The 56,692-nt window shown below is 72.7% G+C and carries 54 protein-coding genes and 1 pseudogene (2 of these 55 running past the window's edge); 28 read left to right on the top strand and 27 right to left on the bottom strand.

The genetic code is table 11. The features are described 5' to 3' along the window. Positions 1–333, bottom strand: the start of a protein-coding gene (locus IE207_RS27550) for a DMT family transporter (RefSeq protein WP_190187017.1). Its footprint begins 639 nt before the window's first position; 333 of the gene's 972 nt are visible here — the first part of the coding sequence; it begins with the start codon at positions 331–333; its stop codon lies beyond the left edge, outside the window. Positions 334–406: 73 nt separating this feature from the next. On the opposite strand from IE207_RS27550, the gene IE207_RS27545 reads away from it, so the two are divergent. Beyond that, the gene (locus IE207_RS27545; RefSeq protein ID WP_190187016.1) at positions 407–1,306 is read left to right on the top strand and encodes a LysR family transcriptional regulator; all 900 of its coding nucleotides are present in this window, start codon (positions 407–409) and stop codon (positions 1,304–1,306) included. Positions 1,307–1,351: 45 nt separating this feature from the next. Here IE207_RS27545 and IE207_RS27540 read toward each other — a convergent pair whose 3' ends face one another. Beyond that, complete coding sequence (locus IE207_RS27540) at positions 1,352–1,810, bottom strand: pyridoxamine 5'-phosphate oxidase family protein (RefSeq protein WP_190187042.1); 459 nt, start codon at positions 1,808–1,810, stop codon at positions 1,352–1,354. Positions 1,811–1,901: 91 nt separating this feature from the next. Between IE207_RS27540 and IE207_RS27535 the strand changes: the two genes are divergently transcribed. From IE207_RS27535 to IE207_RS27520, 5 genes and pseudogenes are all read left to right on the top strand, one after another. Further along, the gene (locus IE207_RS27535; protein WP_190187015.1) at positions 1,902–2,540 is read left to right on the top strand and encodes an isochorismatase family protein; all 639 of its coding nucleotides are present in this window, start codon (positions 1,902–1,904) and stop codon (positions 2,538–2,540) included. 126 nt (positions 2,541–2,666) lie between these two features. Further along, a pseudogene (locus IE207_RS34355) lies at positions 2,667–2,768 on the top strand (HipA family kinase); the annotation flags it as partial. Between the two features lie 549 nt (positions 2,769–3,317). Then, complete coding sequence (locus IE207_RS27530; RefSeq protein WP_190187014.1) at positions 3,318–7,271, top strand: type I polyketide synthase; 3,954 nt, start codon at positions 3,318–3,320, stop codon at positions 7,269–7,271. A gap of 55 nt (positions 7,272–7,326) precedes the next feature. Then, positions 7,327–8,823: a coproporphyrinogen-III oxidase family protein gene (locus tag IE207_RS27525; RefSeq protein ID WP_190187013.1), complete on the top strand. Its 1,497-nt coding sequence runs from the start codon at positions 7,327–7,329 to the stop codon at positions 8,821–8,823. Next, a complete protein-coding gene (locus tag IE207_RS27520; protein ID WP_229874043.1) occupies positions 8,816–9,574 on the top strand; it encodes an SDR family oxidoreductase in 759 nt (252 codons plus the stop codon). The genes IE207_RS27525 and IE207_RS27520 overlap by 8 nt, the downstream gene beginning before the upstream one ends. Before the next feature lie 33 nt (positions 9,575–9,607). Here the strand turns inward: IE207_RS27520 and IE207_RS27515 are convergent, their stop codons facing one another. Continuing rightward, positions 9,608–10,522: an acyl-CoA thioesterase gene (locus IE207_RS27515; RefSeq protein WP_190187011.1), complete on the bottom strand. Its 915-nt coding sequence runs from the start codon at positions 10,520–10,522 to the stop codon at positions 9,608–9,610. Positions 10,523–10,647: 125 nt separating this feature from the next. Between IE207_RS27515 and IE207_RS27510 the strand changes: the two genes are divergently transcribed. The 8 genes from IE207_RS27510 (at position 10,648) to IE207_RS27475 (ending at position 19,174) form a co-directional block, all read left to right on the top strand. Then, on the top strand, positions 10,648–12,924 hold the full coding sequence (locus IE207_RS27510; RefSeq protein WP_190187010.1) for an MMPL family transporter: 2,277 nt from the start codon (positions 10,648–10,650) through the stop codon (positions 12,922–12,924). Between the two features lie 171 nt (positions 12,925–13,095). Then, on the top strand, positions 13,096–13,938 hold the full coding sequence (locus tag IE207_RS27505) for a HipA family kinase (RefSeq protein ID WP_190187009.1): 843 nt from the start codon (positions 13,096–13,098) through the stop codon (positions 13,936–13,938). Further along, the gene (locus IE207_RS27500; protein WP_190187008.1) at positions 13,938–14,321 is read left to right on the top strand and encodes a DUF3037 domain-containing protein; all 384 of its coding nucleotides are present in this window, start codon (positions 13,938–13,940) and stop codon (positions 14,319–14,321) included. Before IE207_RS27505 ends, IE207_RS27500 begins: the two co-directional genes overlap by 1 nt. A gap of 154 nt (positions 14,322–14,475) precedes the next feature. Then, complete coding sequence (fabG, locus tag IE207_RS27495; protein ID WP_190187007.1) at positions 14,476–15,237, top strand: 3-oxoacyl-ACP reductase FabG; 762 nt, start codon at positions 14,476–14,478, stop codon at positions 15,235–15,237. A gap of 56 nt (positions 15,238–15,293) precedes the next feature. Further along, positions 15,294–16,058, top strand: coding sequence for an SDR family oxidoreductase (locus IE207_RS27490; RefSeq protein WP_190187006.1), 765 nt, complete (start codon positions 15,294–15,296; stop codon positions 16,056–16,058). 152 nt (positions 16,059–16,210) lie between these two features. After that, positions 16,211–17,791, top strand: a complete 1,581-nt coding sequence (locus IE207_RS27485; RefSeq protein WP_190187005.1) for an ABC transporter substrate-binding protein — start codon at positions 16,211–16,213, stop codon at positions 17,789–17,791. A gap of 106 nt (positions 17,792–17,897) precedes the next feature. Next, positions 17,898–18,566: a uracil-DNA glycosylase gene (ung, locus tag IE207_RS27480; protein WP_190187041.1), complete on the top strand. Its 669-nt coding sequence runs from the start codon at positions 17,898–17,900 to the stop codon at positions 18,564–18,566. Positions 18,567–18,661: 95 nt separating this feature from the next. Beyond that, positions 18,662–19,174, top strand: coding sequence for a hypothetical protein (locus tag IE207_RS27475; RefSeq protein WP_190187040.1), 513 nt, complete (start codon positions 18,662–18,664; stop codon positions 19,172–19,174). A gap of 28 nt (positions 19,175–19,202) precedes the next feature. Here IE207_RS27475 and IE207_RS27470 read toward each other — a convergent pair whose 3' ends face one another. Together IE207_RS27470 and IE207_RS27465 are read right to left on the bottom strand one after the other, a co-directional pair. Continuing rightward, positions 19,203–19,727, bottom strand: coding sequence for a hypothetical protein (locus tag IE207_RS27470; protein WP_190187004.1), 525 nt, complete (start codon positions 19,725–19,727; stop codon positions 19,203–19,205). A gap of 172 nt (positions 19,728–19,899) precedes the next feature. Beyond that, positions 19,900–20,421, bottom strand: a complete 522-nt coding sequence (locus IE207_RS27465; RefSeq protein ID WP_190187003.1) for a DinB family protein — start codon at positions 20,419–20,421, stop codon at positions 19,900–19,902. An 84-nt stretch (positions 20,422–20,505) separates the two neighbouring features. Between IE207_RS27465 and IE207_RS27460 the strand changes: the two genes are divergently transcribed. Further along, positions 20,506–21,411, top strand: coding sequence for a Gfo/Idh/MocA family protein (locus IE207_RS27460; protein ID WP_190187002.1), 906 nt, complete (start codon positions 20,506–20,508; stop codon positions 21,409–21,411). Here IE207_RS27460 and lnt read toward each other — a convergent pair. From lnt to IE207_RS27435, 5 genes are all read right to left on the bottom strand, one after another. Continuing rightward, positions 21,356–22,912, bottom strand: a complete 1,557-nt coding sequence (gene lnt / locus IE207_RS27455) for an apolipoprotein N-acyltransferase (RefSeq protein ID WP_190187001.1) — start codon at positions 22,910–22,912, stop codon at positions 21,356–21,358. The genes IE207_RS27460 and lnt overlap by 56 nt on opposite strands. 38 nt (positions 22,913–22,950) lie before the next feature. After that, positions 22,951–23,418: a nuclear transport factor 2 family protein gene (locus IE207_RS27450; RefSeq protein ID WP_190187000.1), complete on the bottom strand. Its 468-nt coding sequence runs from the start codon at positions 23,416–23,418 to the stop codon at positions 22,951–22,953. 68 nt (positions 23,419–23,486) lie between these two features. After that, on the bottom strand, positions 23,487–23,663 hold the full coding sequence (locus IE207_RS27445) for a DUF8839 family protein (protein ID WP_190186999.1): 177 nt from the start codon (positions 23,661–23,663) through the stop codon (positions 23,487–23,489). 112 nt (positions 23,664–23,775) lie between these two features. Next, complete coding sequence (locus tag IE207_RS27440) at positions 23,776–24,648, bottom strand: undecaprenyl-diphosphate phosphatase (protein ID WP_190186998.1); 873 nt, start codon at positions 24,646–24,648, stop codon at positions 23,776–23,778. A 48-nt stretch (positions 24,649–24,696) separates the two neighbouring features. Then, positions 24,697–25,425 (bottom strand): TVP38/TMEM64 family protein, encoded by a 729-nt coding sequence (locus IE207_RS27435; RefSeq protein WP_190186997.1) that lies wholly within the window; start codon positions 25,423–25,425, stop codon positions 24,697–24,699. Between the two features lie 395 nt (positions 25,426–25,820). Here IE207_RS27435 and tuf point away from each other — a divergent pair, with 395 nt between their 5' ends. The 3 genes from tuf (at position 25,821) to IE207_RS27420 (ending at position 28,926) form a co-directional block, all read left to right on the top strand. Beyond that, a complete protein-coding gene (tuf, locus tag IE207_RS27430; RefSeq protein WP_190186996.1) occupies positions 25,821–26,999 on the top strand; it encodes an elongation factor Tu in 1,179 nt (392 codons plus the stop codon). Between the two features lie 222 nt (positions 27,000–27,221). Continuing rightward, a complete protein-coding gene (locus IE207_RS27425) occupies positions 27,222–28,067 on the top strand; it encodes a patatin-like phospholipase family protein (RefSeq protein WP_190187039.1) in 846 nt (281 codons plus the stop codon). Positions 28,068–28,134: 67 nt separating this feature from the next. After that, positions 28,135–28,926 carry a spermidine synthase gene (locus IE207_RS27420; protein WP_190187038.1) on the top strand — a complete coding sequence of 264 codons (792 nt, stop codon included), beginning with the start codon at positions 28,135–28,137 and terminating at the stop codon, positions 28,924–28,926. Positions 28,927–28,947: 21 nt separating this feature from the next. On the opposite strand, the gene IE207_RS27415 is transcribed toward IE207_RS27420, so the two are convergent. Then, positions 28,948–30,255 (bottom strand): MFS transporter, encoded by a 1,308-nt coding sequence (locus tag IE207_RS27415; RefSeq protein WP_229874041.1) that lies wholly within the window; start codon positions 30,253–30,255, stop codon positions 28,948–28,950. A gap of 72 nt (positions 30,256–30,327) precedes the next feature. Continuing rightward, on the bottom strand, positions 30,328–31,362 hold the full coding sequence (locus IE207_RS27410) for a DUF8017 domain-containing protein (RefSeq protein ID WP_190186994.1): 1,035 nt from the start codon (positions 31,360–31,362) through the stop codon (positions 30,328–30,330). 96 nt (positions 31,363–31,458) lie between these two features. Here IE207_RS27410 and IE207_RS27405 point away from each other — a divergent pair, with 96 nt between their 5' ends. Continuing rightward, positions 31,459–31,911, top strand: coding sequence for a DUF4442 domain-containing protein (locus IE207_RS27405; RefSeq protein WP_190186993.1), 453 nt, complete (start codon positions 31,459–31,461; stop codon positions 31,909–31,911). 394 nt (positions 31,912–32,305) lie between these two features. Continuing rightward, positions 32,306–32,968, top strand: a complete 663-nt coding sequence (locus IE207_RS27400; protein ID WP_190186992.1) for a DedA family protein — start codon at positions 32,306–32,308, stop codon at positions 32,966–32,968. 27 nt (positions 32,969–32,995) lie between these two features. Here the strand turns inward: IE207_RS27400 and IE207_RS27395 are convergent, their stop codons facing one another. Next, positions 32,996–33,541: a gamma carbonic anhydrase family protein gene (locus tag IE207_RS27395; protein ID WP_190186991.1), complete on the bottom strand. Its 546-nt coding sequence runs from the start codon at positions 33,539–33,541 to the stop codon at positions 32,996–32,998. 131 nt (positions 33,542–33,672) lie between these two features. Between IE207_RS27395 and IE207_RS33850 the strand changes: the two genes are divergently transcribed. Then, positions 33,673–34,434: an acyltransferase gene (locus IE207_RS33850; RefSeq protein ID WP_190186990.1), complete on the top strand. Its 762-nt coding sequence runs from the start codon at positions 33,673–33,675 to the stop codon at positions 34,432–34,434. Here the strand turns inward: IE207_RS33850 and IE207_RS27385 are convergent. Next, complete coding sequence (locus IE207_RS27385; RefSeq protein WP_190186989.1) at positions 34,431–35,297, bottom strand: DMT family transporter; 867 nt, start codon at positions 35,295–35,297, stop codon at positions 34,431–34,433. The genes IE207_RS33850 and IE207_RS27385 overlap by 4 nt on opposite strands. A 133-nt stretch (positions 35,298–35,430) precedes the next feature. Here IE207_RS27385 and IE207_RS27380 point away from each other — a divergent pair, with 133 nt between their 5' ends. Then, the gene (locus IE207_RS27380; protein WP_190187037.1) at positions 35,431–36,027 is read left to right on the top strand and encodes an XRE family transcriptional regulator; all 597 of its coding nucleotides are present in this window, start codon (positions 35,431–35,433) and stop codon (positions 36,025–36,027) included. Positions 36,028–36,036: 9 nt separating this feature from the next. On the opposite strand, the gene IE207_RS27375 is transcribed toward IE207_RS27380, so the two are convergent. Together IE207_RS27375 and IE207_RS27370 are read right to left on the bottom strand one after the other, a co-directional pair. Continuing rightward, positions 36,037–36,441 (bottom strand): CoA-binding protein, encoded by a 405-nt coding sequence (locus IE207_RS27375; protein WP_190186988.1) that lies wholly within the window; start codon positions 36,439–36,441, stop codon positions 36,037–36,039. An 87-nt stretch (positions 36,442–36,528) separates the two neighbouring features. Continuing rightward, positions 36,529–37,095: a DUF3887 domain-containing protein gene (locus tag IE207_RS27370; RefSeq protein WP_190186987.1), complete on the bottom strand. Its 567-nt coding sequence runs from the start codon at positions 37,093–37,095 to the stop codon at positions 36,529–36,531. A 93-nt stretch (positions 37,096–37,188) separates the two neighbouring features. Between IE207_RS27370 and IE207_RS27365 the strand changes: the two genes are divergently transcribed. The 3 genes from IE207_RS27365 (at position 37,189) to IE207_RS27355 (ending at position 42,110) form a co-directional block, all read left to right on the top strand. Continuing rightward, positions 37,189–37,815: a YigZ family protein gene (locus IE207_RS27365; RefSeq protein ID WP_190186986.1), complete on the top strand. Its 627-nt coding sequence runs from the start codon at positions 37,189–37,191 to the stop codon at positions 37,813–37,815. A 117-nt stretch (positions 37,816–37,932) separates the two neighbouring features. Further along, the gene (locus IE207_RS27360; protein ID WP_190186985.1) at positions 37,933–39,102 is read left to right on the top strand and encodes an exonuclease SbcCD subunit D; all 1,170 of its coding nucleotides are present in this window, start codon (positions 37,933–37,935) and stop codon (positions 39,100–39,102) included. Beyond that, complete coding sequence (locus IE207_RS27355) at positions 39,099–42,110, top strand: AAA family ATPase (RefSeq protein WP_190186984.1); 3,012 nt, start codon at positions 39,099–39,101, stop codon at positions 42,108–42,110. Before IE207_RS27360 ends, IE207_RS27355 begins: the two co-directional genes overlap by 4 nt. Before the next feature lie 15 nt (positions 42,111–42,125). Here IE207_RS27355 and IE207_RS27350 read toward each other — a convergent pair whose 3' ends face one another. Beyond that, positions 42,126–42,572 carry an Lrp/AsnC family transcriptional regulator gene (locus IE207_RS27350; RefSeq protein ID WP_190186983.1) on the bottom strand — a complete coding sequence of 149 codons (447 nt, stop codon included), beginning with the start codon at positions 42,570–42,572 and terminating at the stop codon, positions 42,126–42,128. 94 nt (positions 42,573–42,666) lie between these two features. Here IE207_RS27350 and IE207_RS27345 point away from each other — a divergent pair, with 94 nt between their 5' ends. Beyond that, complete coding sequence (locus IE207_RS27345; RefSeq protein ID WP_190186982.1) at positions 42,667–43,197, top strand: rhodanese-like domain-containing protein; 531 nt, start codon at positions 42,667–42,669, stop codon at positions 43,195–43,197. A 112-nt stretch (positions 43,198–43,309) separates the two neighbouring features. Here the strand turns inward: IE207_RS27345 and IE207_RS27340 are convergent, their stop codons facing one another. The 4 genes from IE207_RS27340 to IE207_RS27325 all read right to left on the bottom strand — a co-directional run bounded on the left by IE207_RS27340 (position 43,310) and on the right by IE207_RS27325 (position 49,318). Further along, complete coding sequence (locus IE207_RS27340) at positions 43,310–45,016, bottom strand: DUF885 domain-containing protein (protein WP_190186981.1); 1,707 nt, start codon at positions 45,014–45,016, stop codon at positions 43,310–43,312. A 122-nt stretch (positions 45,017–45,138) separates the two neighbouring features. After that, positions 45,139–46,566: a GNAT family N-acetyltransferase gene (locus tag IE207_RS27335; RefSeq protein WP_190186980.1), complete on the bottom strand. Its 1,428-nt coding sequence runs from the start codon at positions 46,564–46,566 to the stop codon at positions 45,139–45,141. Positions 46,567–46,754: 188 nt separating this feature from the next. Next, a complete protein-coding gene (locus IE207_RS27330; protein WP_190186979.1) occupies positions 46,755–48,353 on the bottom strand; it encodes an alkaline phosphatase D family protein in 1,599 nt (532 codons plus the stop codon). Positions 48,354–48,451: 98 nt separating this feature from the next. Continuing rightward, positions 48,452–49,318, bottom strand: a complete 867-nt coding sequence (locus tag IE207_RS27325) for an alpha/beta fold hydrolase (RefSeq protein WP_190186978.1) — start codon at positions 49,316–49,318, stop codon at positions 48,452–48,454. A 346-nt stretch (positions 49,319–49,664) separates the two neighbouring features. Between IE207_RS27325 and IE207_RS27320 the strand changes: the two genes are divergently transcribed. Continuing rightward, entirely contained in the window at positions 49,665–50,432 is a 768-nt protein-coding gene (locus tag IE207_RS27320; RefSeq protein ID WP_190186977.1) for a GntR family transcriptional regulator, read from the top strand. 201 nt (positions 50,433–50,633) lie between these two features. Here the strand turns inward: IE207_RS27320 and IE207_RS27315 are convergent, their stop codons facing one another. Next, complete coding sequence (locus IE207_RS27315) at positions 50,634–51,794, bottom strand: ROK family transcriptional regulator (protein ID WP_190186976.1); 1,161 nt, start codon at positions 51,792–51,794, stop codon at positions 50,634–50,636. Between the two features lie 454 nt (positions 51,795–52,248). Between IE207_RS27315 and IE207_RS27310 the strand changes: the two genes are divergently transcribed. Then, a complete protein-coding gene (locus IE207_RS27310) occupies positions 52,249–52,686 on the top strand; it encodes a hypothetical protein (RefSeq protein ID WP_190186975.1) in 438 nt (145 codons plus the stop codon). 51 nt (positions 52,687–52,737) lie between these two features. Here IE207_RS27310 and mug read toward each other — a convergent pair whose 3' ends face one another. The 5 genes from mug to IE207_RS27285 form a co-directional block, all read right to left on the bottom strand. Next, a complete protein-coding gene (mug, locus tag IE207_RS27305; protein WP_190187036.1) occupies positions 52,738–53,280 on the bottom strand; it encodes a G/U mismatch-specific DNA glycosylase in 543 nt (180 codons plus the stop codon). Beyond that, positions 53,277–54,710, bottom strand: coding sequence for an adenylosuccinate lyase (purB, locus tag IE207_RS27300; protein ID WP_190186974.1), 1,434 nt, complete (start codon positions 54,708–54,710; stop codon positions 53,277–53,279). The genes mug and purB overlap by 4 nt, the downstream gene beginning before the upstream one ends. A 71-nt stretch (positions 54,711–54,781) precedes the next feature. Next, positions 54,782–55,573, bottom strand: a complete 792-nt coding sequence (locus tag IE207_RS27295) for an SGNH/GDSL hydrolase family protein (RefSeq protein WP_190186973.1) — start codon at positions 55,571–55,573, stop codon at positions 54,782–54,784. Positions 55,574–55,644: 71 nt separating this feature from the next. Then, positions 55,645–56,670, bottom strand: coding sequence for a hemolysin family protein (locus tag IE207_RS27290; protein ID WP_190186972.1), 1,026 nt, complete (start codon positions 56,668–56,670; stop codon positions 55,645–55,647). Next, positions 56,667–56,692, bottom strand: the final stretch of a protein-coding gene (locus IE207_RS27285) for a hemolysin family protein (protein ID WP_190186971.1). It continues 1,312 nt past the right edge of the window; only the last 26 of its 1,338 coding nucleotides appear in the window; its start codon lies beyond the right edge, outside the window — the gene reads right to left on this strand; its stop codon occupies positions 56,667–56,669. Before IE207_RS27285 ends, IE207_RS27290 begins: the two co-directional genes overlap by 4 nt.

Below are 56,692 nucleotides of genomic sequence, written 5' to 3'. Positions count from 1 at the left end.
GGCGAACAGCGAGAACGGCACGGTGTTGAGCAGCAGCGCGCTCACCGTCAGATGGGCCCAGGTGCGCCGGCCGCGGGGGAGGGGCTCGCGGCGGACCAGCAGCACGCCGAGGAGGGCGAGCGCCCCGGACAGGACCCGGCCGAGGGCGACGTGGAAGGGTGCGTAGCCCTCCGTGCCCACCTTGATCAGGAGGAAGCTGAAGCCCCAGATCACCGACAGCGCGGCGAACCGCACGCGCCAGTCGAGGGTGCGGCCGCGGCGGGCGGAGGTGGCGACGGAGGTCGGGGTGGAGGTGGCCGTCGGGGCGGAACGGGCGGTGGCGGGTGCGCTCATGGGTTCACCTTGGTGCCCAAGAAGCATTAGAACAAGCGAGATTTGCTCGCCGTGACGCCGTAGCATCGCTTACATGTTGAACCTGGAGCGCCTGCGCACCCTCGATGCCCTCGCCCGTCACGGCTCCGTCGGCGGCGCCGCGGACGGCCTGCACGTCACCACCTCCGCCGTCTCCCAGCAGATGGCCAAGCTGGAGCGCGAGGTCGGGCAGCCGCTGCTGGTCAAGAACGGGCGCGGGGTCCGGCTCACCGACGCGGGGCGGCTGCTCGCCGGTCACGCCGCCCGGATCATCTCCCAGGTGGAACTCGCGCAGGCCGACGTCGAGGCCCAGCGCGGCTGCGCCGTCGGGGAGCTGGGCATCGGGGCCTTCCCGACGGCGATGCGCGGACTGCTGCCGCCCGCCCTGTCCGCCCTGCGGGTCGACCACCCCGACCTGCGGCCGAGGGTGCGGGAGCAGGCGCCCGAGGACTCCATGGCGGCCGTCGTGCGCGGTGACCTCGACCTGGCGCTGGCCATCGACTGGTACAACAAGCGGATGCCGGTGCCCGCCGAACTCACCCGGATGCACCTGCTCGACGATTCCTGCGACGTCGCCGTCCCAGCCGGCCACCGGCTGGCCGGGCGGAGCGAGATCTCCCTCGCGGAGTTCGCCGCCGACGAGTGGATCTCCTGGAACGAGGGCCAGTTCTGCCACGAGTGGCTGGTGTTCACCCTGCGCGACATGGGCATCGAGCCCCGGGTCGCGCACATCGCCGAGGAGCACCACACCCAGCTGGCCTTCGTGGAAGCCGGCCTCGGGGTGTGCGTGACGCCCCGGCTCGGGCGCGGACCGGTGCCCGAGGGGGTCCGGCTGCTGCCCGTCCGGGACGCGGTCCAGCGCCACGTGTACGCGCTCTGGCGGGCGGACGCCGGCCGGCGGCCCTCGATCCGGGCCGCCGTGGAAGCCCTGCGGACCGCCGCGCTCGGTCTCTAGTGCTGTGGCCGGCAAACCTTTCCGGTCACAGCACCAGGGCGGCCCCTACAGCTTGCGGAAGTCCCAGGAGACGACCGAGTCCGGGGTGAGCTTGATCCAGGCGTGCCGCCCGTCGTGCGGCATCTCCGCGATGCCGAAGTTCTTGGCCGGGAACAGGCGCTCCGGCTCCGCGAGTTCGGGGCAGGGCTCACCGGTGCGCGGGGCCTCGCCCACGAAGACGGCGCTGCCGCAGAGCTCGACCCCGCGCAGTTCGTCGTACGCCTCACCCGCGTCCACGACCACCGAGATCCGCGGATCCGCGCGCAGGTCCGACCAGCGGCGGCTGCGCGTGATCGAGTACAGCCACAGCGACCGGCCGTCCCAGGCGAACCACAGGGCGCCCACGTGCGGGCGCCCGTCGGGGGAGACCGTGGCCACCCGGCAGGTGCGCTGCTCGCGCAGGAAGGCGTCCACTTCCCCGTCGGTCATCATGATGCGCCGGCCCCGCCGCTGGGTTCCCTCCACACGCGTCCCGTCCATGCGTCCCGCACCCCTTCACATCTGACTGTGTGTCAGGAATCATGCGGGATCGACGGTCGTCACGCCAGGGGGAGCCATGCCGGAACTCGCGCCCGCACCGGAAACCGCCACCACCGCGCTGCTCACCGTCGAATGCCAAAGCGGCGTGGTCGGGGCCGAGAGCGCGCTGCCCGAACTGGCTCTGGAAGCACGGGAGTCGGGGATGCTGGGCCGGGTCGCCGCCTTGGTCGCCGCCGCGCACCGGGCCGGGGTGCAGGTGCTGCACGCGGTCGCCGAACGCAGACCCGACGGGCTCGGGGCCAACACCAACGCCCGGCTCTTCCGGGCCGCCGGGAAGCTGCCGGTGCGCCAGCTCTCCGGAAGCCGCGCCGTCCAGGTCGCCGCACCCATCGAGGTGGCCGAGCGGGACCTCGTCGTACGCCGCCTCCACGGGCTCTCACCGATGGCCGGCACCGACCTCGACCCGCTGCTGCGCAACCTCGACATCCGCACGCTGGTCGTGACCGGGGTCTCGTCCAACATCGCCATCCCCAACACCGTCTTCGACGCCGTGAACCTCGGCTACCGGGTGGTGGTCCCCTCGGACGCCATCTGCGGCGTCCCCGCCACCTACACGGACGCGGTGCTGCGCAACTCCCTCTCCCTCGTCGCGGCCATCACCACCACCGAAGCACTGCTCAAGCAGTGGGCCGGTCATCCCCCGTCCGGCGGATGACCGAACGGCTTCGGCCCGTGGAAACCCGGTGGGTCGCGGCGATCACGACGCCTGCGCTGGCGGGGGAGCCCTCGGTACTTCTCAGGGGGCGGGGAACCGGCTGAGCTGAATGGATACCCTCGGGAAATGCTTACAGAAGTGACGGCGACCCGCTACGTCACGCCTCTGCGTGAGGGCGGCTCGCTGCCGGGGATCGTCGAGGCCGACGATCTCGGGACCTACGTCATGTAGGCCCCGTGGTCAGCCCCGCGGCCTGCGGTTTTCCGTGGCCACAGGGTGCTGACCTGCACGGATTCTTCTTCAGGCGCTTTCACGGGCTTTCCTGCTTGTGCCGCTCGAACTCCCCACGGCCTCCCCGTGCGGCGGCAAGTCTCCCCACGCGCTCCCCGGGAGTCCGGTGCGGCGAGGCGGGTCCCCTCCCGCCGTCGGTCTGTCCACGTATGACGGCGTCCGTGGTGCCTCCCGGCGCATCCTGGCCGAGCGCAACGCCCGGCGAGGCCGAACGCCTCGCACGCCGTGCAGGCTGAGGAGGCGCGCGCCCGCCACCGTGCGCCCCTGGTGCGCTTCGAGAGCGTTGCGTCACTCCCTGGAGCTCCTTGTCCCCTTCCTGGTCCGTACCTAGCCTGTCAGTGCGCCGAAGATCAACTCGGTGAGCGCCTGTGCCCGGAGCGATTCGTTCGAGGTTTGAGCTTCCGGCACTGAATCCGTTCGGTGTTCCGCCGCTGATGGCTTTTGCACGACAGCGCCACCCCCCACTCCGCTGAAGGAGAAGTTCGCATGGATGCTGAGCCCATTGCATTGGTCGGGATCGGGTGCACGCTCCCCGGTAAAGTGCACGGGCTGGATGACATGCAGACGGTTCTGCGGGAAGGGCGCGACTGCATCGAGGAGCTCCCGTCCAGCCGGTGGGACGTGGACGAGTTCTACGATCCCGACCCTCTGGCCCCGGGCAAGACCTACGTCCGCCACGGCGGATTCGTAGACGACGTCGACCGCTTCGACGCGGCGTTCTTCGGGATCCCGGACGCCGAGGCGGTCCGCATGGACCCTCAGCAGCGCCTGCTCCTGCAGACCGTGTGGCACGCCCTGGAGCACGCGGGGCAGGATCCCGACGAGATCAGGGGCAGCAACACCGGCGTCTTCCTGGCGCTGATGAACAGCAACAGCTACTTCGTCCTCAAACACGACGCCATGGGCCTCAACGGCATCACGGGCTACGACGCGATGAGCGACGCGATCAGCATCAGCGCCGGCCGCATCGCCCACTTCCTCGACCTGAAGGGGCCGTGCTTGGCGGTCGACACCGCCTGCTCCGGGTCACTGGTCGCCCTCCACCTCGCCCGGCAGTCCATCCTCACCGGCGAGTGCGACTCAGCCGTCGTTGCCGGGGTCAATCTGATCCTCAACCCCGAGGTCCACATCGCTTTCTGCAAGGTGGGCCTGTTCTCCCCCAGCGGGCAGTGCCGGGCGTTCGACGCGCAGGCGGACGGCTACGTCCGCAGCGAGGGCTGCGTGGCCGTCCTGCTGCGCCGTCAGTCGCTCGCCGAAGAGCGGGGCGACCCGATCCTGGCCAGCATCGTCGGTACCGCGATCAACCACGACGGGCGCACCCCCGCGTTGACCACCCCCAACAGCCGGGCCCAGGAGCAGGTGATCCGCACCGTGCTCTCCCGTACCGGCATCGACCCCGCCCAGGTCGATTACGTTGAGGCGCACGGCACCGGAACCCCGGTCGGCGACCCCATCGAGATGGGCGCCATCGTCAACGCGTACGGCCGGGTCCGCACCGCGGGCCGGCCGCTGTACGTCGGCTCGGTGAAGAGCAACTTCGGGCACACCGAAGCCGCCGCCGGACTCCTCGGCGTCGTCAAGGCCGCCCTCTCCCTGCACCACGAGACCATCTACCCCAGCATCCACTTGGACCGGCTGAACCCCAAGATCGATCTGAACGGTGCCACGGTGGAGATCCCCACCGAGTCCGTGCCCTGGCCACGCGGGGACGCTCCGCGCCTGGCCGCCGTCAACTCCTACGGCTACAGCGGCACCAACGCCCACGCGATCCTGCGGGAGGCACCGCGGCCCCAGCCCCAGCCAAAGCCCCAGCCGCGCCCCGCCGAACTGCTGGTGCTGTCCGCCAAGTCCCCCGAGAGTCTGGACGTCCTGGCCGACCGCTGGGCGGAGCACCTCGCCGGGACCGACCGGGAGACCCTGCCCGCGGCCGTCTTCACCGCCGCCGCCGGGCGCGCCGCGCACCGCCATCGGCTCGCGGTGACCGGGCGGAGCGGCATCGAGATCGCAGGCGACCTCCGGCTGTGGCGGACCCGCCGGACACCGCCGTCGGTCTCCAGCGGGCATCCGGCCAAGCGCGCCCGGACCGCCTTCGTTTTCACCGGCCAGGGCGTTCAGTACCCGGGCATGGCCCGCGAGCTGTACGAGAGCGAACCGGTCTTCGCCGACGCCATCGACCGGTGCTCCGACGTACTCGACGGCGAACTGCCCGTTCCGCTGCGGCGGATCCTCTTCGAAGAGCAGCCCGCGGAGGCGCTCGACGACACGCTCCTGGCACAGCCGGCGCTGTTCGCCGTCGAGTACGCGCTCGCCGCCCAGCTGCGTTCCTGGGGAGTCGTCCCGGACGCGGTGGCCGGGCACAGCGTCGGCGAGCTCGCCGCCGCGTGCGTGGCCGGCATGCTGTCCCTGGAGGACGCCGCCCGCTTCACCGCGCTGCGCGGCCGGCTCATGGCCGCACTGCCGCGCGACGGCGTGATGCTGGCCGTCGCCGCGGACCCGGAGACCGTGCAGGGCTGGGTTGCCGGGCGGGAGGCCGACGTCTGCGTCGCCGCCGTGAACGGCCCGCGCTCCGTGGTCGTCTCGGGCCGGGCAGAGGCCGTGGACGAGGTGGCGCGCCTCGCCGAGACCTACCGCAGCCCGACCGCCCGGCTGCGCACCTCCCACGCCTTCCACTCGCCGCTGATCGACCCGGTCCTGCCCGAGCTGGCCAAGGCGGCCGCGGGCCTGCGCCCGGCCGCTCCGGCCGTACCGGTGTTCTCCAACGTCACGGGCGAGGCCCTGACCGGCGCGGAAGGACCGGAATACTGGAGCCGGCAGGCCCGCCGCCCCGTCCGGTTCCACGACGGCATGCGTGCGGTGGCCGCCCTCGGGTGCACCGTGGTCGTCGAGATCGGTCCGCACCCCGCCCTGCGGGCGCACGTCCCGGAGGCGTTCGGCCCCGACAGCGTCACCGTGATCCCCACCCTGCTGCGCGACGGGCGCGACGTACGCAACCTCCTTGCCACCGTGGGCGCCCTGTTCACGGCGGGGGCCGCCGTCGACCTGCCCGCGCTCTACCGGGGCCCGCGCCACCGCCGTACCTCGTCGGCCCCGCAGTACCCGTTCCGCAAGGACCGGTACTGGCTGACGCCCGCGCCGGACGCCGGCCACGACGGGCAGGCGGAAGCGGCTCCCGGCCGGAAGGCGGCCCCGGCCGAGCCGCGGCCCGCCACCCGGACCGTCCACCGGCACGACCTGCCTCCGGGCACGCCGTGGGCGGACCACCGCATCCTCGGGTCGACGGTTTTTCCGGCCACCGGCTACCTGGAACTGGCCGTCAAGGCCTACGCCTCGGCCAACGGCCACACCTCCGCGCCGGTCGAGCTGACCGACGTCGGCTTCGTCCGGCCTCTCCTCCTGGCCCCCGCTAGGACCAGCGGCGTCCACGTCGACCTGGAGGACGACGGCTCCGCCACGGACGGCCACTTCCGGTTCACCGTGGCCGGATCCGACGGGGACGCCCCGCCCCGGTACTGCCAGGGAAAGGTCGGACCGGCCGCGCGGCAGGACCGCTCCGGGACCCGCCTCGAGGAGCTCCGCGCCGCGATGCCCACCGAGCTGGCGCCCGGGCGGCTCTACGGGCGGCTGCGCGAGGACGGCATGGAGTACGGCGCGAGCTTCTCCACCGTCCGCGAGCTGTGGCTCGACGAGGCAGGCGGCCAGGCACTGGGCCGGATCACGGCCGCTCCGGACGGGGCGTCCCGCGTGAGCCACGAGCACCGGTTCGCCACCATGCTCGACGGCTGCCTGCACTTGACCGCCGCCGCGGCGCACGACGGCGCGGCCAGGGGCGGGACCTACGTCCCGGTCCGCGTCGGCCGCATGGTGCTGCACGGCCCCCTCTCCGACCAGATCTGGGGGCACGTCCGGCTGCGGCCGGGCGACAGCGCAGCAGCGTTCACGGCCGACCTGCGCGTCCTCGACGACACCGGGAACGTCCTCGCGGACATGGAGGACGTCGAGTTCCGGCGCATCGCCTCGCTGACCGACAGCTTGGCCGTCCCGGCCGTCCCGGCCGCACGGGCCCCCGGCGACCCCTCCCGCGAGAGCGGAGACGCACGGCAGGAACTGCGGGGGCGCGTCGAGTCCCTGCCGGCCGAAGAGCGCCGCCAAGTGGTCATCACCTGGCTGACCGACGAGATCATCGAAACGCTCGGACGGATGTCGGCCGATCTGGAGTTCGACAGCCACGACCTCGACCCCTCCCTGGCCCTGCTGGAGATCGGCCTTGACTCCCTGAGCGTCACGGCACTCCAGCGGCGCATCCAGGAGAAGCTCGACTTCCGCTTCAAGGCCATGGAGGCACTGGAATACCAGAGCGTCGAGGAACTGGCGGGGTACCTCCTCGAACGGGTGATCCTGGCGGACCCGGCCGGCGCCGCCACCGCCCTGACGGACTCCTGAACCTGCCTCCCGTTACACCCGGCAGACCACCGGGCGAATCCCACCAAGAGGGGAAGTGCCAGCGACCGTGCTGAGCCCCGACTTCGTCAACAGCTACCTCGACAGCCACCTCGGCGAGCGCCAGGTCAACAAGATCCAGCACGGCTTCCCGTCGCCGCGGTACTGGAACGAGCTGTCCGTGCCACTCGAAGAGATCGGCGACGACCGCCGCCACCTGCGCGCAGCGGTCGGCAAGTCCCCGGTGTTCCTGTACGTCGGTGTCCCCTACTGCATCAAGACCGACCCCGGCAAGTGCGGGTACTGCCTGTTCCCCGTAGAGGAGTTCCAGGGCAACGCCGCCCTGGAGAACTACTACGGCTACGTGGAACGCGAAGCCGAGATGTACCGGGAGCAGATGGAAGGCTCCGTCCTCGCCGGGGCGTACTTCGGCGGGGGCACCTCGAACCTCTACAGGGCCCCGGTCTACCACCGGCTGATGGACATGGTGCGCCGCCTCTTCCCCGAGATCTCGGAGCAGGCGGACCTCACCCTGGAGGGCATTCCCCAGCTCTTCACGCGGGAGAAGATGGAAGCCGTCCGCGACTCCGGGATGAACCGGATCAGCATGGGCGTCCAGCAGATCAACGAACGGCTGAACAGCCTCAGCGGGCGCAAACAGACGACCAAGCACGTCGTCCAGAGCCTGGAATGGGCCCGCGAACTCGGGCTGTCCGCCAACGTCGACCTCATCTTCGGCTGGCCCCAGCAGACCGTGGACAACATGCTGGAGGACCTGGAGACACTGGTCTCCTGGGACGTTCACGACATCACCCACTACGAGCTGAACGTCGGCGGCCCGACCGACTTCGCGCTCAACCGCTACCACGAGCTGCCCAGTACCCTGGCCAACCTGGAGATGTACCGCGCGGGGCGCGACTTCCTGCTCGACCGCGGCTACCAGCAGCTCTCCACGTACAACTTCCGCCGCCCGGGCGACCCTGCGGCCCGCGATTTCCGCGAGGGCTACCTCCCCCGTTTCGAGCACATGGACACGCTGGGGCTCGGCTACGCGGCGATCACCTTCTTCGGCAACCCCGCGCTCCCGTCGGGCCGCTCCTGGTCGTTCATCAACCATCGCAGCCTGTCCCAGTACAAGGCGGCCATCGACCACGGCCGCTTCCCGGTCGAGCGGGGCTTTCGGCACACCCCCGACGACTGGCTGATGATGCTGCTCTTCCGCAGCCTCATCAGCACGGAGGTCGACCGGACCCAGTACCGCGCCGCCTTCGGCGTCAACGTCTACGAGAAGTTCGCCACCGTCTGGGACGCCCTGGCCGAGCGGGGCTACGCGGAGATCACCCCGGAGCGGATCCGGCTGGTCGGGGACGGCGCGTTCTACGCCCCCATGATCTCCGCCCTGATCGCTGAGGAGCGTTACCGCGAGCTGCGCGAGGAGGTCGCACGGCGAAAGAAGGAGGAGTCGCGCCGGCCCGCCCCCGCGACGGGCGTGCCACTGCCCATGCCCGCGACAGGCGTGCCGTTGCCCATGCCCGGGGTGGGCAGTGGTGGATGACCTCCCCCTGGCGGGGCGCGGCTGCGTCATCACCGGCGGATCGCGGGGCATCGGTGCCGCGGTGGTACGGCTGGCGCTGGCGCAGGGCGCCGACGTCGTCTTCGGCTACCACAGCGGAGAGGAACGGGCCCGTGCCCTGGCCGAGGAGCTGCGCGCCGCCCACCCCGGCCGGCGCTGCGTCCCGCTGTATGCCCACGTCGCCGACGCCGCCGAGGCCGAACGCTTCGCCACCGCCGCCCTGGGCCACCTGGACCGGCTCGACGTCCTCGTCAACAACGCCGGCGTCACCCGTGACACCCTGTTCGCCCGCATGGGCGCGCAGCAGTGGCACGAGGTCATCGGTACCAACCTCGACAGCATGTACACCGTCACCAAGCCCCTGCTGATGCCCCTGGTGAAGCAGCGCAGCGGCGCCATCATCAACATCGCCTCCTCCTCCGGGCTGCACGGCATCCCCGGCCAGACGGCCTACTCGGCGGCGAAGGCCGGGGTCATCGGCTTCACCAAGGCCCTGGCCAAGGAGATCGGCTCCCGGGGTGTCACCGTCAACGCCGTCGCCCCCGGCCTGATCGAGACGGACATGACGGCGGCGATCCCGGAGGAGAAGGCCGAGTTCCTCAAGTCCCTGATCCCCGGCCACGCGTTCGGCTCCCCGGAGGACGTGGCACACCTGGTGTGCTTCCTCGCGTCCGACCGGGCTCGCTATATCACCGGGCAGGCCATCGAGATCTCCGGCGGACTGGTCGTGTAGGCCGTGCGGGTGCCGTGCGCGGGCGTGGGGCCCTCAGCCGAGGGCCCCTTGGCCGTCGCGGCCGTCGCGGATCCGGATCAGGCCCTCCTGGGCGAGGGTGGCCACCAATACTCCCTCGCGGGTGAAGACCCGGCCCAGGACCAGCCCCCGTCCTCCGGAGGCCACCGGTGTCTCCAGGGCACAGAGCAGCCAGTCGTCCACGCGGAAGGCCCGATGGATCCACACGGTGTAGTCGATGCTCCAGCCGGTGGCGTGGAACCAGGAGACCCCGTGCCGGACCAGGACCGTCTCCAGCATGGTGACGTCGCAGACGTACACCAGCAGGCAGGCGTGCAGCAGGCGTTCGCGGTCGGCCGTCGCCTCGGACGGCACGTCGCCCTTGGCACGCACCCACACCTGGGTCCGGGAGGACACCTGCGACCGGTCCTTCTCCGCGTCGAAACTCAACGGGCCGACGAAGCGCAGCTCGTACGGCTTCCCGAGGGATTGCGTCACCTCGCCGAACGCCTTGGTCAGCCGCTCCTCGTACGTCGGCAGGCACTCCGGGTCCGGAACGGGCGGCATCGGGTCCTGGTGGCCGAGGCCCGGCTCCGGGCGGTGGAAGGAGGCGGTCAGGGTGAACACCTCCCGGCCGCGCTGGGTCGTGTGAACCCGGCGGGTGGCGAAGGAGCCGCTGTCCCTCACCCGTTCGACCCCGTGGTCGAAGGGCACGGTCGGCAGGGCGGGCCGCAGGAAGGAACAGTGCACGGAGTGCACGGCCAGCCCGGCGGACACCGTGCGGCCGGCCGCGGCCAGCGCCTGGGCGGCCACGTGCCCTCCGTACACCGGGGAGGACCGCTCCAGGGGAGGGCGGCCGAGGAAGCGCTCCCCGTCAGACCGGTCCGGCGCGGGTTCGGGGTCGGGGTCGAGCAGGCCGAGCAGGTCCAGCAGCGCGCGTTCCTGGTCCATGGGCCCCACTTCACCTCGGCATCACCGAACGGGAGCCAGTATCGCGACCGCGGACCCGGCTCTCAACCGAGCTCACCAGCAGGCGAGGCCGAGCCGCGTCGCCGTTCGACCGGGGAGGTCCCGTAATGTCCGACCGCTTCAGCGCGGCGCTGTACCGGCGGCGCTTCACCGTGCTGTGGGTGAGCGCGCTCGCCCTGGTCCTGGCCGCGATCGGCGGCCTGGGCGTGGAACACCGGCTGGTCCACGGCGGGTTCTCCGACCCCGGCGCACCGTCCTCCCGCGCCGCGCGTCTGGTGGCCGAGCACTTCCCGTCCGCCGACGACGACCTGGTGCTGCTGCTGCGCGGGGCCGATCCGGTCGATTCACCGGCGACGGCCTCCCTCGGCACCGCCCTGACCCGGCGCGCCGCGCAGGCCCCGGGCGTGCGGGCGGCCACCTCGTACTGGACGGCGGGGCGCGCCCCCGCGCTGCGCTCCCGCGACGGATCCCTCGGCCTGATCTCGCTCTCGCTGCTCGGTGACGAGGACGACAGGGCGAGGACCGCCGAGCGGCTGGTGCCCGACATCCGACGCCACGCGCAGGGGCTGACGGTCATGGCGGCCGGCCCCGCGCAAGTGCAGTCGGAGGTGGGCAAGCGCACCGCACACGACCTGCTGCTGGCCGAGACGATCGCCATGCCGATCACCCTCGTCCTGCTCCTGCTGGTCTTCGGTAGCGTGGTGGCCGCCGCCCTGCCGCTGGTCATCGCGCTGCTGTCGGTGCTGGTGAGCCGGGCCGCGCTGAACGCCCTGGGGGCCACCGTGTCGATCTCCGTGTACGCGATGAACTCCACCACCGCGCTCGGTCTCGGCCTCGGCATCGACTACAGCCTGTTCCTCCTCGCCCGTTTCCGGGAGGAGCTGGGAGGCGGCGCCACGGTACGGCAGGCCCTGGGGCCCACGGTGCGCCGGGCCGGGCGGACGGTCGCGTTCTCCGGGCTGACGGTGGCCCTGTCCCTGGTCGCCCTGCTGGTCTTCCCCCAGTACTTCCTGCGGTCCTTCGCCTACGGGGGCATCGCGGTGGTGCTCTCCGCCGCGGCGGGGGCGGTCCTCGTGCTGCCCGCGCTGCTGGCCGTCCTGGGCCACCGGGTCAACCGCTACGACGTCTTCGCCCGGTTACGCGGTCCGGCGGGCCCGGCGGCGGCGCCCGAGACCGGCCGCTGGTACCGGTTCGCCCGGGTGGTGATGCGGCGCCCGGTGCTCTACGGAGGCGGCGCGGTGCTGGTACTGGCCGTCCTCGCGTCCCCGTTCACCCGGGTCTCTCCCGGCCTGTTCGACGACCGCTCGCTGCCCGCCGACTCCCAGGTGCACCGTGCCACGCAGTTGCTGCGCGACCGGTTCGACGCCGACGTGCTGGGCACCGTACCGGTGGTGGTGGAGGGCGTGGGGCGCGACCGTACCCAGGCCCTGGAGCCCTACGCCCGTGCCCTGTCCGCGGTGCGCGACGTCCGCCGGGTGACCGCGGCCACCGGCAGCTACGTCGCCGGCCACCGGGTCCAGGGGCCGGGCCCGGCCAGTGCCGCGCTGGTGGACGACGACTGCGCACTGCTCTCCGTGGTCTCCGCGGTGGAGCAGGACTCCTCCGCCGGCACCCGACTCGTCGGACGGCTACAGAAGGTGGCGCCACCGGACGGCGCGGCGCACCGCCCCGCCCGGGTGTCGGTGGGCGGCCGGGCCGCCGAGGTCGAGGACAGCACGTCGGCGATCGCCCGGGCCACACCGGCGGCGATCGGCATCGTCGTGGGCTCCTCCCTGGTGCTGCTCTTCCTCTTCACCGGGAGCGTCCTGATGCCGGTGAAGGCGCTGGCGCTCAACACCCTCAGCCTCAGTGCCACGTTCGGGGCGATGGTGTTCGTCTTCCAGGAGGGCCACCTGTTGTTCCTGGTGGGCAGCCCGCCGCACACCGGCACACTGGACGCGACCATCCCGATCCTGACCTTCTGCGTGGCCTTCGGCCTCTCCATGGACTACGAGGTCTTCCTGCTCTCCCGGATCCGCGAGCGCTACCTGCTCACCGGGGACAACACGGAGTCGGTGGCCTTCGGCCTCCAGCACACCGGGCGGATCATCACCGCCGCGGCGGTCCTCGTCGCCGCGGTGCTGTTCATCTTCGCCGTCTCCGGGGTGACGCTGCTGAAGCTGCTCGGCGTCGGCCTCGCACTGGCGGTGGTGCTGGACGCGACCCTGGTCCGCGCCGTGCTCGTGCCGTCGTTCATGCGGCTGGCCGGGCGGGCCAACTGGTGGGCCCCCGCGCCACTGCGCCGCCTGCACGACCGCGCGGGGCTGCGCGAGGACGTGGGGAGCCGAACGGTGCCGAGGCAGGTCACGGAGCCGGAAAGCGTGGCGCGGAGGAACATCGAATGAGCGCTCGGACGGCGTCGCCGCCCGGCGGTCCCGGACGGGGCCTCCAGGTGGCCGATGTTGGACTTCACCGGGCCCCGGCAGCATCCGTGCCGCCGGGCTGCCGGCCCAGAGTTGACGGCCGTTCGGGATATGCCTTGGATTTGAAGATCAGTCGCCGGATAACCTGGGAAAATGCTCACAGAAGTGATCGCGACCCGCTACGTCACGCCCTTGCGTGAGGGCGGCTCGCTGCCGGGGATCGTCGAGGCCGACGATCTCGGGACCTACGTCATGAAGTTCACCGGGGCCGGTCAGGGGCGCAAGACCCTGGTCGCCGAGGTCATCTGCGGCCGGCTGGGGCAGCGGCTGGGGTTGCGGGTGCCGAGGCTGGTGCAGATGCAGCTCGACCCCGTCATCGGGCTCGGCGAGCCCGACCAGGAGGTGCAGGAGCTGCTCAAGGCGAGCGGCGGGCTGAACCTCGGCATGGACTACCTCCCCGGCTCGATCGGCTTCGACCCGCTCGCGTACCAGGTGGACCCGGTCGAGGCGGGGCGCGTGGTGTGGTTCGACGCCCTGATCAACAACGTCGACCGTTCGTGGCGCAACCCCAACATGCTGGTCTGGCACGGGGACGTCTGGCTCATCGACCACGGCGCCACCATGATCTGGCACCACAACTGGCCCACCGCCCAGAGCGCGGCCGCCAAGCCCTACAACGCCTCCGACCACGTGCTGGCGCCCTTCGGCCCGGACATCGCGGCGGCCGCCGAGGCGCTCGCTCCCCTGGTCACGAGGGAGCTGCTCACCGAGGTCGCCGCCGACGTTCCCGACGAGTGGCTGGTCGACGAGCCCGGCTTCGACTCGACCGACGCGCTGCGCCGGGCGTACGTGGACGCGCTGCTGACGCGCGCGGCGACGGTCCACGAGAGGATCTCCATGCAGGCGCAGGCGAAGGCCCCGTCCAAGCCGCCGGGCTGGCTGACCGACCACCTGCCCGAGTGGCCCCACAAGACCAAGAAGAAGAGCGACAGCTAGTGATCAAGCGGGACGTGTTCGAGTACGCGCTGGTGCGTGTGGTGCCCCGCGTGGAGCGCGGCGAGTGTTTCAACGCCGGCGTGATCGTCTACTGCCGGGCCAAGTCCTACGTCGCCGCCCGCACCCACCTCGACGAGGCCAAGCTGCGCGCCCTGGACCCCGCGGCCGACGTCGCGGGCGTACGGGCCGCACTGCACGCCGTCGAAGGGCTGTGCAGCGGTGGCGAGCGTGCCGGCCAGGCGGCGGGCGACGATCCGGGGCGCCGGTTCCGGTGGCTGATCGCGCCGCGCAGCACCGTCGTGCAGCCGGGCCCGGTGCACACGGGGCTGACCGCCGATCCGGAGGCCGAGGTGGGGCGGCTGCTCGACCTGCTGGTGCGCTGACCCGGAGGAAGATCCGTACGACCTGGGGCCCTGGGGCCCGGTGCCGTTGACACCGGGTGCCAGGGCTCCTAGCGTCTCCTCAGCTGAAGCTACTAAGCGGTTGCTCACCCGTGAGACGCCGCTCCAGAGGATCCCAAGCGCGAGGAGACCCAGCATGTCCACCACCGAGCAGCGTGTAGCCATCGTGACCGGGGCGGCCCGGGGCATCGGCGCGGCGACCGCCGTACGCCTGGCCGCGGAAGGCCGCGCGGTCGCCGTGCTCGACCTCGACGAGGCGGCCTGCAAGGACACCGTGGAGGCGATCACCGCAGCGGGCGGCACTGCCCTCGCCGTCGGCTGCGACGTCTCGGACGGCGCGCAGGTGGAGGCCGCGGTCGAGCGCGTCGCGAGCACGCTGGGCGCCCCGACCGTCCTCGTCAACAACGCGGGCGTGCTGCGGGACAACCTGCTCTTCAAGATGAGCGAGACCGACTGGGACACGGTCATGAACGTCCACCTCAGGGGCGCGTTCCTGATGTCCCGGGCCTGTCAGAAGTACATGGTGGAGGCCAAGTTCGGCCGCATCGTCAACCTCTCCAGCAGCTCGGCCCTCGGCAACCGCGGTCAGGCCAACTACGCCGCCGCCAAGGCCGGCCTCCAGGGCTTCACCAAGACGCTCGCCGTCGAGCTCGGCAAGTTCGGCGTCACCGCGAACGCCGTGGCCCCCGGTTTCATCGTCACCGAGATGACCGCCCAGACCGCCGCCCGCGTCGGCATGGGCTTCGAGGAGTTCCAGGCCGCCGCCGCCACCCAGATCCCGGTGCAGCGCGTGGGCCGCCCCGAGGACATCGCGGGCGCCATCGCCTTCTTCACGGGCGAGGACGCGGGCTTCGTCTCCGGCCAGGTCCTGTACGTGGCCGGCGGCCCCCTCAACTGACGACGGGGTACGGCAACCGACGCGAGGCACGGCAACCGAAGAGAGGCACGGCGCACATGACGACGTACGAAGGAACGGACAGCGGCAAGGTCGCGCTGATCACCGGCGCGAGCCGGGGCATCGGCTACGGCATCGCCGAGGCACTGGTGGCCCGTGGCGACCGGGTCTGCATCACGGGACGCAACGAGGACGCCCTCAAGGAGGCCGTGGAGGCCCTGGGAGCGGACCGGGTGATCGGCGTTGCCGGCAAGGCGCACGACGAGGCGCACCAGGCCCTCGCCGTGGAACGCACGATGGAGGCGTTCGGCCGGGTGGACTTCCTGATCAACAACGCGGGAACCAATCCGGTCTTCGGGCCGATCGCGGACCTAGACCTCGGCGTGGCGCGCAAGGTCTTCGAGACCAACGTGATCTCGGCGCTCGGCTTCGCCCAGCGCACCTGGCACGCCTGGCAGAAGGACAACGGCGGTGCGATCGTGAACATCGCCTCCATCGCCGGCGTCTCCGCCTCGCCCTTCATCGGCGCGTACGGGATGAGCAAGGCCGCCATGGTCAACCTCACCCTCCAGCTCGCGCACGAAATGGCGCCGGGGGTGCGGGTCAACGCGATCGCGCCCGCCGTGGTCAAGACCAAATTCGCGCAGGCCCTCTACGAGGGGCGCGAGCAGGAGGCGGCGGCCGCCTATCCGCTCGGCCGGCTCGGCGCCCCCGAGGACATCGGAGGGGCGGCCGCGTTCCTCACATCTGCACAAGCGGAATGGATCACTGGGCAAACTCTCGTCATCGACGGGGGAATGTTCCTCAATGCCGGAGTGCACTGACCGATAAACGGACGCATTTGCCTCCCAAAGGGAGGCAAATGCGTATCGAATGTGCATGAAATCGGTCAAGTGCCTCACGAAACCTGCCCATTGGATTTGTGAGGCACTGCGGTAGGGTCTGCCGCACCCCTGGCTGATCGAGGAGCGTGCACGTGTTCAACCGGACCAGATGCCTGCAGATCACTGCAGCCCTTGCGTCCATATCCCTGCTCGCCGGATGCGGTCTGCTTTCCGATGACAGCGGTGCCGACAAGAAGCCGATCGTGGTCGGCACGACGAGCAAGCCGAGCACGCTCGACCCGGCTGCGGCCTGGGACGGCTCCTGGGAGCTGTACCGGAACATCTACCAGACCCTGCTGGCCTTCCCCACCGGCAGCACCAAGCCCGAGCCGGACGCCGCCCAGGGCTGTGAGTTCACCGACTCCGCCAACGAGTCCTACCGCTGCACGCTGCGCAAGGGGCTCAAGTTCTCCAACGGCGAGGCGCTCGACTCCAAGGCCGTCAAGCACTCCCTGGACCGCATCCGGACCATCGCCTCCAAGAACGGCCCGAAGGACCTGTTCGGCAGCCTGGACAAGATCGAGACGCCGGACGCGCTGACCGTCGTCTTCCACTTGAAGACCCCCGACGCGACCTTCCCCTTCGTCCTCGGCTCGCCCGCCGCCTCGCTGGTACCGCCCGGCGAGTACCCCGCCGACAAGGTCCGCAAGGACGGCAAGACGACCGGTTCCGGCCCGTACGTCCTGACGTCGTACAAGGACGGCGAGGCGGTCCTCGGCCGCAACGACAGCTATGTGGGCTTCGCCAACCGGCGCAACGACAACGTGACCATCCGCTACTTCGCGGACTCCAAGAAGATGGTCGCGGCGCTCAAGGACAAGGAGATCGACGCCACCTACCGAGGCCTGTCCGCCGCCGAGATCAAGGACCTCCAGAGCCCCGCCTCGCACGACCAGGGCGTCCAGGTCGTGGAGAACGTCGGCTCCGAGATCCGCTACCTGGTCTTCAACCCGAAGGACCCGCAGGCCGCCAAGCCGGCCGTGCGCCAGGCGATCGCCCAGACCATCGACCGCGGCGCCCTCGTCTCCAAGGTCTACCAGGGCACGGCCGAGCCGCTGTACTCGATGGTCCCCAAGGGGGTCCTCGGCCACAAGACGCCGTTCTACGACATGTACGGCCAGCCGAACGTCGACGCCGCCAGGAAGACCCTCAGGGACGCGGGGATCACCCAGCCGGTGGAGCTGACCTTCTGGTACACCACCGACCGGTACGGCTCCTCCACCGCTGACGAGTTCACCGAACTCAAGCGCCAGCTGGACGAGAGCCTCCTCTTCAAGATCACCCTGCGCAGCAAGCCCTGGATCGAGTTCCAGGACGGCTACAAGAACGGCGAGTTCCCCGTCTTCGGGCGAGGCTGGTTCCCCGACTTCCCCGACCCCGACAACTTCATCGCGCCGTTCGTCGGCAAGGAGAACGCGGTCGGCACCCCGTACGAGCCGGCCGACATCCTCAACGACCTGCTGCCCAAGTCCCGCCGCGAGAGCGACCGCTCGGCCGGAGTCAGGGAGTTCGAGCAGGCGCAGCAGACCTTCGCCAAGGACGCGCGGCTGCTGCCGCTGTGGCAGGGCAAGCTGTACGTGGCCGCGCGGGAGGACGTCGCGGGCGCCGAGCGGGCCCTGGACCCGCAGACCGTCATGCAGATGTGGGAGCTGTACCGCAAGACCAGCTGGTAGCCCCCGCTCCCCGGCCACGGGCGTTGTCAGTGCCTGCGTATAGGTTCGGTCCAGTTGCACCACGCAGTTTCACGGACCTGTACCGGAGGATGTAGACGTGAGCCAGATGCTGCCCGAGTCCTGGCTCCCCGCGATCGGCGGGGAGCAGGACCAGCCCTACTTCCAAGAGCTCCTGGAGTTCGTCGAGAAGGAGCGGGCCAACGGGCCGGTCTACCCGCCCCACGAGCAGGTGTTCGCGGCCCTGGAGGCCACGCCGTTCGACAAGGTGAAGGTGCTGGTCCTCGGCCAGGACCCGTACCACGGCGCCGGCCAGGGCCACGGCCTGTGCTTCTCCGTGCGGCCCGGCGTGAAGACCCCGCCCTCGCTGCGCAACATCTACAAGGAGATGAAGGAGGAGCTCGGGCTGCCCGTCCCCGACAACGGATATCTGATGCCGTGGGCCGAGCAGGGAGTCCTGCTGCTCAACGCGGTGCTCACCGTCCGTGAGGCCGAGCCCAACTCCCACAAGGGCAAGGGCTGGGAGAAGTTCACCGACGCGGTGATCCGCGCCGTCTCCGCCCGCCCCGACCCGGTCGTCTTCGTGCTCTGGGGCGCCTACGCCCAGAAGAAGATCCCGTTGATCGACGAGGAGCGGCACGTGATCGTCAAGGGGGCCCACCCCTCCCCGCTGTCGGCCAAGAAGTTCTTCGGGTCCCGGCCCTTCACGCAGATCAACGAGGCCGTCGCCGCGCAGGGCCATGAGCCGATCGACTGGCGGATTCCGGACCTGGGCTGACGCCACACCGCGCCTCGGTGCCTGAGCCGGTTGCTCCGGTTAGCGTCTTGATGATCAGACCGGAGCAGGTCTGGCGGATGCAGCCGGAGGTCGCGTTGACGGAGCAGCGGGAGGCGTCGGAGGACGCCGTCATGACAAGGATCGGCCAGGCGGTCATCCTGCTGCACGCCGGCGACCGCGAGGAGGCCCGCAACCGGCTGGGCGAGATCTGGTCCGAGATCGGCGAGGGCGGCGACCTGCTCCACCGCTGCACCCTCGCGCACTACATGGCCGACGCCCAGGACGACCCCGCCGACGAACTGGCCTGGGACCTGCGGGCCCTGAGCGTCGCCGAGCGGATCGCGGACGGGCCGCCCGCGCGGCCGCAGCCGCACCACGCGGTCCGGGTGTTCTACCCGTCGCTGCACCTGAGCCTGGCCGCCGACTACGTGAAGCTGCGCCGTCCCGAAGCCGCCCGGGTCCACCTCGCGCGGGCCCGGGCCGCCACCGGCGCGCTGGCCGACGACGGCTACGGCAACGGGGTGCGGGCGGCCATCGCCCGGCTGGAGCGCCGGCTCGAGGCGGACCCGGGCGCCCCGCCCCGGCCGTTCCCCGAGCAGGGGCCGTAGACCCCGGCGAGCGGACCCGGGTGCGGGGTCACCCGCCGTGCACGCCCGAGCAGATCCGGGCCTCCGGGCTGTCCGGGTGCCAGCGCCCGTGCCGCCGCCCGAGGGCGCACACGTCGGCCGGGCGGACCGGAAGCTCCCGCATCAGTTCACGGCCGGCCTCCGCCCCGCGCCCCGAGGGGCCGGGCAGGCCCCCGGGGTGCCCGGCCGCCGCCTTCGCGGGCCGCCGGGGCTCGGGGATGTCGGGAACGGGCGGCGCGGCCTCCTCGGGCCCCGCCGGAGCCCGGCCCGAGGAGCGGGGGGCCGGCAGGCGGGAGCTCCCCGAAGCCGCCGGACGCGCGGACTCCCGCGGCAGCGTCTTCAACGCCTCCAGGGCGGGAGCCTGGACCACCACCGCGGCCCCCGGCCCGCCGTGCGGCTCGTGGTGGGGCGGCAGCCCCGTGGAGGTGCCCGCAGGCTGGGTCGCGGTCGGGCTCACGTTCACACAGCCGGAGACGGCCGAAACGGCACAGGCCACTCCGAGCAGCAGTTTCGTCGTGGTTCGGGTTGGATGCACCCGGGCAACTCTGCTGTGCGGGGACCCGGTTGCGAAAACCAGGAGCGGATATTGCCCCCGCACGGGTGACGGCCGGCCGCCGAGGCGCCGCAGGTTGACGCCCGCCGCGCAGGTGCCGCAGGCCGGCACCGGCCGTGGAGTTGCCGCAGGCTGACACCGCCCGCCCGGGGCCCTACTCGCCGGTGGCGCCGTCGATGTGCTCGCGCAGCAGATCCGCGTGGCCGTTGTGGCGCGCGTACTCCTCGATCATGTGGTTGTAGACCCAGCGCAGGCTGAACACCTCGCCGCGGTGGTGGCTCCCGGGGTCCGACACCAGGTCCAGGGAATGGCCCGCGGCGGCCTGCCGGGCCAGCTCGACCTCCGTCTGCCAGACCTCCTCGGACTCCGACCAGGAATCCTCATCCGTGAAGTGGAAGTCCCCGTCGGGGTCTTCACTCGTGGAGTACAGCTCCGGCAGGTCCGCGCCCAGCATGATCTCCCGGAACCAGTACCGCTCCACCTCCGCCATGTGGCGTACGAGCCCCAGCAGGCTCAGCTCGGAGGGCAGGAGCGGAGTGCTGCGCAGCTGCTCGTCCTTGAGGCCCTCGCACTTCCAGGCGAGGGTGGAACGGTGGTAGTCGAGCCAGCCGTCCAGCATCTCCCGCTCGTTCGCGGTGGTGGAGGGCTCGTCACGGTGTGATCCAGAACTGGTCATGGTGCCCATCTTCTGCGAACACGGCCCCTGCCACCAGGGATTAAGCTGCGAGCGTCCCCCAAGGAAGCAACCAGGAGGTACCCGGTGAAGGTCGGCGTCATCGGACTCGGCGACATCGCCCAGAAGGCGTACCTGCCCGTCCTCACCGCCCGGCCCGGAGTCGAGCTGCACCTGCAGACCCGGACCCACGCCACACTGCGGCGGATCGGCGACGCGTACCACGTCCCCGCCGAACACCGGCACACCGGCCTCGACGCGCTGATCGCCCAGGGACTCGACGCGGCCTTCGTCCACGCGCCCACCGCGGTCCACCCCGAGATCGTGACCCGGCTGCTGGAGGCCGGCGTACCGACGTACGTGGACAAGCCCTTGGCCTACGAGCTGGAAGAGTCCCGGGCGCTCGTCGAACTGGCCGAGGCGCGCGGGGCCGGCCTCACCGTCGGCTTCAACCGCCGCCACGCACCCGCCTACGCGCAGTGCGCCGACCACCCGCGCGATCTGATCATCATGCAGAAGAACCGGGTCGGCCTGCCCGAGGACCCGCGCACCCTCGTCCTGGACGACTTCATCCACGTCGTCGACACCCTGCGCTTCCTGCTGCCCGGCGAAGCCGATCACATCGACGTGCGGGCCGTGGTCCGCGAGGGGCTGATGCACCAGGTGGTCCTCCAGATGTCCGGCGACGGGTTCACCGCCCTCGGCGTCATGAACCGCCTCTCCGGCTCCACCGAGGAGGTCCTGGAGGTGGCCGGGCAGGACACCAAACGGCAGGTCGTCAACCTCGCCGAGGTCATCGACCACCGCGGCCAGCCGACCGTGCGCCGACGCGGCGACTGGGTGCCGGTCGCCCGCCAGCGCGGCATCGAACAGGTCGTGGACGCCTTCCTGGAAGCCGTCGGCGCGGGCCGCGTCCCGAGCGCCCGCGACGCCCTGCTCACCCATGAACTGTGCGAGCGGGTGGTGCGCTCGGCTCTGGAGCAGGCCTCCTGAGCGAACGCGCCGCCCGCGCCGCACAGTACGCGGCCAGGGCGGCGAGCGCCGAGCCCACCGGCCAGTCCCCGAAGCGCACGTAGGGCGTCGTGCCCCGGGCGAGCGGAACCTCGTACACGGCCGCCGCGCTCGCCGAGGTGGGCAGGGCCGGCCCGATCCGCTCCCCGGAGGGGCCGTGGACCTCGCTGATCCCGGTCAAGGTGGCGTGCACCACCGGGCGGCCGTCCTCTGCCGCCCGCAGGGCGGCCAGCGAAGCGTGCTGGGCCGGCGCCCAGCTGTCCTGGAAGCTGGAGGTCGACGACTGGGTGACGAGCAGCGCGGCCCCGTCGCGGGTCAGTCGCCGGCTCATGTCGGGAAAGGCGGACTCGAAGCAGATCAGCGGTCCCAGCCGCACCCCCGGGCGGCCCGCCAGGTCCATCAGGGCGGGGGCGTCACCGCGCATCCGGTCCTCGCCCGCGGCCTTGCCGACCGAGGTGGCCCAGCCGAACAGGGACCGCGCCGGTATGTACTCCCCGAACGGCACCAGCCGCATCTTGTCGTACCGGTTCCCGGTCGGCCCGTCGGGACCGATGAGCACGGAACTCTTGTATATCCCGGGCCGGTCACTGCGCGGCGCGTCGACGTTGACCAGCAGCGGAGCCCCCACCTGCGCCGACAGCGCCATGAGCCGCCGGGCCAGGTCCGGCCGGGCCGCCAGGTCCTCGCCGACGCTGCTCTCGCCCCAGACCACCAGGTCCGGGCGCCGGCCCGGCGGCGCCCCGGCCAGCTCCCGGGTCAGCCGCTCCCCGGCCGCGAAACGCCGCTCCGTGCTGTCGGGGCCGTCCGCGACCGGACCCGGCTGTACGACTGCCACCCGCAGCGCGCCCGACACCTGCGGCCGCGGTACCCAGAGCCACACCGCCCCGGTCAGCACCGCACACCCCGTCACCCCCGCCACCGCCGCAAGCCGCGCCCCCGGCACCGCGACCAGCATCGCCAGCGCACAGTTCACCGCCACCACCAGCAGGCTCACCAGCCACACGCCGCCCACCGACGCCAGCACCAGCGCAGGCGGTACCTGCCACTGGCTGGCCCCCAGCAACCCCCACGGCCCGCCCAGCCCCTGCCAGGACCGGACCAGCTCCGGCACCAGCCACCCCGCCGGTACGAGGACCAGCGCCGCGCCCGCGCGCCCGCCCGCCGGGACCCCGCCGAGGAACTCCCGCACCAGCAGCGCCCAGGGGATCCAGAGCGCACCGAGCAGGGCCGCCAGCAGGAACAGGAACACGTGCAGGCTCGGCAGCAGCCAGTGGTGGACGGCGAAGACGAACCCCGTGCCGCCGAGCCAGCCTTCCAGGGCGGCGCGCCGCCCGGTGGGGGCGGACCTCAGCAGCAGCATCCACGGCACGAGGGCGACGTAGGCGAACCACCACAGCGCCGGAGCGGGGAAGGCCAGCGCGGGCAGGGCGCCCGCCGCGACCGCGGCGCCCGCACGCCACCACCCGTTGAGCTCCGCGACCATGGACGCCTCCGCTTCCAGTGTCGGACGGCCGGGGCGGATCAGCCCGCCAGGTGCCGCCACTTCTCGTGCACGGTTACCCCGGCGAGCCGCCAGCCATCGCGGGTCCGGGCCAGGGCGAAGGCGTAGCGGCCCGCGGCGACGAAGTTGGGAGCCGTGACGGCAGGGTCGGACGCGGCGTCGGCCAGCCGCATGGGGTTGAGGAAGTCGGCCCGTACCCGCGCCGTGTCACCGGGCGCGCCGTCGGTGACGTCCAGCCGGATCAGCCGGTTGACGATCAGGTGCTGGCGTACGGGGAACAGCGTCATGGTCCGCGCCAGCCAGTCCGCGACCTCCGCGGCCGGGCCCTCCACCCCACCGGCCGACCGGTAGTCCGCCCGGCCCGACGGGGTGAAAAGGGCCCGGTAGCCGTCCCAGTCGCCGTCGTCCACGGCCGCCGCGTACCCCGACACCACCTCGTCGATCGCCAGCCTGTCCATCACCGTCGCGAGGTCCACACGCTGCGTCATCGGGTCAGTGTGCGGGCGCCCGGCCGCGAGGCCAAGGGGCATGCGCGGACTTGATCCCCGCCGGCCGGTCAGCGGCCGGAATGCGCCTCCCGCTGGCGCACGACGACCAGGAACGCGTCACTGTCCAGGTCCATCACCACCTCGGCCGGCACGCCCTCGCGCATCCGTTGGGCCGCGTACTCCTCGGCCGGCCAGCTTCCCCGCGGACTCCCGGCCGGAAAACGCTCCAACACCACACGACGCATGGGACACCCCCTGCAATTCGCCTTCGGTTCTCTCAGGTCTTTACAGGCACAACGACGCGGAGGCCGTCCGGGAACGTTCCCGCACGGCCTCCGATTCACGCGAAACGGTGATTTAACCGGCCGATTCGCCCGCGTGCGGGCTCAGCACGTTCATGCTGATCAAGACGATCAAGGCGATGCCCAGCAGGATGCGGTACACCACGAAGGGCATGAAGCTCTTGCTGGAGATGAACTTCATGAACCAGGCGATCACCACGTAACCGACGACGAAGGCGATGACCGTGGCGAAGATCGTCGGACCCCAGGACACCTGGCCCTCGCCCAGCTTCTTCAACTCCATGCCGCCCGAGGCCAATACCGCCGGGATGGCGAGGAGGAAGGAGTAACGCGCCGCGGCCTCACGGGTGAAGCCCATCAGCAGGCCGCCGGAGATCGTCGCGCCGGACCGGGAGACACCCGGCACCAGCGCCATCGCCTGGCAGAGACCGAAGATCAGACCGTCCTTGACCCCGAGTTCCTTGAGCGTCTTGCGCTCGCGCACGGCGCGGTGCCGGCCGCCCTCCTCGTCGCGCGCCGCCAGCCGGTCGGCGATGCCGAGCACGATACCCATCACGATGAGGGTGGTCGCGGTCAGCCGCAGATCACGGAAGGGGCCCTCGATCGCGTCCTTGAGCGTCACGCCCAGCACACCGATCGGGATCGAACCGACGATCACCAGCCAGCCCATCTTGGCGTCCTGGTCCCCGCGCAACGACTTGTCGAAGAGCGAGCGGAACCAGGCGGAGACGATCCGCGCGATGTCCTTGCGGAAGTAGATCAGCACGGCGGCCTCGGTGCCGATCTGGGTGATCGCGGTGAAGGCCGCGCCCGGGTCCTGCCAGCCGGCGAATGCCGCGGTCAGCCGGAGGTGGGCGCTGGAGGAGATCGGGAGGAACTCCGTAAGCCCCTGGACGAGACCGAGGATTAGGGATTCGAACCAGCTCATGTCGGGGTGCGCTCGTCCTTGTGATCGTCGGGAAGGTCGCGTCCGATGCTAGGGCCCGTGGGGAACGCCGGTGACCACAGGGGGGTGCTGGGGCGTGAGCCCGTACGCGGGCAGCGGCGCGGGCGGGGGCGCGAGGCTGTGCCGTTTGCGCCAGGCGACCGCCGCCGCGACCACACCCGACACCGCGATGAAGCCGAAGGAGACGAGGAACGCCGGCGAATCCGGCGAGGAGGCGCTGGCGCCGGCGATCACGTACGCGGCGGTGTTGGGGACGGTGCCCAGCGCGGTCGCGGAGAGGAAGGGCAGCCAGCCGCAGCGGGACACCGCCGCACAGTAGTTGGCTGCCGCGAACGGGACTCCCGGGAAGAGGCGGATCGCGAGCACCGAGCGGAAGCCGTGCCGGCCGAGCTGTCCGTCGGCCGCGCGCAGCCAGCGGCCGCGCACCAGGGGCCGCAGGGCACTGCGGCCCAGTGCCCGGCCCAGACCGAAGGAGATCCCGGCGCCGACGACCGTGCCGGCGACCGCCGCGAGCAGCCCGAGCGGGGCCCCGAACACCGCCCCCGCCGCCAGGTTCAGCAACGGCCTCGGTACGAACGCCGCCGTGCACAGGCCGTACACCGTCGCGAACAGCAGCGCCGCCGTACCCACCGGGAGTCCCGGCGGCAGGCCCTGCGACAGCAGGCGCTGGGGCTCGTACAGCAGCACGCACCCGCCACCCGCCGCGAGCAGCACGACGAGCAGCGACAGCCGGGCCCACGGCGCGAGGAGGAGGGACATCCCGGGAGACTAGCCGACACGCCGGGCGCGCCACCGCCCTCCGCCTCCCGCGCGCGCGAACGGCGGCCGACGCGCTCGAGGCCACCGGGCCGCGCCCGGCGCCGGAAGTGACGAAGACCACGTCGCGCACCCGCCGGCCCACCGCCGGGAAAACCGTTCGACGTCCCCCGGGCGCTGAGGCAGGATCAGGTGCATGTCCCGGTACGCCTTCCCCGCAGCGCCGTCCGCAGTCGCGGACGCGCCGAAGGCTGCCGTCCTCGCAGAGGCATTCCCCTTCGCCGCATTCGACGGCGCACGAAGCTGACCCTTCCCGGAACGTCCGGCGGACCCCGCAGGGGGAGGGTCGGTTCGCTCCAGGGGTCCCGTACCGGCTTCGCGACACACGGGAAGACATCATGGCCAAGACGGCCTTCGTACGCACCAAGCCCCACCTCAACATCGGCACCATGGGCCACGTCGACCACGGGAAGACGACCCTCACCGCCGCCATCACCAAGGTCCTCGCCGAGCGCGGCGGCGCCTCCTTCGTGCCCTTCGACCGCATCGACCGGGCCCCCGAGGAGGCCCGGCGCGGAATCACCATCAACCTCACGCACGTCGAGTACGAGACCGACACCCGCCACTACGCGCACGTCGACATGCCCGGTCACGCCGACTACGTCAAGAACATGGTGACCGGGGCGGCCCAGCTCGACGGCGCGATCCTCGTCGTCTCCGCCCTCGACGGGGTCATGCCCCAGACCGCCGAACACGTACTGCTCGCCCGCCAAGTCGGCGTCGACCACATCGTGGTGGCCCTCAACAAGGCCGACGCCGGGGACCCGGAACTCGCCGACCTGGTCGAGCTGGAGGTCCGCGAACTGCTCGACGCCCACGGCTACGGCGGCGACGCGGCGCCCGTCGTACGGGTCTCCGGGCTCGGGGCGCTGGACGGCGACCCGCGCTGGACCGCGGCCATCGAGGCGCTGCTGGACGCGGTGGACACGTACGTGCCGATGCCCGTGCGGTACACGGACGCGCCGTTCCTGCTGCCGGTGGAGAACGTACTGACCATCACCGGGCGCGGGACGGTCGTCACCGGCGCCGTCGAGCGCGGCAGCGTACGCGTCGGCGACCGGGTGAGCGTGCTCGGCGGCGACGGGGAGCCGGTCCTGACGGTGGTCACCGGGCTGGAGACCTTCGGCAAGCCGATGGAGTCCGCCGAGGCGGGCGACAACGTCGCGCTGCTGCTGCGCGGGGTGCCGCGCGACGGGGTGCGCCGCGGGCACGTGGTCGCGGCGCCCGGCAGCGTCGAGCCGAGGCGCCGCTTCACCGCCCGCGTGTACGTGCTCTCCGCCCGGGAGGGCGGCAGGACGACGCCGGTGGCCACCGGGTACCGGCCGCAGTTCTACATCCGCACCGCCGACGTCGTCGGAAACGTGGACCTGGGCGCGGTGGCGGTGGCCCGGCCGGGAGAGACGGTCACCATGACCGTCGAACTGGGCCGTGACGTTCCCCTGGAGGCCGGCCTCGGCTTCGCGGTCCGCGAGGGCGGACGCACGGTCGGCGCGGGGACGGTCACGTCGGTCGACTAGGCCGCCCCTTTCGGATGTTGCCGCTTGAGCCCGCGTCGTCCGGTGCCGGGCGGCGCGGGTGTGGGGGCACCTCCCAGCGGTAGCTGCGGGAGCAGGATCCGGAAGAGACGGCCCGCGCCCTGTCGCCCGGGTGGGCCGGGGGGACCCGGTGTGGTGGCGGTGGTGGGGCTGGGGCAGACTGCCGTCACCACTGGGTTCGTGAGTGACGAGGGGCGGGCGGCGATGGCCGGCAGGACGGCACTGGTACTTGGCGGCGGCGGACTCACCGGAGTCGGTTGGGAGACCGGGATCCTGTGCGGCCTGGCCGCCGCGGGTACCGACCTGAGCACCGCCGACCTCGTCGTCGGCACCTCGGCCGGTTCGGTCGTCGGCGCCCAGCTCGCCTCCGGGCTGCTCACGCCGAGGGAGCTGTACGAGCGCCAGCTCGGGGACGCGACCGGCGAGGCCGCGGCGAAGCTGGGGGCCGGCACCTTCGCGCGGTACGCCGTCGCGATGCTGCGCTCCCGGGACGGCGCGTCCTACCGCCGGCGGGTCGGCGCTTTCGCGCTGGCAGCCGACACCGTGCCCGAGGCGGACCGGCGGGAGGTGCTCAAAGCCCGGCTGGTTTCCGGCGAGTGGCCCGAGCGGCGACTGGTCGTCACCGCCGTGGACGCCCTGACCGGCGAGCTGAAGGCCTTCGACCGGGAGAGCGGGGCCGGACTGCTGGACGCGGTCGCGGCGAGCTGCGCGGTGCCGGGGGTGTGGCCGCCCGCGACGGTGGACGGCCGGCGGTTCATCGACGGCGGCATCCGCTCCGCGACCAACGCGGACCTGGCCGCCGACTACGAGCGGGTCGTGATCATCGCGCCGGTGGCGCTCGGTACGAAGCTGATCCCCTCGCCCGCGGTACAGGCCGCGCAGCTGCGCAAGGCCGGGGCGCAGGTCCTGTTGATCACTCCGTCCGCCGAGGCCCGCAAGACCTTCGGGCGCAACGTCCTGGACCCGGCGCGGCGCGACCCGGCCGCCCGGGCCGGGCTGGCCCAGGCGGCGGCGCACGCGGCGGAGGCCGCGCGCGTCTGGTCGGCGTGACAATGGTGTCGTGAACGACGAGCAGATCCCGGTGGTCCGGGACGTGGGCCAGGGCACCGCCAAGCTGATGCCGGACGTGGACCGGGAGCGGGCCTGGCTGCTGACCGTCGACGGGGCGCCGCAGTCGTACGTCGACCTCGACGAGCCGGAGCACCTGGAGTTCGAGTACGTACGCCGCCTCGCACACGTACTGGACTGCGCGGCGGAGCCGGGGACGCCGCTGGACCTGCTGCACCTCGGCGGGGGCGCCCTGACCCTCCCCAGGTATGCCGCCGCGACCCGGCCGGGCTCCCGCCAGCAGGTGGTGGAGTTCGACGCGGGCCTGGTGGAGCTGGTGGCGGAGCACCTGCCGTGGGGCGAGGGATCCGGGGTCACGGTGCACGCCGCCGATGCGCGGGCGTGGCTGGAGGCCGCGCCCGGGGCGAGTGCCGATGTGGTGGTCGCCGACGTCTTCGGAGGCTCGCGGGTCCCGGCCCAGCTGACCTCGCTTGAATACGCGCGGGAGGCGGCGCGGGTGCTGCGGCCCGGCGGGCTGTACGTGGCGAACCTGGCGGACGGGGCCCCGTTCGGCTTCCTGCGGGGGCAGTTGGCGAACTTCGGGGCCGTGTTCGCGGAGCTGGCGCTGATCGCGGAGCCGGGGGTGCTGCGGGGCCGCAGGTTCGGCAACGCGGTGCTCGTCGCCTCGGACCGGGAGCTGCCGGTGGCCGCACTGGCCCGGCGTTGCGCGGCCGACGCGTTCCCGGCCCGGGTGGAGACGGGCGCGGCCCTGGCCCGGCTGGCGCGGGGCGCGGCCGCGGTGCGCGACGCGCAGGCCGTTGCGTCGCCGGAACCCCCGGCGGGGGCGTTCAGCGTCGGCTGACGACGTCCTGCGGGCCCGGCTTCACACCGCGGCGGGCTCGGCCGCCGGGGAAGGGGCGGCGGACGGGCCGGGAGACGGGGACGCGGCCGGGCGGCGGTTCAGGCGGCGGACGTCCGGGGCGGCGAGGACCACGGCGGTGGCCACGACCACGAGCGTCGCGCAGCCCCACAGCGCCTGCGTGCGGCCGAAGGCCGTCTCCGCCGGGCCGGCCAGGGCGGTGGCCAGCGGGACCATCGACACCGAGCCGAACCAGTCGTACGCCGAGACGCGGGAGAACTTGTCCTCCGGTATCTCCTGGTGCAGGGCCGTCATCCAGTTCACGCCGAACACCTCGATGGCCACACCGCTGACCAGCATCACCGCGCACAGTCCCCAGGTCGCCAGCGGCACCGCCAGCGCCGCCGACGGCAGGGCCATCGGGAACACGCACAGCGTGCCGACCAGCAGCAGCCGGCGCGGCTTCCACACGGTCATCAGGATCGCCCCGCCGATCGTGCCCACGCCGAAGAAGGCCAGGGCCACGCCCCAGGGAGCGGGTCCGCCCAGCCGGTCCCGGGCGACCAGCGGCCCGTACACCGCCTCCGCCGCGCCCACGACGGCGACGACCACCGAGAACTGGAGCACGATCCGCCACAGCCAGGAGCGGCTCCTGAACTCGTCCCAGCCCTCCCGCAGATCGGCCAGCAGACCTCCGCCGGGAGCCCGCTCGGCGATGTGGCCGACGCGCAGGAAGGCCCGCAGCGCACCTGCGACGGCGAAGGCCGCGGCGTCCAGTGCCAGTACCCAGCCCGGGCCGATCGCGGCGATCATGGCTCCGCCCAGGGCCGCGCCGCCGATGCCCGCGCCGTTCATCGCCATTCGGAACAGGGCGAAGGCGCGGTTCGAGTGCTCACCCGAAACGCTCGACAGCAGCATTCCCTCGGCGGCCGGGTTGAAGAAGGCGGTACCCGTGCCGCAGAGCGCGGTGAGCAGCATCATCTGCCACAGCCGCGGGTCACCGGACAGTACGAGCGCGGCGAAGGCGGCTTGGGAAAGGCAGTTGAGGGCGTTGGCCGCGACCATCACCCGGTGTCTCGGCAGCCGGTCGGCCAGCGCGCCGCCGATCAGCAGGAAGAGGACGAGCGGCAGGGTGCGGGCCGCGGCCACCAGGCCGACGTCGCCCGCGCTCCCACCGGCGTCGAGGACCGCGAAGGCGGCGGCGATGAGCGCCCCGTGGCTGCCGAGGTTGGTGACGACGGCGGCACCCGTCAGCAGGGTGTAGTTGCGGCCGGCCCATGCGGGCCTGCGGCGGGCGGATGTGCGGGACGGGGCGGCGGGGGGAGAACTCACCCAGGGACTATCACCCGCCCCGGGCCGGGAAACCAAACGGATTGCCGGCCCGGGGGCGGGGGGTGGCGGAGGTCAGCTGCCGGTGAGGCGGACGGAGCTCATGATCTTCTCGTACGTCTCCTTGGAGACCTCGCCGGGGACGCCCGCGGCCGCGTAGAGCACCCAGACGGCGAAGTCACCGTTGGCGATCTTGTAGGCGAAGGCGATGCTCTTGCCGTCCGAGTCGCACTTGGTCTTCTTCGGCAGGCCGGTGGCGGTGGCCGTGGAGAAGCTGCCCTTGAGGCCGGAGAGGGTCGTGAAGTCCTTGGAGTCCGTGGACTTGACCGTCTCCTTCGGGTTCGGGGAGTCCTGGGCGTACGCGGCGTACACCCAGTTCTCGGCGGCGATCCGCGCGGCCTCGGCGGTGTCCTTGGCGCCCTGCGCGCCCTTTGCGCCGGTCCCGGCCAGCTCGGTCGTCTCCTCCTTGCCGTCCTTGTTGGAGTCGACCTTGCACCAGTCCTGCTTGTAGAAGGCGGGTGCCGTCATGGTGACGAGCGGGGAGCCGTCACCCTTCTTCGCGTCCTCGAAGCCGCTGCTCAGGCCCGAGCTGGCGACGGTCCAGTCCGGCGGTACGTCGAAGGCGGTGCCGTGCAGCGGGTTGATGACGACCTTCCAGCCCGGGATCACCGGCTTGACGTCCCCGCCGGCGCGCGGGTTCCCGGTCGGGGCGGGCGGGGCCGCCGAACTGGCGGGGGGCGAGGAGGCGGCGACCGGCTTGTCGTTGGCCTGGACGGTCTTCTTGTCCCGGGTGAGGACGAAGGTCCCGGTGACGGCCGCGGTCACGACCACCGCGGCGGCGGCGACGATGGCCACCGTCTTCGTGGAGTACGGGCTCCTGGCGCGGGCCGCCGACTGGGTCACCGTCTGGGGCTGGGCCCACGGCTGGGCGGCCGGCGGCGTCTGGTGGCCCGCCTGCGGGTATCCGTAACCGGGCTGCGGCTCACCGAATCCCGGTTGCGGCTGCTGCTGGTACGGGTTCGGCTGTCCCGGCTGCTGCTGGTACGGGTTCTGTTGCGCGTCCTGGGGGTTCGGCTGTCCCCCGGGCGGCTGCTGCTGTCCTGGCCACATGGCCGGTAACGATAGTGGGAGGGGGCGGCGGTGGCCACGGCCGCCCCCTCGTCCGGTCTGGCCAAGCTGCCTTACTCGTGGGTAACATCGCCTGCCATGAGCGCAGAACAGATGAACGTGGGCGAACTGCTCGCCGCGACCGTGCCGATGGCCCGCACCCTGAACCTCCAGTTCCTGGAGACGACCCCCGAGCGCGCCGTCGTCCGGCTGCCCGACCAGCCCGACTTCCACAACCACGTCGGCGGTCCGCACGCGGGCGCGATGTTCACCCTCGCCGAGTCCGCGAGCGGCGCCATCGTGCTCGCCGCGTTCGGGGACCAGCTCTCGCGCGCCGTGCCGCTCGCCGTCAAGGCCGAGATCGGCTACAAGAAGCTCGCCAAGGGCGTCGTCACCGCCACCGCCACCCTCGGCCGCCCGGCCGCCGAGGTCATCGCGGAACTCGACGCGGGCGGCCGCCCCGAGTTCCCCGTCACCATCGCCATCCAGCGCGAGGACGAGGCCGTGACCGGCGAGATGACGGTGGTCTGGACGCTGCGTCCCAACGCCTAGTGCTGTGGCCGGCAGACCTTCCCGGCCACAGCACTGGGCAGCGCGCGGCAGCCTCCGCAGGGCTGCACCCGGGGCGCCGGTGGCGCGTCCGGGCGGCGGCCTGTGGGCCGCGGGCCGGCGCGGGCGGGGGAGCGGTCCGGCGCGGGCCGCTCCCGTTCCGCGCTGCGCGTGCCCGGGTGGCGAGCTGCGTCGCCGAGGCGTGGCCGAGGGGGCAGGCCGGGAGGCCGGTGGGCGCTGGAGCGGCCGGTACGGGGTACCGGCCCGCGCGAGATGTGTGCCGGCCGTTCGTCCCGGCAACCGCTGCTGAGGGGGAAGGCCGTCGTGGCGAGCCGATAGGCTGCTTGTTCGGCGTGTCACAGGGGGCGCGCCGGAGACGACTCTGGAGGACGTACCGGTGCACATCCAGGAATGGCTGGAGACGATCCCGGCGGTCAGCGTCTATCTCCTCGTGGGGCTGGTCATCGGGCTGGAGAGCCTGGGCGTTCCGCTGCCCGGCGAGATCATCCTGGTCAGCGCCGCCCTGCTGGCGTCACAGCAGGGGCACATCGACCCGGTGGTGCTGGGCGCGTGCGCCATCGCGGGCGCCATCGTCGGCGACTCCATCGGCTACGCGATCGGGCGGCGGGGCGGCAAGCCGCTGCTGGAGCGGCTCGGCCGGCGCTTCCCCAAGCACTTCGGACCGCAGCACGTGGCGCTGGCGGAACGCTCCTTCGAGAAGTGGGGCATGTGGGCCGTCTTCTTCGGGCGGTTCGTGGCCCTGCTGCGGATCTTCGCCGGACCGCTGGCGGGCGTGCTGCGCATGCCGTACTGGAAGTTCCTGATCGCCAACGTGCTCGGCGGGATCCTCTGGGCGGGCGGTACGACCGCCGTCATCTACACGGTCGGCGTCGTCGCCGAGCCGTGGCTCAAGCGGTTCTCGTGGCTGGCGCTGGTGGCGGCCCTGCTGATCGGCCTCGCGGTGACCCTCGTACTGCGCGCGCGGATGCGCAAGGCGGCCGCCGCGGCGCGCGAGAGCGAGTCCGCGCCCGCCCCGGCGCCGGCGGCGGTCTCGGACTGAGACCGGCCCCCGGCACTCCCCGGGGACCTACTCCTGCGGGCCCACCGAGGCGCGGTGCTGGTCGGCGAGACCGGTGTACATCACGGCGTTGACGCGGATGCCCTCGCGCTCCTCCTCCGTCAGCTCCCGCCGCACCTTGGCGGGAACCCCGGCGACCAGCGAGCCGGGCGGGACCACCATGCCCTGCGGGACCAGCGCCTGCGCCGCCACCAGTGAACCCGCGCCGATCACCGCGCCGTTCAGCACCGTCGCGCCCATGCCGATCAGGCAGTCGTCCTCGACGGTGCAGCCGTGCACGACGGCGTTGTGGCCGATGGAGACGCGCTCGCCGATGGTGACGGGGAAGCCCGGGTCCACGTGGAGGGTGCAGTTGTCCTGCACGTTGCTGTCCGCGCCCAGGGAGATCGGACCGCAGTCGGCGCGCAGCACCGCCGAATACCAGACGCTGGAGCGGGCGCCGAGAGTGACGTCGCCCACCACCACGGAAGTGGGTGCGGTGAAGGCCGACGGGTCGACGACCGGCTGCTTGCCGCCCACGCCCGCCACGAGTGCCGGGGCCGCCTGCTGTGTCATGTTCTCTTCCCTCGTTCTGTGTTCTCCACCGGTGCCGCGCTCACAGCACGGTAGGACACCCGTCCACGGCCCCCGGCGATGGGGTGCAGATCACGGCGCGGTTCCGGCGCGCGGCACGCTACGGTTGCCCGGTGCCGAAGAACCAGAACACGTTCTCATCCCTGCGCCGCCGCGTGGCCAACCGCGCTGTCCATGCCGGGTGGCGCTGGATGCAAAGGGCCGGGGCCGTCACCGCCGAGACGCCCGGACGGCTGCGCTTCGGCGCCATCGGCCACGGCACCCGGCTCGCCTTCCCGCAGGGCACCGTCTTCGGCGAGCGGTGGATCCGGCTCGGCGAGCACTGCATCATCGCCGAGCAGGTCACCCTGACGGCCGGGATGATGCCGGACCTGGACCTCGGCCCGGACCCGGTGCTCGTGCTCGGCAACGGGGTGGTCCTCGGCCGCGGCAGCCACGTCATAGCCGACACCCGGATCAGCATCGGCGACGACACCTTCTGCGGGCCGGGCGTGTACATCACTTCCACCAACCACAGTTACGACGACCCGAACGAGCCGGTCGGCAGGCAGTGGCCCCGCAGCTCGCCGGTGGAGATCGGCCCGGGCTGCTGGCTGGGCACCGGGGCGGTGATCCTGCCCGGGGCGAGGCTGGGCCGCAACGTGGTCGTGGCGGCGGGGGCCGTCGTACGGGGCGAGGTGCCCGACCACGCGGTGGTGGCGGGGGCCCCGGCGCGCATCGTGCGGCGGTGGGAGCCCGAGACGGGCTGGCAGCCGCCCCTGCGCACCCCGGCGCCGGTCCCGATCGCCGACGGCATCACGCCGGAGCAACTGCGCGGCCTGGCCGCCCTGGCGGCGGAGGAGGAGACCGGACGGCTCAGCCCGGAGCGGGCCTAACCGGCCGCGAGCAGGACGGTGCCCGCGAGGGCGAGCCCCGCTCCGGCGGCTTGGACCGTACGCAGCCGCTCCTTGAGGACGGCGAAGGCGGCGAGCGCGGTGATCACCGGGTAGAGCGAGGAGAGCACGGCGGCCACCGTGACCGGGCCGCTCTGCGCGGCCACCGAGTACGTGCCGTTCGCCGCGACGTCCGCGAGGCCCACGAAGGCCAGCGCCGGCAGGAGCCCCCACAGGAGCCGCGCGCCGCCGCCCTCCGGCAGGGCGGGCGTTCCCCGTCGCACCTGCACCCACAGGGCCGCGCCGCCCGCGGCCACATTGGTCACGCGCTGCACGAACAGGGCCAGGAAGAGCCCGGCGACCGTGTGCGAGGCCTGCGAGATCAGGGCCATCACCGCGCCGAAGCCGAAGGCCGCGACCAGGGTGAGCAGGACGGCCCGGCGTTGTACGGGCGCTCCTCGCAGTTCCGGGCCGCCGGCCAGGACGATGCCGACGACGGCCACCGCGATCCCGGCGAACTGGCCGGGGCCCGGGCGCTCGCCCAGCGCCAGCCCGGCTCCGACGGGGACGATCACGCCGAGCGAGCCGAGCGGGGAGACCACGCCCATCGGGCCGAGGGCCAGCGCCTTGTAGAAGCTGAGCATCGCGACCGGCCCGACGAGTCCGGCGGCGACCGCGAACCACAGCTGCGGCCCCGCCTCCCGCCAGGCGCCGGTGGCGAGGACCACCGAACCGAGCACCACGACGGCGACCACCTGTGAGACCACCACCACCGTCAGCGCCGGTATGCGGCGCGTCAGCAGCCCGCCGCCGAAGTCGGCAAGACCCCACAGCACGGCTGTCGCCAAGGCGAAGAGGACGGTCATGCGGGGACCTCGCAGTACAGTGTCTTGAACGGTGGGGTGCAGCGTCCAGTACACCACATCGTGGTTCATCGTGCTGGACCGTGCGATCCAAAATATTGGACTCTACGTGCTGGACGCCGAAGCTGGGGGAATGGTGTCGGACCTGGAACAGCTCACTCAGGCGCTCGGACGCAACCTCCGGCGCTGGCGCGGTGAACGCGGTTTCACCCTCGAAGCACTGGCGGCGCGGTCGGGCGTGAGCCGCGGGATGATCATCCAGATCGAGCAGGCCCGGACGAACCCCAGCGTCGGCACCACCGTCAAGCTGGCCGACGCCCTCGGTGTCAGCATCACCACCCTGCTGGACCGCGACCGCGGCCCGCGGGTGCACCTGGTGGAGCCCGGTCAGGGGGTCCGGATGTGGTCAACGGCCGAGGGCAGCGGCGCGACCATGCTGCTCGGCGACGACCGGCGCGGCCCGCTGGAGGTGTGGGCGTACCGGCTGGAGCCCGGCCAGGGCACGGCATCGGACCCGCATCCGGCAGGGACCCTGGAGATGCTGCACGTCACGGCCGGACGGCTCACCCTCACCGTCGACGGCGACCCCTACGAGGTGCCACAGGGCGGGGCCGTCTCCTTCGAGGCGAACGTCCCACACGAATACCGCAACGACGGCGCGGAGCCGATGGAGATGACGATGGCGGTCTCGATCCCGCCGGTCAGCGGGCACGAGCCGGCGCTGTCCCACTGACGGCCCTCGCTACAGGGCGGGGATCTCGATGGCGGGGCAACGGTCCATCACCATCAGCAGACCCGCCTCGCGCGTCCGGGCCCAGGCGGCCTCGTCGACCACCCCCAGCTGGAACCAGACGGCGCTCGCCCCGACCGCCACCGCCTCGTCGGCGACCGCACCGGCGAGGGTGCTGTTGACGAAGACGTCGACCACGTCCACCGGGAACGGGATGTCCGCCAGCGACGCGTACCCGGGCTCGCCGTGCACCGTCTCCGCCTTGGGATGTACGGGAACCACCCGCTTCCCGAACCGCTGGAGCACCCGCGCCACCCCGTAGGCCGCCCGCCCCTCGTTGTTGGACAGGCCCACCACCGCCCAGGTGTCACCGGTCTCGGTGAGGATCCTGCGGATGGTCTCCTGGTCGCCGTACACGCGCACCGCCTCCTGTCGCCCGCCGGACCGGCTCGTGACGGCCCGCGCGAAGGGATCAACGGAGAGCGCGCGCATCCGATTCCCCCGCTACGGGACCGGAACTCCCGTGCGGAGGAAGAACAGGCCCACGATCTGTCCCTCCGTATTGAAAGTGACGCGGAAATCCCCGGGCCGCTTCGCCATGTGCAGCGGGACGTCGACCACGTTCCCATTGCCGGACGCGACCTGTTTCGGGTCCCCGTGCGACTCGAAGCGACCGAACGTCTTCTGGTAGTCGTTCCAGGAGTTCGCGAGGAACTCCGGAGTGGCTTGTCCGCGAAGGGCCTCGTCGAAGCGGGCCGAGACGGCGGTGAAATCGCCCCGTGTCACTTCGTCGAGGGTGTCGACGGCGAGCTGCTCGTCATCGGGCCGGGCCGCAACCGTCCTGGCGTCCGGGACCGTGACCTGCGCGGCGGCGTGGGCCTGCGCGACAGCCGGAACGCAACCGCCGATCGGCAATACCGCTAGGGAAGCCACCAGGGCCGCCGGCGCGACCAGGAGCAGCCGCCGCCGCCACATTCCGCCGCGTGTCGTTCCGCCGCGCGTCGTGTCCTTGCCGGGAAGCAAAAACATGGATTTCCCCTTCCCGCGTTCGGTGGGGCCGGATGCGTTCACCGTAGATCGCCCGATTGGCGGGCGCATTTCGGCCGCCCGGCCGCCCGGCAGAGGCTGGTCGGCCGGTTCTCGGCCACCGCTTAGGGTGGAGCGGTGAAGGCAGACCAGTACGTGACGGTCGCCCGGGAGGGCGTGCACGAGGCGGAGATCAACCGCTCGCGGTTCCTGTGCTCGCTCGCGCCCGCCGCGACGGAGCAGGAGGCGCAGGAGTTCATCGCGCGCATCCGCAAGGAGCACCCCACCGCCACCCACAACTGCTTCGCCTACGTGATCGGCGCCGACGCCTCGATCCAGAAGGCCAGTGACGACGGCGAGCCCGGCGGCACCGCCGGGGTACCGATGCTGCAGATGCTGACGCGGCGCGACGTCCGGTACGCCGTCGCCGTCGTCACCCGCTACTACGGCGGTGTCAAGCTCGGCGCGGGCGGGTTGATCAGGGCCTACGGAGGGGTCGTCGGCGAAGCACTGGACGCGCTCGGCACCGTCACCCGCCGCCGCTACCGGCTGGCCACCGTCACCGTCGACCACCAGCGGGCCGGCAAGACCCAGAACGACCTGCGCTCCACCGGCCGCACCGTCGTCGACCTGCGCTACGGCTCCGCCGTGGAGATCGAGGTCGCCCTCCCGGAAGCCGACCTCCCCGCCTTCGAGGCCTGGCTGGCCGACAGCACCGCGGGCAGCGCCACCCTCACCCTCGGCGGAGAGACGTACGCACCCTGAGCGCACCGACCCGGTCTTGCCGGAGCGGCCGTGACGGCCCCGGCGACGGGTTAGCGTAGTGGGGGCAGTGGGCCGGAGGACGACCAGGGGGACGGGCATGCGCGGCGAGGCCGGCGAGTGAAGTTTCTGCACACCTCGGACTGGCACCTCGGGCGGTCCTTCCACCGCGTCAACATGCTCGGCGCCCAGGCCGCGTTCATCGACCACCTCGTCGCGACCGTGGAGGAACACCGGGTCGACGCCGTCCTCGTCGCCGGGGACGTCTACGACCGGGCCGTGCCCCCGCTGCCCGCCGTCGAGCTGTACGACCGCGCCCTGCACCGGCTCGCCGGGCTCGGCGTGCCCACGGTGATGATCTCCGGGAACCACGACTCCGCGCCCCGTCTGGGGGTCGGGGCCAAGTTGATCGAAGGGGCCGGGATATTCCTCAGGACCGATCCGGCCGGCTGTTCGGACCCCGTGGTGCTGGCCGACGTACACGGTGATGTGGCGTTGTACGGGCTGCCCTACTTGGAGCCGGCCCTGGTGAAGGAGGCCCTCGGCGCGCCGAAGGTCAGCCACGAGGCGGTGCTGGGCGCGGCCATGGACCGGGTGCGCGCCGACCTCGCGGGCCGGCCGCCCGGAACGCGCTCCGTCGTCCTCGCCCACGCCTTCGTCACCGGCGGGCAGGCCAGCGACAGCGAGCGCGACATCACCGTCGGAGGAGTGGAAGCCGTACCCGCCGCCGTCTTCGACGGGATCGACTACGCCGCGCTCGGCCACCTCCACGGCTGCCAGAAGATCAACGAACGGGTGCGCTACTCGGGTTCCCCGCTCGCCTACTCCTTCTCCGAGACCGACCACCGCAAGACGATGTGGCTGATCGAACTCGGGGCGGACGGTGAACTCGTCACCGCCGAGCGCATCGACACCCCCGTTCCGCGCGCCCTCGGGCGTCTGCGCGGGCGGCTGGAGGAGCTGCTGGACGATCCGGCCCTCGATGCCCACGAGGACCGCTGGATCGAAGCCACCCTCACCGACCCCGTCCGCCCCCAGGACCCCATGGCCCGCCTCGCCGCCCGCTTCCCGCACGTCCTCAGCCTCGCCTTCGACCCCGAGGGCCGTGAGGACGACGGCGCTGCCTCTTACGCGCAGCGCCTGAGGGGCCGCACCGACCAGGAGATCGCCGAGGACTTCGTCGCGCACGTCCGCGGGGGCGGCCACGCCGACGACGCCGAACGGGCCGTGCTGCGCGGCGCCTTCGACGACGTGCGCACCCAGGCCGTGAGCCGGGAGACCCTCCGATGAGGCTGCACCGGCTCGAGGTGACCGCCTTCGGGCCGTTCGCCGAGCCGCAGGAGATCGACTTCGACGCCCTCTCCGGCGCCGGGATCTTCCTGCTCCACGGACCCACCGGCGCCGGCAAGACCTCCGTCCTCGACGCCGTCTGCTTCGCGCTCTACGGAGCCGTGCCCGGCTCCCGCCTCCCCCACATCACCAGTCTGCGCAGCGACCACGCCGCCCCCGGCACCGCGACCGAAGTCACCCTCGAACTCACCATCGGCGGACGCCGCCTGGAGATCACCCGGCGGCCCGAGCAGGACCGGCCCAAGAAGCGCGGCAGCGGCACGACCAGGGACCGGGCCCAGAGCCGGCTCCGCGAACGCGTAGACGGTGCCTGGAAGGGGCTCAGTCGCTCCCACCAGGAGATCGGCGAGGAGATCGAGCAACTGCTCGGCATGAGCCGAGAACAGTTCTGCCAGGTGGTGCTGTTGCCGCAGGGTGAGTTCGCCCAGTTCCTGCGCGCCGGCGCCGAAGCCCGCGGGCGGCTCCTCGGGCGGCTCTTCGACACCCGCCGCTTCGCCGCCGTCGAGACCCTGCTGGCAGAGCGGCGCCGGGCGGCCGAGGCCAAGGTGCGCGCCGGCGACGAGAAGGTGCTCGGCGTCGCCCAGCGCATCGCCCAGGCCGCCGGGGACAGCGCCGACCTGCGCGCCTGGCCGCTGCCCCGCCACCAGCCGGGCGAGCCCGGCCTCGCCGAGGCCGTCCGCGCCTGGGCGGCGGTCGCGCGCTGCGCCGCCCGGGAGCGGCTCACCGTCGCGGAGTACGCGCTGGCCGCCGTGGAGAGCCGGTACGCGGCTGCCCGGCGGGCCGCCGAGGAGGCGCGGGAGCTCGACCGGTTGCAGCGCCGCCACGCGGAGACCGCCCGCCGGGCCGCCCTGCTCGAAGCCGCCGGGCCCGAACGGGAGCGGGTGCGCGCCCTGCTCGACCGGGCCCGCCGGGGCGCCCTCGTGGCCCCCGCCCTGGAACTGCGCGGGGCAGCCGCCGCGGCGCACCTGACCGCCGCCCACGCGCAGACGCTCGCCCTGGCCGAACTCCCGGCCGCCCTCGCCGAAGCCGGAGCAGAGCAGCTCGCCGCCACCGAGCAGCGGCTGCGCGGGGAACTCGGCGCGGTCGCAGCCGCCCAGCGGGCCGAGCAGCGCAGCGCCGCGATCGGCCGCGAGCGGGCCACGCTGGACCGGGAGTCCCGGGACGACGAGGAGCAGCGCCAGGAGTCCGCCGAGTGGCTCGCCCGCTGGGAGGGCACCCGGACGGAACTGGCCGGCCGCGTGGAAGCCGCGCAGCAGGCCGCCACTCTCGCCGAGCAGCTCGCCGCCCGGCTCGAGCCCGCCCGGCTCCACCTGAACGCCGCCCGGCGGCGCGACGCACTCGTCGCCGAAGCCGAAGTCGCCGACGCCGCACTGCTGCGGCTGCGCGAGGAGTCCGCCGCCGCGCGGGAGAGCTGGCTGGAGCTGAAGGAGGCCCGGCTCAGCGGGATCGCCGCCGAACTGGCCGCCGCCCTGGTGGCGGGGGAGCCCTGCAAGGTGTGCGGGTCGGCGCAGCACCCGCATCCCGCGCGTCCCGCCCCCGGGCACGTCGACCGGGCTGCCGAAGACGCCGCCCACGCCCGCTTCGAGCAGGCCGAGGAGCGGCGGGGCGCCGCCGAACGGAAGCTGGCCGCGGTGCGGGAGGCCGAAGCCGAAGCCGCGGCCGCCGCCGGGGACGCCACCACCGCCGAACTCCTCGCGCTCACCTCGGACCTGAGCGCCCGCCACGCCGCCGCCCACGCGGACGCGGCCGGACTGCACACCGCCCGGGAGCGGCTGGCCCGCGCCGAGCGCGAGTACGCCGCGCGCAGCGCCGACCGGCTCGACGCCGAACGCCGGACCGCCGCCAGGGCCTCGCGGCGCGAGGCCCTGGACCGGGAACGGGCCGCGCTGGAGGCCGAGCTGGCCCTCGTACGGGGGGACGCGCCCAGTGTGGCGGCCCGCGCCAGGGTGCTGGAGGACCGGGTCCGGATCGTCACCGCGGCCGCCGCCGCACTGCGCCGCGCCGACGCCACCGCCGCCCGGCTCAAGGAGGCCGACGACCAGCTGGCCGACGCCGCGTTCAAGGCCGGGTTCGACACCATCGGCGCGGCGGCCGACGCGGTGCTGCCGGAGTACGAACGCACCGCGCTCCAGCACCGGTTGGACGCCTGGCAGGCCGAGGAAGCCATGCTGGCGGACCGGCACGCCGAGCACGACACCACGGCGGCGGCCGCGCTGGCGCCCGCCGACCCGCAGGCTGCCGAGGAGTGCGCGGCCGCGGCCGCGGCGAAACTGCGGGAGGCCGGCTCGGCCGTCGACGCCGCCCGAGTGAGCTGCGCCGAGCTGGACCGGCTCTCGCAGCGCGCGGAGCAGGAACTGCGCGCCCTGGGCCCGTTGCGCGAGGAGTACGACCGGGTCGCCCGGATGGCGGGGCTCACCGCGGGCACCTCCGCCGACAACGAGCGCAAGATGCGGCTGGAGTCGTACGTACTGGCGGCGCGCCTGGAGCAGGTCGCGGCCGCGGCGACGGTACGGCTGCTGCGCATGTCCGGCGGCCGCTACACCCTGGTCCACTCCGACGCGCGGGCGAGCGGGCGGGGCCGGTCGGGCCTCGGCCTGCACGTCGTGGACGCCTGGACGGGCAGCGAGAGGGACACCGCCACCCTGTCCGGCGGCGAGACCTTCTTCGCCTCGCTCGCGCTCGCCCTGGGACTGGCCGACGTGGTGACCGACGAGGCGGGCGGCATGCGCCTCGACACCCTCTTCATCGACGAGGGCTTCGGCAGCCTCGACGACCAGGCCCTGGACGAGGTGCTCGACGTACTGGACTCCCTGCGCGAACGGGACCGCAGCGTCGGCATCGTGAGCCACGTCGCCGACCTGCGGACCCGGGTCCAGGCCCAGCTGGAGATCGTCAAGCAGCGCGGCGGCTCGGTGGTGCGCCACCGGGTGGGGAGCCCGGCGGGCTGAACCGCAGGCCGGTCCTCACGGACTCAGTGGCCTGCGGGGGAGCGGCGAGGAGTAGACGATGCTGGTGGTGACCGCGCCGAGACCGGAGATCCGGCCGGCGACCTCCTCGAGGTGCGACATCGAGCGCGCGGCGACCTTGAGCACGAAGCAGTCGTCGCCCGTCACGTGGTGCGCCTCCAGGATCTCGGGGGTCGCCTCCAAGAGGTCGTGGAACGGCTTGTAGTTGCCGTGCGGGTAGCGCAGCCGGGTCAGCGCGAGGATGGACTTGCCGAGCTTCTCCGGGTCCACCACCGCGGTGTAGCCCGTGATGACGCCGGCCTCCTCCATCCGCCGTACGCGTTCGGTGACGGCGCTCGCGGACATGGAGACGGTACGGGCCAGGTCCGCGAAACTGGCGCGGCCGTCGGCCTGGAGGGCCTGCAAGATCCGCCAGTCGGTGGCGTCCGGGGAATAGTCGCTCATCCGGCAGGTATAGCAGGGGATTCCCCGGTGGAACACGGTGGAGGCCGGGGAAGGCCACTTCCGGGACCGCCGCGCACCTCGTAGGTTTTGAGCCATGACGACGACGACCCAAGCCCAGCCCGCCGCCACCGCAACCCCTGCCGCCCCCGCCAACCCCGTGCTCCGGGTGCCCCCGGCCAGTCCGGCCGCGGCGGCCGCCTACTTCTCGGCGAGCCTCGCCTTCCACGCGGACGTGTCCGACGTCGCCGCCGCCTTCAAGGCCCACCGGGAGCAGGGCGCCGAACTGGGCTTCCAGCTCGTCGACTCCCGCTCCACGCCCTCCTGGGACCAGGCCCACGTGCCCGGCGCGATCCACCTGCCCACCGCGCTCGTCCCCGAGCAGGCCGAGCGGCTCCTGGACAAGGACGTCCCGGTGGTGACGTACTGCTGGGGCCCCGGCTGCAACGGAGCGACCCGCTCCGCCCTGGCCCTCGCCGAACTGGGATTCAGGGTCAAGGAGATGCTCGGCGGCATCGAGTACTGGATCCGCGAGGGCTTCGAGGTCGAGACCTGGCAGGGCAGCGAGCAGCGCGCCGGAGCCGACCCGCTGACCGCGCCAACGGACTCCGACGACTGCGGCTGCTGAGCCCGCCGTCCGGTCCTGGCCGGTCTGCGCAGCCGAAGCCCGCTCCGGCCGGAGCGGCGGGCCGTTCGCCCCGCGGGGAGGCGAGCGGCCAGTCCGGCCCGGCCGGCTCAGGTCAGAGCTTCGACAGCTCGTCCACCAGGTCGTCCAGACCCAGCGAACCCTGGGACAGCGCCGCCATGTGCCACGCCTTCAAGTCGAAGGAGTCGCCGTGCGCCGCGCGCGCGTTGTCCCGGCCCAGCAGCCAGGCGCGCTCGCCCAGCTTGTAGCCGATCGCCTGACCCGGCATCGACAGGTAGCGCGTCAGCTCGCTCTCGATGAAGTCCGCCGGCCGGCCGCTGTGCAGGCCGAAGAACTCCTGGGCCAGCTCCACCGTCCAGCGCTCGCCCGGGTGGAACGGCGAGTCCGCCGGGATGTGCAGGCCCAGGTGCATGCCGATGTCCACGATGACCCGCGCGGCGCGCATCATCTGGCAGTCCAGGTAGCCCAGCCGCTGTTCGGCGTCCCGCAGGTAGCCGAGCTCGTCCATCAGGCGCTCGGCGTACAGGGCCCAGCCCTCGACGTTCGCACTGACCATGCCGACGCTGGCCTGGTAGCGGGAGAGCCGGTCCGCCACGTGCGTCCACTGCGCGAGCTGGAGGTGGTGACCCGGAACCCCCTCGTGGTACCAGGTGGAGACCAGGTCGTACACGGCGAACCGGGTCTGGCCCATGGTCGGCAGCCAGGTGCGGCCCGGACGCGAGAAGTCCTCGGAGGGGTTGGTGTAGTACGGAGCCGCCGCGCCGCCCGCCGGGGCGATCATCGACTCCACCTTCTTGACGCGCTCGGCGAGTTCGAAGTGGGTCCCGTCGAGGTTCTCGATGGCCTCGTCCATGATGCCCTGGAGCCAGGCCTGCACCTCCTCGACGCCCTCGATGTGGGTGCCGTGCTCGTCGAGGTGCTTCAAGGCCTCCCAGGGGCCGGCGCCCGGAAGGATCTTGGCCGCCTCCGCCTTCATCTCGGCCAGCAGTCGGTGGAACTCCGCCCAGCCGTACGCGTAGGCCTCGTCCAGGTCGAGGTCGGTGCCGTTGAAGTACCGCGACCAGCGGGCGTACCGCTCGCGGCCCACGGTGTCAGGCCGGCCTTCGACGGCGGGGGCGTACACGTCGCGCATCCAGTCGCGCAGTTCCACGACGGCTGCCGTCGCCCCGGCCGCGGCCTTGTCCAGCTCCGAGCGCCGCGCCTCGGGGGCGGCCGCGACGAAGTCGCCGAAGAAGTCCCGGTCGCCGTCGGTGTCCTGGCCCGCCCAGGTGGTGAGCTGGCCGACGAAAGTGGCGGTGGCGCGGGGGCCGGCGTACAGGCCGCGCTCCAGGCCGAGCGTCAGGCTCTCGCGGTAGCCGGCGAAGGCCTCGGGAACCGCGCGCAGCCGCTGGGCGATCGCGGCCCAGTCCTCCTCGGTCTCGGCCGGGGTCAGGGTGAAGACCTCGCGGACCTCGTGCGCCGGGGAGTGGATGTTGCTGACGGTGCGCAGGTCCTCGTCGGCCTCGTATACGGCGAGCTCCGCCGTCAGCCGCTCACGCAGCAGTCGGCCGCAGCGCCGCTCGGCATCGCAGTCCGCGCCGGGCAGCCGCTCGGCGGCGTCCAGCCGCGCGAGCGTGGCCCGGGCGAGGTCGGCGACGGCCGCGCGGCCGGCCGGAGAGTAGTCGGGGAGGCTGCCGGAGCTGGCGGCGACACCGAGGTAGGTGCCGATGACCGGGTTGATGGCGATCAGGTCGTCTACGTAGGCGTCTGCGACCTGGCGGGGAAGCCGGGAGGCGCTGTCACTGTGGAGGGAGTCTGACATGCGGCCATCTTCGTACGGAGGACCTCCCCGCGTCATCAGCGTTCGCTCTGGGCCTGCTTACAGGGGTAGGCGGACCCGGATCGCGTGGGTCCGCCTGCCCCTCACCGTGCCGTCGCGGCCGGTCAGCCCTGGCTGCGCGTCTCGTACGAGGGCGACTCGCGCGGGATTTCGTACGCGACCCGCGAGGTGACCGGTGTCGCGTCCAGCCGGGCCGTGATCACCAGGGTGCCCTCCTCTATCTGGTAGTCGAGGGGAAGGCCGAGACCGCGCATGGCGGCGACCATGCCGGTGTTGGAAGCCTGGGTGACGGCGTACACGCTGTCGCAGCCGGCTTCGACGGCCAGGGCGATGAGGCGGCGCAGCAGCTCGGATCCGATGCCGCGGCGCTGCCAGTCGTCCTCGATGAGCAGCGCCACCTCGGTCTCGTCACCGTCCCACAGCAGGTGGCCGAGTGCGACCAGCTTGCCCGACGCGGTGGTGGCGGCGAGGGTGCGGCCGAAGCGGGGGCTCAGCAGGTGCCCGAGGTAGCGGTCGGCGTCGGCGACCGGGCCGTGGTAGCGCAGGCCCAGCGTCCGCTCGGAGCAGCGGTCGTGCATGGCGCGGGCGGCGGCCCGGTCGGAGCCGTCGGCGCGGCGCACGGTGATCTCGTTGCCCTCGGGCAGCGTCAGTACGTCCTGGCTGCGCGGCACGCGCGGGCCCAGGCGGGCGTCGAGTTCGACCAGGGCCCGCGCGCGGGCGAACTCGGTGGGGGTGAAGGGCAGGTAGGGGCGCTCGATGGTGATGGCGCCGCCCGAGGGGTCGCGCAGCCGCATCACCGTCGCCTCCAGGACCCCCTCGACCGGGGCGTCGACGCCCGCGTTGGGGCGGCCGGCGAGGGTGGTCGCGGGGATGGAGTGGATCGTGCAGCGGCCGAGCAACTGGCGCAGGGCCAGGGGGAGTTCGGCGGCGTCCAGGGCGGTGCGGGTGGCCAGGCCCAGGACCCGGGTCGGGGTGTCGACCAGGTCGTGGGCGTCGGCGCGCTCGATCCAGGTGCTGCGGCCGCCCGCGCCGGCGATGGCCCGGGTCAGGTCGGACGAGGGCAGCTGCTGCGGGGCGCGGAGCAGGAACTCGTCGACGGTGCCGCCCTCGGGCAGCGGGTGGGTCTGGAGGGTCAGGATGTCGACGCCGTTGCGGGCGAGGGCCGAGCAGAGCGCGGCCAGGCTGCCGGGCTCGTCCCGCACCGTCGTCCGCATCCGCCACAGGGCGGCGGCCGTCGTGGCGGACGTGGCCGGGGAAGGCGCGGCAGCCTGGCCGCCCGGATCGGGGAGGTCCGTGCCCGGCGGCGGCGCGTGGCTGTGGCGGCGCGCCCACCAGGTGTGGAACGCCGCTGTGACCAGCAGTGCGACGGCCGAGGCCACCAGGAGCACGGGGCCCCGGGGGCCGTGGGCGACGGCATTGGCGATGCCGTCGGCGACCGCCACGGCGCAGAACAGGGCGGCCAGTTCGACGAGGTCACGGCGCCAGTGGTGGCGGTGGGGACGCTGGGCTGAGGCGGGGTTACGGTCAGTCATGCACACCACTGTTGCGCAGGGGTGTTGCGTGATCACGAACGATCTGTGACCGACTGGTTAAGTGTCGATCCGGTGGATCTGGCCGCCATGGCCGGTTCGACCGGTTCGTGTGACCTGCCGGTTTCGGGGCGGTTTTGCTGCCGGTCCGGGCCCGGCTGCGCCGGGGGCGGGGCGGGGCCCGGGGTGCGCTACGGCTGACCCACGCGCCCCGGCTGGAGCGTCGTGGTGAAGAGTACGCCGCCTCCCTGGCGGCGCAAGCGGACGGTGAGCTCGCCGCTGCCGCCGTCGATGGACACCTCTCCGTAATACGGGGGGTTCTCCGCCGGGGACATGTTGGCGACCGGCGCCGACTGGACGTACGCCGTACGGGGGCCGAAGGTGGCGTCGAGCCGCCCGGCCGGGAAGCCGCCCGCGCCGATGGGGCCCGAGACGAACTCCCAGAACGGCGCGAAGTCGGTGAAGGCCGCCCGCTCCGGCGCGTAGTGGTTGGCGGCCGTGTAGTGGACGTCGGCGGTGAGCCACAGGGTGCCGGTGATGCGCTGGTGCTTGATGTGACGCAGGAGTTCGGCGATCTGGAGCTCGCGCCCGAGCGGTGCGCCCGGATCGCCCTGGGCGACCGCCTCGAAGTTCGCGGCGCCGTCGGGGACGACGATGCCCAGCGGCATGTCGGCGGCGATCACCTTCCAGGTGGCGCGGGATCGGGACAGCTCGCGCTTGAGCCAGGCCAGCTGCTCCGCACCGAGGATGCCGATGGGGTCGTGGGTCTGCGTGCCGGGGGAGTTGGCGTCGCGGTACGTGCGCATGTCCAGGACGAACACGTCGAGCAGCGGGCCGTGCCGCATCACGCGGTACATCCGGCCCTCGGCGCGGCCGCCGCGCAGGTCGGTGACGGGGAAGTACTCGCCGAAGGCCTGCCGCGCCCGCGCGGCGAGGGTGTCGATGTCCTTGACGGTGTAGCGGGGGTCCTCGATGAGCTGGCCCGGGTACCAGTTGTTGCGCACCTCGTGGTCGTCCCACTGGGCGAGCACCGGCACCTGGGCGTTGAACTCCCTGAGGTTGTGATCGAGGAGGTTGTAGCGGAAGTTCCCGCGGAACTCGGCCAGCGTTTCGGCGACCTTGTCCTTCTCCGTGGTGGTGACGTTGCGCCACACGCTGCCGTCGGGGCGCGCGACGGAGGCCTGGATCGGGCCGTCCGCGTAGATCGTATCGCCGCTGAACAGGACGAAATCGGGGTCGCGCAGCCGCATTTCCTCGAAGACGCGGTACCCGCCGAGGTCGGGGTTGATCCCCCAGCCCTGACCGGCGAGGTCCCCGGACCACAGGAAGCGCACGTCGTCGCGGCGCGAGACGGGGGTGGTGCGGAAAGTGCCGCGGACCGGCTCGCTCGTGCGGCGCGGGTCGGCGGGGTCGGCGAGCAGCACGCGGTAGTGGATCTGGCGTCCGGGAGGCAGGTCGCGCAGCGTGGTGATGCCGGTGAAGTCGGTCGCGGGCCCGAGGAAGGGGCCGTCGTGGCGGCGCACGCCGTAGCGGAACGAGTCGCTCGGGGACGTCTCGACGCACATCCGGGCGGGGCGGTCGGAGCGCGTCCAGACGGTCGCCGAGTGGGCGGTGATCTCGCCGGACTGGGCGCCCCACAGGGCGCTCGGCCGGCCGGACAGGGCGAGGGCCGGCGCCTTGCCGGTGACGGCGAACGCCGGTGCGGCGAGCGCGCCGGACAGGGCGAGGCCGACCGGGACGGCGAGTGAACTGCCGAGCAGGGACCGTCGGGTGTGCGGCGTGGGTGCCATGGTGCGTCTCCAGGGACCGGCGGGGGGTGGGCCGGACCAGTGTGCCGACGCACACCGGCCCGGCCGCGTCGCCCACGCGAACCGCGGGTGAACACCCGTCAGCTGATCACCGTTTCCGCGCGCGCGGGGGAGGCGCTGCGCGCCGTGTCGAGGATGACCCGGGCGACGAGCGCCGGATCGTCGTTCATCGGGACGTGGCCGCATCCCGGGAGCCGGACCAGGCGGGCACCGGGGATGGCCTGCTTCGCGCGGACGCCCTGGCGGCGCAGGAGCAGCCGGTCGCGGTCGCCCCAGGCGATGGTGACGGGCAGTCCGGGCACGTCGACGGTGAACCGGACGGCGGCGCCTGCGGCCAGCGTCTCTTCGAAGCCGGTGGCCCCGCGCAGGGCCAGCGTCTCGGCGACCACGGCCTCGGGAGAGCGGCGCGCCGGGCGGGCGTAGATGCTGCCGGTGAGGGCCGCCCGGCCGGGGGCGGTGAGGGAGAGCCGTTCCAGCACGGGGCGGGGCAGCGCCCGGGCTCCGCCGCGCATGGCGCGAAGGGCGGTGAAGGCGTAGCGGCGCTCGCCCGGCGACCAGAAACCGGCGGGGGACAGGGCCGTGACCGAGCGGACGAGGCCGCCACGGGCCATTTCGAGCGCGAGCAGGCCGCCGAGTGAGTTCCCCGCGACGTGCGGGCGCTCGACGCCGAGCGCGGAGCAGAGCGCGCCGAGGGCCGGGGCGACGGTGCCCAGGTCGTAGGGAACGCCGTGGGGGAGCGGACCCGAGAGCCCGAAGCCGGGCAGGTCGACGGCGATGACGTCGTGCTCGGCGGCCAGGACGTCGGTGACCGGATGCCAGGCCTGGTGGTGGTGGCCGATGCCGTGCAGGAGCAGGAGCGGTTCGCCGGAGCCCTTGCGCTCGTAGGCGACGGTGGCGGTGCGCGGGCCGTGCCGCGAATCGATGGGGAAGGAGACCGTGGCGGTCATGCTGCTCCTCGTCGGGTGGACGCGTGTGAGACAGGCTGTCAGTAATGACTACCGCTCAGTAGGTACCGAGGGCAAGGCGCCGTGACGGGCTCTCTCGCCCACGCCTCCTCGCTCGCGCCCCTCGCACGAACATCCTGTGAACGGCTTGATACATATGTGCCGCATACGCCCGATCTGCCCGGCGCAGCGGCGAGCATTGGTCTTGACCAAGGTGGTGCGCCGTCCTATCGTCGCCAGGGATAGTGCAGGAACCTTTAATAAACAAAGGCGCGGAACTGCGGTGCGCAGCTGCGGTGGGGAACTGCCGCTGGAATACGGCGTTGCAGCGATTGCAGGAGGAGTCAGGGTGGGGACCACGCAGCTCGAATCGGTGCCGGAGCCGAAGTACTGGCACCTGAAGACCGTTCTCAGCGAGGCGCTGGACCAGGACTTCGCCGTGGGTGAGGTGCTGCCCAACGAGCGGGAGCTCGCGGCCCGCTTCGGAGTCGCCCGTGCCACCTTGCGCCAGGCGTTGGAGCAGCTGGAGCTGGAAGGCCGTCTGCAGCGGCGCCGGGGGGTCGGCACCACCGTCGCCCCGCCCCGGGTGGGCGTCGCCGTCGGCAGTACGGGCCACAGCTGGCCGGGAGAGAGCGCCGACGGGTGGGAGGCCGTGGACGCGGTCGAGGCCGTCGCGCCCGCCGCGGTACGGGCGCTGCTGGCCGCCGGGCCGGGTTTCGCCGCCGACCAGCCGGTGCACACGGTGCGCCGGACCCGTGTCACGCAGGGGCAGGCCGTCGCTGCCGAGCTGCTGTACGTGCCCGCCGGATCCGTGCCGGGCCTGTCCGCCATCGACGCCCCGACCGGTCCTGCGCGGGCCCGGGCGGTGCTGCGGGAGCTCCAGCGGCTCACCCTCGACGGGCAGGACCGGTCCGTGGAACTCGGTTCCGCCCGCGCCGATGACGCCAAGGAGCTGGACCGGCTCCCCGGTGCTCCCGTGCTGCTGGTGACCACCCGCTACTTCACCGCCGAGGGAACGGCAGCCGTCTCCGTGGCCACGTACCGCGCGGACACCTGCCGCCTGACCTTCGGCGACTCGGGGGTCGAAATCACGGCCCCCGCCCGCGCCGCCTCCTGACCCGGCCGCGGCCGAGGGGGCGCCGGGGCCGCCGGCGTTCGCGTCGGTGTCCGGCCCCCGCCGCCGCCCGACCGCGCCTGCGCGGCGAACCTCCCCGGGCCCCTGCGCCCGCAGCCGGCGTCCGCTTCCCCGGCAGCCGGCGCTACAGCCCGCCGCTCACGGGTGGCCCGGCCGTCCCGCCGACAGCTCGTACGGGACGGCCTACCAGCGGCGGCGGGCCGTTACCGTCTTTTCCACCGCGAACAGCTCTTCCTCGACGTGGTCCAGCGCGAGCCGCAACGCTCCCGTGGCCACCGCCGCCTCGCCGAGGAGCGACAGCTCCACCTTCGGCGGGCGCAGGCAATACCGTTCCAGTTCGCGGCGCAGCGGTTCGAGGACCCCGTCGATGCCCGCCGCCCAGCCGCCGACCACCACCAGCTCCGGGTCCATCGCCAGGACCAACGCCGCCACATCGTGTACCAGCCGTTGCAGGAAGCGCTCCACCGCCGCCACCGCACGCGCGTCCCCCCGCCTGGCCATCGCGAAGACCTCCGCGACCGCCGGCTCGTCCAGCGGGTGCAGCGGCTCGCCCGTGGTCGACAGCAGCCGCTCCGGCGTGACCTCGCGTCCGAGCAGGTGCAGCGCACCGATCTCACCCGCCGCCCCGCCGAACCCGCGGTGCAGTCGGCCGCCGATCAGGGAGCCCGCACCGGGGCTGAGGCCCGCCATCACGAAGACCATGTCGTCGGTGTCCCGCGCGGCGCCCTTCCAGTGCTCGGCGACCGCTGCGGCGTTGGCGTCGTTCTCCACGTGCACCGGGCAGCGGAACGAGCGCCGCAGCCGGTCGCCGAGCGGCAGCCCCGTCCAGCCCGGCAGCGCCGTCCCCAGGCGGACCGTGCCGTCCGCTTCCACGATGCCGGGGCTGCCGACGCCCACCGCCCTCAGCGAATCCCGGGGCACACCGGCACGCCGCAGCAGGTCCGCCACCGCCGCGCGGACCCGCTCCAGCCGCTCGTCGGCCGAAGCCGTCTCGGCGACGTCCTTGGTGCCGGCCCCGATCACCCGCCCGTCCAGCCCGGACAGCAGCACGGCGACCCGGTGCGAGCCGATCTCGATGCCCAGCAGATGACCCGCCTCGGCCCGGAAGCGGAACCTCCTGGCCGGCCGGCCCTGCCGCCGCGCACCCTCCTCGGCATCGGCTTCGACGACCAGCCCGGCCCCGATCAGCCCTTCGACGACCCCCTCCACGGTCGGCCGCGACAGCCCGGTCACCCTGGTGAGATCGGTGAGGGTCGGCGATCCGGCCGCCCGCAGTGCGCGCAGCACCACGGCCGAATTGATACGCCGGAGCAGAGAGGGATCCCCGCCGGTCAGCTGCCCCAACGTGTGTCCTCCCAGCTAGCGGCCCTGTCAGCCGGATCGTACTGCGCACGGGGTAGCGCGGCGAGAAGCGGCCCCCCACCGGCCGGATCCACGCGGCCGTCTCAGGCCGGGGAGACCCGCATCGGTCGGCCCCCGGGCCACCGGCCGGAGCACCGGCGGCCCGCTCCGGCACCGTCCGGGCCTTGGCGGTTGCCGTACTGCGCCGCCGGCGCCCGCACCGCGGGCGGGGAGAGAAGGGCCTCCATGGCGACCGCGTCCGGCCGCAGTTGCCGCACGGGGGGACAACGGACCCCCCGTCCGCCGCCTCGCCGCGGCCTCCTACGGCGTCAACTCTCCCTGCTGGACCTGCCGTTCGGCAACGGCCAGGTGGCGGGCGGGGCGGGATGGCCGGCGATGCGACGCATGAAGGCGTGACGCGGGGCCAGTTGTCAGTGGGCGCCGAGATACTGACGGCATGACCACGGCAGAGCATCTCGACACGATCGACCGGCTCCGGTCGCAGGTGTTTCCTTCGGAACCGGTCTGGTCCGGCAGGCACAGCAGCGGGCCGGGATACCACCTGGTCCAGCTCGTGCAGACCCGGGACTTCTGGGAGGACGACGGCTCGGGGCGGAGCGAGGCGGCCGACCAGATCAGTGCCGAGTACGGGGCGCTGGAGCAGGCGCTCACCGATCGATGGGGAGATCCCCAGGTCTTCACCCTCGAGGGGACGATGCGCCGGGGGCTCGACGGGGAGGAGATACCGGAGCCGTGGGAGGAGCTCAGCAACAGCACCGACCACGTGCACCTGTGGCGGGCCGAGGACCGGTGGCTCGTGGCCTACGTCGCCCACTGGGAGGCGGAGGACCCGTTCCGGCTGATGGCCTGCGTCACCGTGATCGACCCGCCCTGACCCCGGCCGCACTCAGAGGACGGGGGCAGGGGGCAGAGGGCAGGAGAGGTTCTACCGTTCGCCCTCGGCGGCGGCGCGGAGGCGGGCGTACTCCTGAGCCATGGTCTCCGCCGTCCAGTGGGCGTTGAGACCGCTGGGGTTGGGGAGGGCCCAGACGCGGGTGGTGCCGATGGTGCGCTCCTGGGGACCGATCTTGGCCTTCGGCTCCTGGAAGGCGATGCGGTAGGCGGTGACGCCGACCACGGCCAGCCACTGGGGGCGCAGGAGTTCCACCTTCGCGGTCAGCAGGCGGCCGCCCTCCCGGTACTCCTCGGCGCTCAGCTCGTCGGCACGTGCCGTGGCGCGGGCCACGACGTTGGTGATGCCGAGGCGGTAGGACAGCAGCTCTTCCTGCTCGGCGGGGGCCAGTCGGCGCGGGGTGAAACCGGACAGGTGCAGGACCGGCCAGAAGCGGTTGCCGGGGCGGGCGAAGTGGTGGCCCGTCGCGGCGGAGAGGAGCCCCGGATTGATCCCGCAGAACAGGACGCGCAGGCCGCCCGCGACCACGTCGGGGACGACGCGGTCGCGGGCGGCGTTCAGCTCGTCGGGGGTCAGAGGATCGACCCCGGCGTGTACCCGGCGGCCTCCGGGTGCTGCTTGGCGATGTCCTCGATGCGGGAGACCACCGTGGCGACCTGGTCGCCGGCGGCGCCCGTGAAGGACAGCTTGTCGGCCATCAGGGCGTCGAGCTGGGCCCGGTCCAGCGGCATCCGCTCGTCGGCGGCCAGCTTGTCCAGGAGCTCGTTGCGCTCGGCTCCCTGCTCGCGCATGGCGAGCGCGGAGGCAACGGCGTGCTCCTTGATGACCTCGTGGGCGGCCTCCCGGCCGACCCCGGCCCGCACCGCGCCCATCAGCACCTTGGTGGTGGCGAGGAAGGGCAGGTAGCGGTCCAGCTCGCGGGCCACGACCGCCGGGAAGGCGCCGAACTCGTCCAGGACGGTCAGGAAGGTCTCCAGCAGGCCGTCGAAGGCGAAGAACGCGTCGGGCAGCGCCACGCGGCGGACCACGGAGCAGGAGACGTCGCCCTCGTTCCACTGGTCGCCGGCCAGCTCGCCGGTCATCGAGGCGTAACCGCGCAGGATGACCATGAGGCCGTTCACACGCTCGCAGGAGCGGGTGTTCATCTTGTGCGGCATCGCGGACGAGCCGACCTGGCCGGGCTTGAACCCCTCGGTGACCAGCTCGTGGCCGGCCATCAGGCGGATCGTCTTGGCGATCGAGGACGGGGCGGCGGCCAGCTGCACCAGGGCGGTGACCACGTCGTAGTCGAGCGAGCGCGGGTAGACCTGGCCGACGGAGGTGAAGGCCTGGGCGAAGCCGAGGTGGGCCGCGATCCGCTGCTCCAGGTCGGCGAGCTTGGCGGCGTCGCCGCCCAGCAGGTCCAGCATGTCCTGGGCGGTGCCGACCGGGCCCTTGATCCCGCGCAGCGGGTAGCGGGCCAGCAGGTCCTCCAGGCGGTCGTAGGCGACCAGCAGCTCGTCGGCGGCGGTGGCGAAACGCTTGCCCAGGGTGGTGGCCTGTGCGGCGACGTTGTGGGAGCGGCCGGCCATGACCAGCTCGGCGTGCTCGCCGGCCAGCTTGCCGAGACGGGCGAGGACGGCGACGGTACGGTCCCGGGCCAGTTCCAGGGAGAGCCGGATCTGGAGCTGCTCGACGTTCTCGGTCAGGTCGCGGGAGGTCATGCCCTTGTGGACGTGCTCGTGGCCGGCGAGGGCGTTGAACTCCTCGATGCGGGCCTTCACGTCGTGCCGGGTGACCTTCTCGCGCTCGGCGATGGAGGCGAGGTCGACGGTCTCCAGGACGCGCTCGTAGTCGGCGAGGGCGGCGTCCGGAACCTCGATGCCGAGGTCCTTCTGGGCGCGCAGCACGGCGAGCCACAGCCGCCGCTCCAGCGTCACCTTGTACTCGGGGGACCACAGGACGGCGAGCTCCGCGGAGGCGTAGCGGCCGGCCAGGACATTGGGGATGCGGGGCTTGGCTGTCACGTGTAGGGATTCTACTTGGGCCGCCGCTGTGCGTTTACGCAGGTGGGGGACCCGCCCCGGATTGTGCCTTGCTACGAGAGCCGGTCGGGCGCCAAGGCCTCGTACGGCAGCAGCTCCGAGCGTTTCGCCGCTCGGCCGTCGCCGGAGGAGCGGCCGGTGATCCGGCGCCCTATCCAGGGGAGCAGGTGCTGCCGGGCGAAGCGGAGGTCCTCGGTCCGACGGACGGACCAGCCCGGGGCCGCCGAGGGCGGCAACGGGGCCCGCCAGTCCTCCTCCGGCTCCAGGCCCAGCGCCTGCCAGACCGCCTCCGCCACGCGCCGGTGGCCTTCGGGGGTCAGGTGCAGCCGGTCCACGTCCCACAGCCGCGGGTCGCCGAGCACCGCGGCCCCGTACAGGTCCACGAGCAGCGCACCGTGCCGGGCGGCCAGCTCCTCCAGGATGGCGAAGAGCTCCTCCATCCGCGGGCGGAAGCGTTCCATCACCGGTCCGTTGCGGCCCGGGGAGCGCATCAGGACCAGCGTCCCGCAGGAGGGGGCAAGGAGCTCCACGGCCTCCTCCAGGTGCCCGCGCACCCGGCCCATGTCGACTTTTGGCCGCAGCGCGTCGTTCAGGCCGCCCACCAGGGTCACCACGTCGGCGCCCATCTTCGCGGCCAAGGGCGCCTGGTCCCGGGCGATCTGCCCGATCAGCTTCCCGCGGACCGCGAGGTTCGCGTACCGGAAGCCCGGCTCCCGCGCCGCGAGGCGCGCGGCCAGCACGTCGGCCCAGCCCCGGTAGGAGCCGTCCGGGAGCAGATCGGACATGCCCTCGGTGAATGAGTCGCCGATCGCGACGAAACTGGTGTAAGACGCATTCATCTCCATGGCGCAGCGATGCTACCGCGCGGTAGCCCGGTTGTGCACGGTGGTGCACAACCGGGACGGCACGGTCGGCGCTAAGCCGTGGCCGGTCGGCCGAAGAGCTCGCGCAGGACGTCCTCCATGGTCACGAGACCCGTCATCGCACCGTCCGGCCCCTGCACGGCGGCCAGGTGCGTGCGGCTGCGCCGCATGGCGGTCAGTACGTCGTCCAGCGGGGTCTGCGCCCGCACCTGCGCGATCGGGCGCAGCGCGGAGGCCGGGAACGGCTGGTCCCGCTGGGTCACATCCGCGTCGAGCGCGTCCTTGACGTGCAGATAGCCGAGGATCTTGTGCTGCGCGTCGATGACCGGGAAACGGGAGTACCCGGACGTGGCGGCGAGCCGCTCCAGCCCCGCCGGGGTGATGTCCTCCCGAGCCGTGACCACCCGGTCCGCCGGCAGCACCACATCGGTGACCGGCCGCCGGCCGAGTTCCAGGGCGTCGTGCAGCCGGGCGCTCGCCCGGACGTCGATGAGCCCGGCGGCACTGGAGTCCTTGACCATTCGGGCCAGTTCGTCGTCGGAGAAGGTCGCCGCGACCTCGTTCTTGGCATCCACCCGCAGCAGGCGCAGAAGGAAACTGGCGAACGCGTTGATCGCGAAGATCGCCGGCTTCAGCGCCCGCGTCAACGTCACCAGCGGCGGCCCCAGCAGCAGCGCCGTCCGTACCGGCTCGGAAAGTGCCACGTTCTTCGGCAGCATCTCGCCGAAGAGCATGTGCAGGTACGTGGCCAGGGCCAGCGCGATCACGAACGAGATCACGTGCGTCAGCCCGCCCGGCACGCCGAAGAAGTCGAACACCGGGGCCAGCAGGTGGGCGATGGCCGGCTCGGCCACGACACCCAGCACCAACGTGCACAGGGTGATCCCCAGCTGCGCCGCCGCCATCAGCGCCGACACGTGCTCGAGGCCCCACAGCACCGCGCGGCCCCGCCGGTCGCCCTGTTCGGCGTACGGCTCGATCTGGCTGCGCCGGACGGAGATCAACGCGAACTCCGCGCCGACGAAGAAGGCGTTGACGACCAGGGTCGCCAGGCCGATCAGCAACTGAACCACGGTCATCGCGCGTCCCCCGCATCCTCGT

Source organism: Streptomyces cirratus, from assembly GCF_014650775.1.
GTDB classification, from domain to species: domain Bacteria; phylum Actinomycetota; class Actinomycetes; order Streptomycetales; family Streptomycetaceae; genus Streptomyces; species Streptomyces cirratus.
The sequence above is the reverse complement of the archived record's forward strand: the minus strand, read 5'-3'. Positions and strand labels throughout refer to the sequence as shown.

Bases quoted from the DNA above. Each gene is read 5' to 3' on its own strand.
- IE207_RS27410 (WP_190186994.1), bottom strand. From the start codon at position 31,362: ATGTGGCCAGGACAGCAGCAGCCGCCCGGGGGACAGCCGAACCCCCAG.
- IE207_RS27340 (WP_190186981.1), bottom strand. From the start codon at position 45,016: ATGTCAGACTCCCTCCACAGTGACAGCGCCTCCCGGCTTCCCCGCCAG.
- IE207_RS27510 (WP_190187010.1), top strand. From the start codon at position 10,648: ATGTCCGACCGCTTCAGCGCGGCGCTGTACCGGCGGCGCTTCACCGTG.
- IE207_RS27445 (WP_190186999.1), bottom strand. From the start codon at position 23,663: ATGCGTCGTGTGGTGTTGGAGCGTTTTCCGGCCGGGAGTCCGCGGGGA.
- IE207_RS27335 (WP_190186980.1), bottom strand. From the start codon at position 46,566: ATGACTGACCGTAACCCCGCCTCAGCCCAGCGTCCCCACCGCCACCAC.
- fabG (WP_190187007.1), top strand. From the start codon at position 14,476: ATGTCCACCACCGAGCAGCGTGTAGCCATCGTGACCGGGGCGGCCCGG.
- IE207_RS27490 (WP_190187006.1), top strand. From the start codon at position 15,294: ATGACGACGTACGAAGGAACGGACAGCGGCAAGGTCGCGCTGATCACC.
- IE207_RS27310 (WP_190186975.1), top strand. From the start codon at position 52,249: ATGACCACGGCAGAGCATCTCGACACGATCGACCGGCTCCGGTCGCAG.
- IE207_RS27465 (WP_190187003.1), bottom strand. From the start codon at position 20,421: ATGACCAGTTCTGGATCACACCGTGACGAGCCCTCCACCACCGCGAAC.
- tuf (WP_190186996.1), top strand. From the start codon at position 25,821: ATGGCCAAGACGGCCTTCGTACGCACCAAGCCCCACCTCAACATCGGC.
- IE207_RS27355 (WP_190186984.1), top strand. From the start codon at position 39,099: ATGAGGCTGCACCGGCTCGAGGTGACCGCCTTCGGGCCGTTCGCCGAG.
- ung (WP_190187041.1), top strand. From the start codon at position 17,898: ATGCTGCCCGAGTCCTGGCTCCCCGCGATCGGCGGGGAGCAGGACCAG.
- IE207_RS27290 (WP_190186972.1), bottom strand. From the start codon at position 56,670: ATGACCGTGGTTCAGTTGCTGATCGGCCTGGCGACCCTGGTCGTCAAC.
- IE207_RS27295 (WP_190186973.1), bottom strand. From the start codon at position 55,573: ATGGAGATGAATGCGTCTTACACCAGTTTCGTCGCGATCGGCGACTCA.
- IE207_RS27530 (WP_190187014.1), top strand. From the start codon at position 3,318: ATGGATGCTGAGCCCATTGCATTGGTCGGGATCGGGTGCACGCTCCCC.
- IE207_RS27515 (WP_190187011.1), bottom strand. From the start codon at position 10,522: ATGGACCAGGAACGCGCGCTGCTGGACCTGCTCGGCCTGCTCGACCCC.
- IE207_RS27385 (WP_190186989.1), bottom strand. From the start codon at position 35,297: ATGACCGTCCTCTTCGCCTTGGCGACAGCCGTGCTGTGGGGTCTTGCC.
- IE207_RS27395 (WP_190186991.1), bottom strand. From the start codon at position 33,541: ATGACACAGCAGGCGGCCCCGGCACTCGTGGCGGGCGTGGGCGGCAAG.
- IE207_RS27440 (WP_190186998.1), bottom strand. From the start codon at position 24,648: ATGAGCTGGTTCGAATCCCTAATCCTCGGTCTCGTCCAGGGGCTTACG.
- IE207_RS27325 (WP_190186978.1), bottom strand. From the start codon at position 49,318: ATGACCGCCACGGTCTCCTTCCCCATCGATTCGCGGCACGGCCCGCGC.
- IE207_RS27420 (WP_190187038.1), top strand. From the start codon at position 28,135: ATGCCGGACGTGGACCGGGAGCGGGCCTGGCTGCTGACCGTCGACGGG.
- IE207_RS27330 (WP_190186979.1), bottom strand. From the start codon at position 48,353: ATGGCACCCACGCCGCACACCCGACGGTCCCTGCTCGGCAGTTCACTC.
- IE207_RS27505 (WP_190187009.1), top strand. From the start codon at position 13,096: ATGCTCACAGAAGTGATCGCGACCCGCTACGTCACGCCCTTGCGTGAG.
- IE207_RS27435 (WP_190186997.1), bottom strand. From the start codon at position 25,425: ATGTCCCTCCTCCTCGCGCCGTGGGCCCGGCTGTCGCTGCTCGTCGTG.
- IE207_RS27350 (WP_190186983.1), bottom strand. From the start codon at position 42,572: ATGAGCGACTATTCCCCGGACGCCACCGACTGGCGGATCTTGCAGGCC.
- IE207_RS27345 (WP_190186982.1), top strand. From the start codon at position 42,667: ATGACGACGACGACCCAAGCCCAGCCCGCCGCCACCGCAACCCCTGCC.
- IE207_RS27545 (WP_190187016.1), top strand. From the start codon at position 407: ATGTTGAACCTGGAGCGCCTGCGCACCCTCGATGCCCTCGCCCGTCAC.
- IE207_RS27425 (WP_190187039.1), top strand. From the start codon at position 27,222: ATGGCCGGCAGGACGGCACTGGTACTTGGCGGCGGCGGACTCACCGGA.
- IE207_RS27450 (WP_190187000.1), bottom strand. From the start codon at position 23,418: ATGACGCAGCGTGTGGACCTCGCGACGGTGATGGACAGGCTGGCGATC.
- IE207_RS27405 (WP_190186993.1), top strand. From the start codon at position 31,459: ATGAGCGCAGAACAGATGAACGTGGGCGAACTGCTCGCCGCGACCGTG.
- IE207_RS27535 (WP_190187015.1), top strand. From the start codon at position 1,902: ATGCCGGAACTCGCGCCCGCACCGGAAACCGCCACCACCGCGCTGCTC.
- lnt (WP_190187001.1), bottom strand. From the start codon at position 22,912: ATGGTCGCGGAGCTCAACGGGTGGTGGCGTGCGGGCGCCGCGGTCGCG.